Origin of the sequence: Enterobacter mori LMG 25706 (genome assembly GCF_000211415.1) — a bacterium.
Taxonomy (GTDB): domain Bacteria; phylum Pseudomonadota; class Gammaproteobacteria; order Enterobacterales; family Enterobacteriaceae; genus Enterobacter; species Enterobacter mori.
Genome location: NZ_GL890776.1, coordinates 199906 through 256243 on the forward strand (window position 1 = coordinate 199906; position 56338 = coordinate 256243).

Consider the following 56338-nt stretch of genomic DNA (forward strand, 5'->3'; position numbering starts at 1 on the left):
CAAAAAGAGCGCACAAAGCGCCATAACGTTTCTCAGAAGTCATCAATACTTATCCCTTAAGCATGTGAGCAATCCCTCTTTTGTTATCAAGGAGAAAGTAATGACCACGGTACGCCATGAGAAAGACTCGATGGGCGCCATCGACGTCCCCGCCGACAAGCTATGGGGCGCGCAAACCCAGCGTTCGCTGGAGCATTTCCGAATCTCGACTGAAAAAATGCCCGTCTCGTTGATTCAGGCACTGGCGCTGACCAAACGCGCCGCCGCCAAAGTGAATCAGGATTTAGGCCTGCTGGCTGCCGATAAAGCGACGGCCATCATCGACGCTGCCGATGAAGTGCTTGCGGGCAAGCATCCCGACGAATTCCCCCTCGCCATCTGGCAGACCGGTTCCGGCACCCAGAGCAATATGAACATGAACGAAGTGCTGGCGAACCGGGCGAGTGAACTGCTGGGCGGCGTGCGCGGCATGGAGCGTAAGGTTCACCCGAACGATGACGTCAACAAAAGCCAGAGTTCTAACGACGTCTTTCCGACGGCAATGCACGTGGCGGCGGTGATTGCTATCCGCGAGCAGCTTATCCCGCAGCTCAACGTGCTCAAAACCACGCTCAACGAGAAAGCGCAGGCCTTCCGCGACATCGTTAAAATCGGCCGTACGCACCTGCAGGACGCCACGCCCCTGACGCTCGGGCAGGAGATTTCCGGCTGGGTGGCGATGCTGGAACATAACCTGAAGCACATCGACCATAGCCTGCCGCATCTGGCGGAGCTGGCGCTCGGCGGTACGGCGGTGGGTACCGGGTTAAATACTCATCCGGAATATGCGGTGCGCGTGGCTGAAGAGCTGGCAAGCATCACCGGACAGCCGTTCGTCACGGCGCCCAATAAGTTCGAAGCGCTGGCGACCTGTGACGCACTGGTCCATACCCACGGCGCGCTGAAAGGGCTGGCGGCATCATTAATGAAAATCGCCAACGACGTGCGCTGGCTGGCCTCGGGTCCACGCTGCGGCATCGGTGAAATCAGCATCCCGGAAAACGAGCCGGGCAGCTCCATCATGCCGGGTAAAGTCAACCCGACCCAGTGCGAAGCCATGACCATGCTCTGTTGTCAGGTGTTGGGCAACGACGTGGCCGTCAACCTGGGCGGCGCGTCCGGCAACTTCGAGCTGAACGTCTATCGCCCGATGGTGATCCACAACGTTCTGCAATCGATTCGTCTGCTGGCGGACGGGATGGAGAGCTTTAACGAGCATTGTGCGGTAGGGATTGAGCCGAATCGCGAGCGTATCAGCCAGCTGCTCAATGAATCCCTGATGCTGGTGACGGCGCTAAATACCCATATTGGCTACGACAAAGCCGCCGAGATCGCTAAAAAAGCGCATAAAGAGGGGCTGACGCTGAAAGCCTCCGCCCTGGCGCTGGGCTATCTGACGGAGGCTGAGTTTGACGCCTGGGTTCGCCCGGAGGCGATGGTCGGCAGTCTGAAATAATCATCCCGCCACATACAGGTGCAGCCGTGGAATAATCAGCTGTAGCGGCTGCGCCTGAGGTCTGTAACGGTGCTGGACATTGTCCGCATCGTAATTCAAAAGCTCACCAATATCCGGCACCATGGCCCCCTGATCGGCATCAAAGAGCGCAATCAGCGGCGTTGGGCAGGCATACTGCACCTGCTTTTGCTGCCCGGAATACCAGACGCGGGCAATAGGCTGCACCTTCACCGGGCGTTTTATCTTGAGGCGCGTGTCCGCCGGTAGCGAGGCGATGCTGTGATACTCCTGCTCCAGACGCTCAATCCACTGCTCGCGAGACCATGGGGCAACCGTACGCGGTGCTTTCAGGCTTTTCTCAAGCTGCGCCAGAATCTCATCCCGGGTGAAGTTTTTAATGATGTGCTTATTCGCCCAGCCGAAGCGCAGCGTGGCGGGGTGACGCAGTACCGTCAGCGTGCGATAGGCATTCAGGGTAATCAGCCCCGGAAGCTGACGGTGCACCCACTCAAACCGGGCGGCAGGGGCGAGGCCCGACTCTTCGGTGACGATCTTTTCAAATGCCGCTTTCAGGGTGTTGATATGGGTAGTCTGGCCTTCCAGCGTTTCACGCATTGTCGCATCGGTTTGCAGGCAGATCACGCCAGGCAGACGCACGGCCGCCTTGCTGCTGCGATGTTCTGACTGCTGCTGGATAAAAAGATGGCGATAGTGCTTCATCGCCAGCTCAAATGCGGCGCTGCCGATGTGCTGTTCAACTTCGATGGTATTCAGCGGGTCGTGTTCCGCCCCTTTGGCTACATCAGGCAGAGTAAAGACGCGCGCGGCCAGCAGGCGGCAGGTTTGCAAGCGTTCTGTCAGGGTAAGTAGCTCGTGTTCTATTTCGCGAAAGGTACTTTTCAGCCTTTCGATGAGATCGTAGGTCGCCATAAACACACTCATTAGTTACAACATACTTATCATATAGCACAGCACGCCGGGTCAGGCCAGCGTGCGGTTTAGGTCAGGCAGGAATGGGAAGGGCGATGTTATGGTATACCGGCCAGCTAAAGCAGAAGCGCGCGCCGCCAAGTTTGCTCTCCTCACAATGTACCGTGCCGCCCATCGCCTGGGCGATAGAGTAGACGATCGCCAGCCCAAGGCCACAGCCTCCGGTGGCGCGATCGCGGCTGGGGTCGAGGCGGACAAAGGGTTCAAAAACGGTTTCTCGTGCTTCCGGGGAAATTCCCGGCCCGTCATCCTCTACGGTCAGGCTCGCCTGATTGCCCTGCAAATCCAGGCCAATCCGCAGTGTACTCTCGCTGTAGCGCATGGCGTTATTCATCAGGTTATCCAGCACGCGCTCCATCAGGCGCATATCCAGCGCGCCGTAATCCCCCGGCGTCCCCGCCGTTAAAAGCGTGCGTTGGGGATTAACGCTCTGCACATCATCAATATGCGCCTGTAACCAGACGGGCAGATCCAGCGTGCTGAGGTTAAGCTCGTTTTGCGGACGGTCGAGGCGCGCGTAGGTCAGCAGCTCCTCAATCAGCGCTTCAAGCTGGCCAATGTCGCGATTCAGCGCCTGGTTCTCCGCCTCGGTCAGGTTCTCACTCATCTCCAGCCGATAGCGCAGGCGAACCAGCGGGGTACGCAACTCGTGAGCAATTCCGTCGATCAGCTGTTTCTTGCTGGCAATCAAGGCGTTAATGTTATCGGCCATCTGGTTAAACGCAATGCCGAGGCGATCGAAACTGGAACCGCTGTCGAAATGAATCCGCTCGGTAAGATGACCCTCACCAAAACGCTGCGCGGCAGATTCCAGTTTCAGCATGTCCTGCCAGTGTGGGCGCATCCAGATAAACACCGGAAAAGCCAGTGAAATGGCAATAAACGCCAGCAGGGCGAGGTCCAACAGGCGCATCTGATGCAGATAATACAGATAAGGCACCGGCCCGACGGCCAGTACGTAATGGCTGCGAGGAATACGCTGGATAAAGGTGTACTTTTCATCCAGCGCCACAATGTCCCCGTCACGCAAACGTTGCAGGGTGGGGGCATCTAACTCGAAATCTTTCAATGGCTCGATGCGCAGATCGAATGACAGATTTAAATCCAGCTCTTTAAGGGTTTTCGCCCAGTCGTGCGGGGGAATTTCGCGCAGCTCGCTACGCATCAGATAGAGCGAGCTTTTCATCAGATCGTCCAGCGACTGCCTGCCCGCACGTTCGGCGGTGAATTTATAGACCAGCCCGACCAGCATGGTCATCACCAGGAAGCAGACAAACAGCAAAAGATAAAACTGCACAAACAGCTTTTTCATTGAATCTCACCGAAAAAACAATACATGCAGAATATACATGAAAAAACCCACGGTGTTTTCATGTCTCTTTAGCGTGTGGAAAGCGTCATCTCTGTCGGGCAGAGCGCATTACATCGCACGCGCACTTTTTTTTACCTTGGCGATGAGTGTTTCCGTTACGGCCAGGCCTTCCGCAATATGCATATCAATCACGGCAGTCCCAAATTCGTTAATTAAATCCAGAAGTATTTCGTAAGACTGGATGAGCTCAAGGAGGTCAAAGAGCGCTTTTTGATCGGCGCGTGAGGGGGAGGAATGGCTAAGCGCAGCCTGATTAACAATCCATTCAAGATTGGTTTTGATGGCTTCTACCTGATTGTAGCTATACATATTTCATGGGCTTAAATCCTCATTTCAAGATTTTATGGGAGAGGTAGCGTGAGAGCTTCACGGTGAAAAAGAGTCTGTATATAGACGGGGCGGTACTGGCTGTAGAAAGGATGGGTGGAAATTTAATTATGGGATAGTTCGCGCGCTTAGCAAGTTAATTGTTGCGCAAACGGATAAATAAAAGCGCGAAGGCGAGGGCATCGCTGTGTAATGCCTTCATTTCGCGCATGTTATGCTAACCGGATAACGGAATCACGTTTCCCAGGCGTGCGGGGCGAACAGATAACCTTTATTACGCACGGTTTTAATGCGGTATGGCTCGGTGGCATTATCCTGCAGTTTTTTACGCAGACGCGAAATCGCGACGTCCACGCTGCGGTCCATTCCGTCATAGCTGACGCCGCGCAGGTTTTTCAGCAGGGCATCGCGGTCCATGATCTGTCCAGCATGCGTTGCCAGCTCCCACAGCAGGTCAAAGTCTGCGGTGGAGAGAGCGATAAGCTCCCCTGAGAGCAGCACCTGGCGGTTAATGGGATCAATAGACAGCGTACCGAAGCGCATCGCTTTGTGCGGCGTCAGAGACGGCGCGGGCGTTTCGCGTTCGCTGCTGGCGCGCTGGCGCAAATGAAGTCTCAGCCGGGCCAGCAGAACAGCTGGCGGCGTGGTTTTGAGAATGTAGTCGTTAGCGCCCATCTCCAGCGACAGAATATGGTTCATGTCGCTGTCCAGAGAGGTCAACAGCACGATAGGGCCCTCCCACCGGGCGCGCAGGTCACGGCAGAGCGTCATGCCATCTTTACCGGGCAGCATGATGTCCAGCAGCACCAGATCCGGGTTTTCGCGTAGCACAACCTCTTCAGCGCGATCGCCGCGAGGCTCAACGATGACGTCCATATCGTGTTTACCCAGATAAGCGGCGATCAATTGTCCCACTTCGGGTTCATCTTCTACATAAACAATCTTATTCATACTGCGTCTGTTATCGCGAAAAAAGCCAACATACACCGCACAACCTTAACCTTCCATTAATCTTTCAAAATTAAGGCCAGTTCCGTTATTCTGCCTCATATTGTTTCTTGATTGTTATGGAAAAAATGATGGGGCTGCTGATTAAAGCCGCGCTGGGTGCGCTGGTGGTGCTGTTGATTGGGGTGCTGGCGAAAACGAAGAATTACTACATTGCCGGGTTGATTCCGCTTTTTCCGACCTTTGCGCTCATTGCGCACTACATCGTTGCGTCCGAGCGTGGCATTGAAGCGCTGCGGGCCACCATTGTGTTCGGAATGTGGTCCATCATCCCGTATTTTCTCTACCTGCTGTCGCTGTGGTACTTCACCGGTTTTATGCGGATTCCGCTGGCGCTGGGCGGGGCAGTGGTCTGCTGGAGCCTCAGCGCCTGGGTCTTGATCTTCTTCTGGAGCCGCTTTCACTAGCGAAGCGGGCGTCCTCCGTCCACGGAGAAGGTTCTGCCCGTAACGTAGCAGCTGGTGAGCAGGTAATCGATAAGGTCGATCACCTCTTTCTCGCCCGGGGCGATTTTCATCAGTGATTTATTCAGCGCCTGCTGGCGATACTCGGCATCATCGTGTTCGTTAAACAATATCATCGCCGGGGCGATGGCGTTCACTTTGACCTCGGGGGCCAGCTTGCGGGCAAACGAGCGCGTCATGTTATCCAGCGCGGCCTTGCTGGCCGCATAGGCGATGTGCTTGTCGCTGCCGCGCTCCACCACATAATCGGTGAAATGAATAATGTCACCCGCGGCATGCCCGTGCCCGCGCAGTAGGTCTTGCAATGCATGGTTCAGCAAATAGGGCGCATTGACGTGGATTTGCAGCATGCAGGAGAGCGTTTCGCTCAGCGGTGTCGCAGGCGTTTCGGCCTGCCATGCGCTGGCGTTATGAATAATGGCGCGCAGCCCGCTGGTGGTAGATTTCACCTTCTCCGCGAAAGCAAGAATACCCTCATCGGTTGAAAAATCGGCCTGAATACAGATCGCGCCGGCTTTACGCAATCCCTCAATCGAAGGGTATTCACTGCGGTAGCTGACGATAACCGGATGGCGAAGGTTGAGAAAGTGATGGGCAAGGGCGAGGCCGATACGGCGGCCTCCACCGGTGATCAATATTGGGCGTTGCTGTGCATTTCCCATCGTATTCTCCTTTTCAGTTCAACAATGGGAAAGGCGATGCTATCCCATTAACATCCACGTGGCCGGTACGGCAGCAATCAGTAACAACCCGATCGCGGCCATTTCACGGCGCTTGAGGGCGTTCTCCAGCTGATGCGTGCGACGTGCATAGATAAACACCAGCAGACCCGGCGCATACAACACCACCGACAGCAGCAGATGCATAGGCCCGGAAGCATACAACAACCACAGACCGTAAATACAGGCGCCGACACCGACAATGTAATGCGCCGGGCGCGTCGCGATTTTTAACAAATACGCACCCACTAAGAAATAGGGTACCAGAATCATTTCAGAGGCGATGGTCAGCAGGGTGTTATAGTCCGAACCTGTGAGCCAGATCAGCACCAGACAGACCTGTACGCTGATGTTGGTGAGCCAGAGTGAGGCCGACGGCGCATTGTTTTTATTCTGGCGGGCAAACAGGCGAGGAAACGCCTTGTGCGTGGCGGCCAGGAACGGTACTTCTGCCGCCATGATGGTCCAGCTCAGGTAAGCGCCACACACGGAAACGATAAGCCCCGCAGCAATCACCACATCTCCCCACGGGCCGAGCATTTTCACCATCAGCCCAGCCATCGACGGATTACGCATTTCTGCCAGTTCAGGGCGCGCCACCACGCCCAGCGACAGCAGCGTCACCAGCAGATAGACCCCCAGCGCCGCCAGCACGGCCAACAGCGCGGCGCGGCCGACATCGCGCTTATTACGCGCCCGGGCCGAAACCACGACGGCACCCTCAACGCCGATGAACACCCACAGGGTGATCAGCATGGTATTTTTGACCTGCTCCCAGACGGGCACGCCCAGCGCGATACCGGTGAAGTCGAGCTTAAAGACGTCAAGACGAAACGCAATAAATGCCAGCACGACAAACAGGCCAAGCGGGACCAGTTTAGCCAGCGTCGCGACCAGGTTGATGCTGGCCGCCGTCTGGACACCGCGTAATACCAGCCAGTGCACCACCCACAGCAGTACAGATGCCCCGACAATGGATTGCCAGGTATTGCCGTCACCAAACAGGCGGAGCTCAGGGGTATCGGTAAAGAAACTGAGCGCCGAGAAGACAATCACCAGGTAGGAGACGTTCGCGATCACCGCACAAAGCCAGTAGCCCCATGCGGAACAGAAGCCAATCAGCTCCCCGAAGCCTTCGCGGGCATAGGTGAAAATGCCGCCATCCAGATCGGGGCGAATGCGGGTGAGCAGCAGCATGGCAAATGCCAGCAGCAGGATCCCGACGCCGGTGATCGCCCAGCCAATAATTAACGCGGCAGGGCTTGCGACTGCCGCCATGTTCTGCGGCAAACTGAATACACCCGCACCCAGCATTGAGCTTAAAACGAGTGCAGTTAATGCACTCAGGCCAAGTTTCTTTTCCATTGGCTTCCTGTTATGAAAGGTCCAAATCCAGAATAATTATTTCGCACGGGCGCATAAAAATGGTGGATCACACTAAGGCGCGGGATTTTACGGAGTGTCAGGAAAGCATGCAATGATGTGTGGCCGAAATTAGAAAAAAAGTAACAAAAAAGGCGGCATTACGCCGCCTCAGATCAACCGTTTTGTTACTTATACAGATCGGCGCTGATGGTCATGTTGTTACCACGTTCCTGCCACTGGCGGGTGATGTGGTAGTACTTCGCGCCTTTCTTCGCCGCGCGCTTCGCGACCTGATAAGAGACTTCCGTTCCGTTGCCGTAGTTGCCGGTAAACTTGATGCTGTCGAACGGTACCATCTGCGCGGCAGTGGCGTTGTTCAGCTCTTCAATTTTGGTTCCATCCGGCAGAGTGACGGAATAGCGTCCACCTTTGGTGGTTTGCGTTTCAAAGAAACGGCCCACTTCAGCGCTTGGCGCTGCTGAGGTCGCGACGCCCGGAATCTCAACTTTCTTCGCTTCTTCACCGCCTTTTGCTAACGCCGCACGTCCCGCATCGGAATCAGCAGGGATAGCGTCCGGGCTTTGCAGAACGCGTTTTTTCGCATCTTCTTTATAGATGAACGCGGTAATACGCTGGTTGCCGCCCTGGTTAGCATCCACCTGACGCACGATATAGAAAGAGTAAGCTCCTTTCTGCTTCGCGGCTTTGGTGATGGCATCGTTCACTTCAGGCTGGCTGCGGTAGAAGCCCTGAACGGTAACGGTGTCATACGGCTCAAGCGCAATCGCCTGATCTTTTGGCAGCTCAACGATGCCGTTAATCACGCGGTTTTTCTGTTCATCCGCTTTAGGCGCATTTTCTTTGTACAGCGCAATGGTGACGCGCTGGTTGCCGCTGTTGCCCTGATCGGACTGATCGAGCACATAAAACGAAGCCGCGCCTTTTTTATCAGCGGCTTTTGACGCGGCGGCAACGCCGTCGCCAATGGAGTTGTAGCGACCCACAATGACCGTCTGGTCAAAAGGTTTTAACGCTGCCGCTTGCTCCGGCGTTAACTCTGTCGCGGCATTCGCAGACAGGGCGGTCGCGGAAAGAAGTGCGGACGCCAGGAGTGTGTTCTTAAGCTTCATAAAAATAATCCTTCGCCTTGCGCAAACCATGTACTGGTATTGTTGTTAATTTGAGACGGTCCCGATTATGGCATTTAAATCCCGTCGCTGTCTGCGCCATTTTTCACAGCCTGTGCTCAGCGCATGACCCAATTCGATAACATTTAGTGATATGTTGAAAAAACAGACGTTTGACAAGTAAAACTGATAAAGCTTATGACTTTTACAAGTTAATTTAATGTTAATAAGTTGTTCTGTTATGGCGCTATATCATGTTTTTGCCGCTTCGCTTGCGCGTTTTATCGGTCTCAGCGATGAATTTAAGGTAAATATCTCTGTCAGCGATGCCGATCGCTTATTTTTCACAGATAAAGTAAGAAATAGTGTTTTTGGACGGTAGATCACGGGCGTTATTTTCAGTAGGTTATAGAAAGTTTGTTACTGTTTTATTTTCCGGGGTGGATCATTTTTCGTCGTTATGTGGATGGCGAAATCTGCGACCGACCGCGGGCAATTATCGACAAACCATCATCAAAAACCGATGGAAGGGAAAACTATGCGTATTGGGGTACCAAAAGAACGGTTAGCCAATGAAACCCGTGTAGCGGCAACACCGAAAACGGTGGAGCAACTGCTCAAACTGGGTTTTACCGTCGCGGTTGAAAGCGGCGCGGGCAAACTGGCCAGTTTCGATGACGAGGCCTTTATCCAGGCCGGTGCGGAAGTGGTCGAAGGGGCAGAGGTCTGGCAATCGCCGATCATTCTGAAGGTCAACGCACCGGAAGAGAACGAGATTGCGCTGCTGAACGCGGGCACGACGCTGGTGAGCTTCGTCTGGCCTGCACAAAATCCAGAGCTGATGGAGAAGCTGGCAGCCCGTGGCGTCACCGTGATGGCGATGGACTCGGTGCCGCGCATTTCGCGCGCCCAGTCTCTGGATGCGCTGAGCTCCATGGCGAACATCGCGGGCTACCGCGCTATCGTTGAAGCGGCTCACGAGTTTGGTCGTTTCTTTACCGGTCAGATCACCGCGGCGGGTAAAGTACCGCCAGCGAAAGTGATGGTGATTGGTGCGGGCGTGGCCGGTCTTGCTGCGATTGGAGCGGCAAATAGCCTGGGCGCTATCGTCCGTGCTTTTGATACCCGTCCGGAAGTGAAGGAGCAGGTCCAGAGTATGGGCGCCGAGTTCCTTGAGCTGGACTTCAAGGAAGAAGCTGGCAGCGGTGATGGTTACGCGAAGGTAATGTCCGAAGCCTTTATCAAAGCCGAAATGGAACTCTTCGCCGCGCAGGCGAAAGAGGTCGACATCATCGTCACCACGGCGCTGATTCCGGGCAAACCGGCACCGAAGCTGATCACCCGCGAGATGGTCGATTCCATGCAGCCGGGCAGCGTGATTGTCGATCTGGCCGCGCAGAACGGTGGTAACTGCGAATATACCGTGCCAAATCAGGTGACCACGACCGCTAACGGTGTGAAGGTCATTGGGTATACCGATCTGCCGGGGCGTCTGCCAACCCAGTCTTCACAGCTGTACGGCACTAACCTCGTCAACCTGCTGAAGCTGCTCTGCAAAGAGAAAGATGGCAACATCACCGTTGATTTTGACGACGTGGTTGTCCGTGGCGTCACCGTTGTCCGTGAAGGTGAAATCACCTGGCCTGCTCCGCCTATTCAGGTTTCCGCGCAGCCTCAGGCGGCACCAAAAGCCGCGCCAGAGCCAAAAGAACCCGCTAAACCGGCTTCCCCGTGGCGCAAATACGCGATCATGGCGCTGGTGATTATTCTCTTCGGCTGGCTGGCTGACGTCGCACCAAAAGAGTTCCTTGGTCACTTCACCGTCTTCGCGCTCTCCTGCGTCGTGGGCTACTACGTGGTGTGGAACGTCTCCCATGCGCTGCATACGCCGCTGATGTCGGTGACCAACGCCATCTCCGGGATTATCGTGGTCGGAGCGTTGCTGCAGATTGGTCACGGCGGCTGGATCAGCTTCCTGAGCTTTGTCGCGGTGCTGATCGCCAGTATCAATATTTTCGGTGGTTTCACCGTGACTCAGCGCATGCTGAAAATGTTTCGTAAAGGCTAAGGGGTAGCATATGTCTGGAGGATTAGTGACAGCCGCATACATTGTTGCTGCAATCCTGTTTATTTTCAGTCTGGCGGGACTTTCCAAACACGAAACGTCTCAGCAGGGGAATAACTTTGGTATTGCCGGGATGGCAATTGCGCTGATTGCCACCATCTTCGGGCCGGACACCGGCAACGTTGCGTGGATCCTGGTGGCGATGATCATCGGTGGCGCAATTGGTATTCGCCTGGCAAAACGCGTTGAAATGACCGAGATGCCGGAGCTGGTTGCGATTCTGCACAGCTTCGTGGGTCTGGCGGCGGTGCTGGTGGGCTTCAACAGCTATCTGTATCACGAACCGGGCCTGGAACCGATTCTGGTGAACATTCACCTGACGGAAGTGTTCCTCGGTATCTTTATCGGTGCGGTGACCTTCACCGGTTCGATTGTGGCGTTCGGCAAGCTGCGCGGGAAAATTTCCTCTAAGCCGCTGATGCTGCCAAACCGTCACAAGCTGAACCTGGCGGCGCTGGTGGTCTCATTTGTGCTGCTGGTGGTCTTCGTGCGTACCGAAAGCGTAGGCCTGCAGGTGCTGGCGTTGCTGGTGATGACCATCATTGCGCTGGCGTTCGGCTGGCACCTGGTGGCGTCCATCGGTGGTGCGGATATGCCAGTGGTTGTCTCGATGCTGAACTCCTACTCCGGTTGGGCGGCAGCGGCGGCAGGCTTTATGCTGAGCAACGACCTGCTGATCGTCACCGGTGCGCTGGTGGGTTCTTCGGGTGCGATCCTGTCTTACATCATGTGTAAGGCGATGAACCGTTCGTTCATCAGCGTGATTGCCGGTGGCTTTGGTTCTGACGGCTCTTCGACCGGTTCCGATGAGGAAGTGGGTGAGCACCGTGAAATCAGCGCGGAAGACACTGCGGATATGCTGAAAAACTCGCATTCCGTGATCATCACCCCGGGCTACGGCATGGCGGTGGCGCAGGCGCAGTATCCGGTTGCGGAAATCACCGAGAAGCTGCGCGCGCGCGGTATCAAGGTTCGCTTTGGTATCCACCCGGTGGCAGGTCGTCTGCCAGGCCACATGAACGTGCTATTGGCGGAGGCGAAAGTGCCTTACGACATCGTGCTGGAAATGGACGAGATCAACGATGATTTCGCCGACACCGACACCGTGCTGGTCATCGGCGCTAACGACACCGTTAACCCGGCGGCGCAGGACGATCCGCGTAGCCCAATCGCCGGTATGCCGGTTCTGGAAGTGTGGAAAGCACAGAACGTGATTGTGTTTAAGCGCTCCATGAATACCGGCTATGCAGGCGTTCAGAACCCGCTGTTCTTCAAAGAGAACACTCACATGCTGTTTGGCGACGCTAAAGCCAGCGTGGATGCGATTCTGAAAGCGCTGTAAGTTGCGCTGAAACGAAAAAACCGCCGAATCCGGCGGTTTTTTTATTGCCGGGTGGCGCTCACGCTTACCCGGCCTACGGTTTTGTAGGCCCGGCAAGCTTGCGCCGCCGGGCGTTAGGGGTCAATCGTCTTCCGGGTCATCCAACTCAACCGGTGTCTGGAACTCATCCGGCTTAATGACCAGCAGGTCGCAGCGCAGATGGTCGATCACCTGTTCGGCGGTATTGCCGAGGAACGCGGCTGAAATACCGGTGCGCCCGATGGTTCCCAGTACCACAATCCCCGCCTGAAGATGTTCCGCTAAATCCGGGATCACCTCTTCAGGCAGACCTTTTTCAACGTGCGTCATTTTCTCATCAATGCTGAATTTTTGGCGCAGCGCTTTCATCGCCAGCAGGTGCTGTCCGCGGATCGCGTCGTTATAGACGCTCGGGTCAAATTCAGGCAGCTCAATGGCAATGTTAATCGGCGTGACCGGATACGCGCCCACAAGATGCACTTCGGTGTGATTGACCTGTTCGGCAAGCTGGATGGTTTCCTTCACCAGCTTCTCGTTTAGCGAATTGTGGTAATCCTCTTCGCTCGCGAGGTTTACTGCCACGACGGCTTTTCCGCCCTCAGGCCACGGCTGGTCTTTTACCATCCAGACCGGACAAGGACATTTACGCAGCAGATGCCAGTCGGTAGGGGTGAAGATCACGGATTCCAGCTTGTCATGCTGGTGCGCCATTTTCAGCAGCAGGTCGTGCCCACCGGCGACAACTTCCTGGATAATGGCTTCGAAAGGTCGGTTATGCCAGACCACTTTGATATCAATAGGAACACCCGCTTCCAGGTAATATTTCGCCTGTTCACGGATCCACGCGGTACGCTGGCCGATCACGCCCTGACGCATCGCGGTGCGCTCGTCAGGGGACAGAAGGGTGGTCATCTCATACGAGAAGTCATAGATCGGCAAAAACGCTTTGATTTTGCCACCAATCCGTTGATGTAAATACACAGCACGTCGTAATGCTGGCTGATCGTCCTGATTCGGATCGATAGCTACCAGCATGTTTTGATACTTGGCCATACAGGTCTCCTTACTACTGTCACCACAGTCTGTAATTAAAAGAGTAACCTATATATCTTGAATGAAACAGGGGGGAGGTTTTGTCAGATCAATAAATCATGCAAATTTATCAAAGAAGCAGAACGGTCACCGTCACGGCGATAAATGCAATCAACAGCAGCACCATCACCGCTATCGCAAAGGTCGTTGAATCCTGTACATAGGTCTTTTCCTCTCCCTTCATCGGGCCGACAAGCATGATCCAGATGAATATGAAGGTGATTGAGGCAATAACGACTGAAACGAAAAATAAACTTTCTCTCAAATCATAACCTCAACGGGAACGTGCCAGGCGCAGACCGGGGAGTGGGAGCGGTTGAAAAGGACAATGTAAAATGCCAGTTCCGTCATCACGAAAATGTACGAAACTGGCATGAATCATTCGGGGATGTTATGCGACGTTGCGGGCGTGCCCGGCGAGAACCGCCAGCGCTTCACCATTTTCGATGGTGATGTACTTACCTTTAACCGCCAGCATGCCGCTTTTCTGGAAACGTCCCAGCAGACGGCTGATGGTCTCAACGGTCAGGCCCAGGTAGTTACCGATATCGCCACGCGTCATCGTCAGACGGAATTCACGCGGGGAGAAACCACGTTCCGCGAAACGGCGGGAGAGGTTGTAGATAAACGCGGCCAGGCGCTCTTCTGCATTCTTTTTGGAAAGCAGCAGGATCATGTCCTGATCGCCTTTGATCTCACCGCTCATCAGACGCATCATCTGCTGACGCAGGTTAGGCATCTTACCGGACAGATCGTCCAGGGTTTCAAACGGAATTTCGCAAACCATTGAGGTTTCAAGCGCCTGAGCAAAGCTCGGGTGATGACCCGTGCCGATAGCATCAAAGCCCACCAGGTCGCCCGCCAGATGGAAGCCGGTGATCTGCTCATCACCCTGTTCGGTGATGGTGTAGCTCTTGATGGTGCCAGAACGGATAGCATAGAGCGATTTCAGTTCGTCTCCCGCTTTAAACAGCGTCTGCCCTTTCTGAATAGGCTTTTTACGCTCGATGATATTATCAAGCTGATCGAGTTCATGCTCATTCAGGGTAAACGGGATACAGAGCTGGCTGATGCTGCAATCCTGGCAATGGATAGCACAACCGCCAGACTGAATGCGTCGTATAATTCGCTTTTCCGGGATCATAGGTTTGCTCAAGCCTTAATTGATATTGGTCAATTTTAACATCTTTTTGGTAAGTACGTAAGCCTGGCAAACCCTCAATAAGGACAAGTGGCGACATTGTGTCGCCATCTTCTTGAAATTCCACAAATTGCTTATGGATTTTTACCCTAACCGGAAGAAAATTAAGCACTAAAAGCCTGGTTTCTACAGCAAAAGATACCCTTCATGGCGCAGTAGCCACTCTTTTCGCTGCACGCCACCGGCATAGCCCGTCATGGTGCCGTTGCGGCCAATCACGCGGTGGCAGGGCACCACGATGCTGACCGGGTTGGAGCCGTTTGCGGCCCCCACTGCGCGCGCCGCGCCCGCACGGCCTAACTGCTCTGCGAGCTGACCATAATGCATGACCTGCCCGCACGGAATCGACCGCAGGGCCTGCCATACGTCGCGCTGAAAAGGCGTGCCTGCCGTGGCGGTTGGCAGAGTATCAATGATGCTGAGATCGCCCTCGAAGTACGCCGCAAGCTTATCGCTCAGCCCACCCGGATTGGTGGCGCTGAAACGCTCAAAACCCTCAGCGCGATAATGAATGTTCAGCAGTTCTTCCATGCGGTCGCTGTGCTCTTCCCATTCGACGGCGCGCAGATTGAACGCCTCATCGGCGATAACCCACAGCGGCCCAAGCGGCGTCGCAATCTTATCTTCGAGTAATCTCAGCATCCTCATTCCTTTAGTTCAGCCTCGGGTATATTCCCGGTCCAATCGGCAGGCCGACAAGATACCACGCCACCAACATCACCAGCCATACCCCTAAAAAGATAAGCGGATAAGGCAAGACGAGCGAATAGTAGGTACCCAGTTTGGCCTCTGGTTTATAACGCTGCAGGAAGCCTAAAAACAGCGGAACAAACGGCGAAACCGGCGCCAGGGGAATGACCGAGGAGTCTGCGATACGGAACAGGATCTGCGCAAAAGCCGGGTGGAAGCCCAGCATCATAAACATCGGCACGAAGATCGGCGCCAGAATCGACCAGATGGCGGAGCCGCTGGCGATAAACATGCACAGCAGCGATGAAAGCAGCGCCAGGCCGACAAACGCCGGTACGCCGCTTAACCCGGCCGCCTCCAGCGCGTCGGTCAGGCCCACGGCCATGAACTTGCCCATGTTGCTCCAGTTAAACATCGCCACGAACTGCGCCAGCGGGAATACCATCACAATAAAACCCGCCATCTCCTTCATCGGCTCGATCATTAGCTGCGGCAGATCGCCCTGACGGCGGATTTTGCCGGTGGCGATACCGTAGGCGAGCGAGACGACAAAGAAGAAGAGGATAATCAGCGGCACGATGCCCTGAATAAACGGCGACGGCAGGACGGTATGTTTAACCGGATCGCGCAATATGCCGTTTTCCGGCACCACCATCAGCGCCACCAGCGCGATAAAGGCCAGCGAGACCAGGCCAGCTACGCGTAGGCCGAAGCGCTGCTCTTTGCTCAGGGTTTCCAGTTTTTCATCGCTACGGCCTTCCCATTTACCCAGCCGCGGCTCGATGATCTTATCGGTAATCAGCCCGCCAACAATCGTCAGGACAATCACCGAGCTGGCCATAAAGTACCAGTTGTCGATCACGCTGACGTGCATTGCCGCATCGATGGTTTTCGCCGCCTCCGTGCTGATGCTAGAGAGCAGCACGTCGGTGGTGACGATCAGCAGGTTAGCGGTAAATCCGCAGCCCACGCCCGCAATCGCCGACAGCAGGCCCGCAACGGGATGACGCCCGACGGCGAGGAAAATCAGCGCCCCCATCGGCGGCATGATCACCAGCGCGGCGTCGGAGGAGATATGGCTGAAGAAGGCGATAAACAGCACCATATAGCTCGCGTAGCGTGCGCTGACGTGGGAAGCCATCTTCACCATTAACGCGGGCAGCAAGCCCACGCGTTCCGCCAGCCCGGCGCCCAGCACCAGGGCCAGAATGGCGCCCAGCGGGGCGAAACCGCTGAAGTTCTTAATCACGTTGGGTAAAAACCAGTGCAGCCCGTCAACGCTGAGCAGGTTTTTCACCGCCACCAGGCTGCCGTCAGCCGGACTGCGCACGCTCACGTCAAAGGCGGAGAGTACGGCGGTGGCGACCATCAAAATCACAATCAGATAGATAAAAAGCAGGAAAGGGTGCGGCACTTTATTGCCGATCCTCTCAACCCAGCCATAGAGCTTACCGGATGGGGAAGGCGAAGGTATGGATGACATACTCATGGGCGTTCCTCGGGAGTGTTGTTGTGTTGTGTTTTTTTATTTTAAAGGTGACGGTGTCACGCCCTGAGGGATCGGACACACGTACGGTTTTTCTTGTAATTGTTGTTCGAACTCTTCACGGCATTTTTTCAGCAGCGCTGCGTCCTGCAGCAGATTGAGCGCGGTCGCACCCATCACTTTTCCGGCCAGCAGCATGCCTTTGTGGGCAATGGAGGTACGCCCCTGCGCCACCAGTTGCCAGGTGTGCAGCGGCGTGCCGACGGTAAAGCAGGGGCTGAAGCACTGGGCGACTGGCATTTTCCAGCTGACATCGCCCACGTCGGTTGAACCCGCCAGCACGTTGTCGGTGATGGCATAGGGGGCGACTTCATCCACCAGCAGCGTCTCCTGATGACGACGGGCAAAGGCTTTCCCCGCGTCGCCACCCGTTGCGGCAATATTTTTCAGGCTGTTCTGCAGATCGTTGGGCGTCAGCGTGGCGCGGATCTCGCGGGCGAAGGCGCGTTCTTCCTCCGTCCAGAGCGGCGTGCCGTAGTGCTGCAGGGCGCGATACATCGCCGCCTCGAGCGTGCGGTTTGGCAGATAGCTTGAGCAGGCTTTATCAAAGCGACACTCGACGGTAGTTTCGGTCATCATCGCCGCGCCCTGGGCGATTTTCTCGATGCGTTCGTAGATTTGCTGCGCATCGGCCATCTCCGGGGCGCGGATCAGGTACAGCACCTCCGCCTGCGCCTGCACCACGTTGGGTGAAATCCCGCCGGTATCGGTAATGGCATAATGGACGCGCGCTTTTTCAATGATGTGTTCGTTGAGGAAGTTGGTGCCGGTGGTCATCAGCGTCACGGCGTCCAGCGCGCTGCGTCCCAGATGGGGGGAGTTGGCCGCGTGCGCCGCCACGCCGTGAAAACGCCAGGCGGCCTGAATATTCGCCAGCGTGCTGACGTTGAACATCCCGGCGAAGGCTTCCGGATGCCAGGTGACGGCGGCATCAACATCATCAAACAGACCTTCGCGCACCATAAAGGTTTTCCCGGAACCGCCTTCCTCGCCGGGACAGCCATAAAAACGCACCGTTCCGCTGCCGCCGTGCTCCTCCAGCCAGCTTTTCACCGCCACCGCGCCTGCCAGCGCCGCGGTGCCCAGGAGGTTATGCCCGCAGCCGTGGCCGTTGGCCCCCGGCGTGGTGGATTGCGCCGTCGCGCAGTGCGCCTGCTGGCTTAACCCGGCCAGCGCGTCGTATTCGCCCAGCAGGGCGATAACCGGTTTCCCGCTGCCGAAGCTGGCGATAAACGCGTTGGGAATACCGCCAGCCTCGCGCGTCAGCGTGAAGCCCTCGGCCTCCAGCTCGCTGGCGAGCCGTTCGGCGGACCAGAACTCTTCAAAGCGGGTTTCAGGGCGATCCCAGATCGCGTCGGCAATATCGGTTAACGTCCGACATCGCGTGTCGATCGCATCGGCAATAAAAGCGTAGTTCTCCTGCATTACACACCTCGCGTCCACGGGAAATTGAGCGCAGTTCGCGCCAGCGTTTCAATGGCGATGGCCATGACCTGCTCATCGAAGTCGAATTTTTCGTTGTGATGTCCGGCGCTCAAATCGGTGCCAAACACCATATAGGACGCCATGCCGCCGTTCTCCTGCACGCGGGCCATCATTAGCGTGGCGTCTTCGGAGCCTGCTGGCGCATTCACCTTATCGATGGCGTGAACAACCCCGGAAACCTGGCTCGCCTGTTCGCGCAGATAATCCACCCACGCCGGTGTCGGTGCGCTGGAGGTCGCGGCACCCATCAGGCGCATCTCGGCGCGCACGCCGTAGAGCGCCGCTGCGCCGGTAATGACCGCCTGCGCGCGTTCAAAGACATACTGGTTAATGGCTTCGGTTTCGCCGCGCGTTTCAACCTTGATCAGGGCATTGGCGGGCACCACGTTGCGTCCGCTGCCCGCCTGCATCACGCCGACGTTCACCCGGGAGGCCCCTTCGCTGTGCGGGGCGATGCTGTGCAGGGCGAGGGAGGCCTGCGCGGCGGCGAGCAGGGCGTTACGTCCGTCCTCCGGTTTACCGCCCGCGTGTGCGGCCACGCCGGTAAAGTTCACGTCGAACTTGGTGGTGGCCATAAAGTTATCGCTGCCGCAGATCACCGTTCCCGCAGCGACGCCGGTACCAATATGGATGGCGGTGAAATAGTCCACGTCGTCCAGCGCCCCGGCGGCAACCATGGCGCGCGCGCCGCGCGTGCCTTCTTCGGCAGGCTGGAAGATCAGCTTGAGGGTGCCGCTGAGCTGCGCTTCATTCTGCTTAAGCACCTGAGCCAGCCCCAGACCAATAGTGGTATGGCCGTCGTGCGCGCAGGCGTGCATCATCCCCGCGCTGCAGGAGGCAACCCCGTCGCGGAACGGGCGATGGCTTTCATCCAGCGCTTCGCTTAAATCAAGGGCATCCATGTCGACGCGAAACGCCAGGGTTGGACCAGGACGCCCGGTATTGAGGGTCGCCACAATACCGGTAAACCCGCCTTCAAACGGCGCCAGCCATTTCTCAGTCGCGCCTTGCGCCCGCGCGCGGTCAAACTCATGCGCCAGGGTAGCGGCATCGGGCAACCCCATCCGGCTTTCGGCATCGACCACGTCACGACCCATCGCCAGTTCGTAACCCAGCGAGTTAAGGATTTCCGCGACTTTCGCGGCGGTACGAAACTCTACCCAGCCAGATTCCGCGAAATGGTGAAAATCGCGACGCCATGCGCTCAGCTGCGGGGATAATGTCTGGATGTACTGCGCCAGTGTGTCCATATCTGTTCCTGTCATCATTAAAATATGTGAACTGCTTCACGCTGTGATAGTTTTTACTTATCACTAACCGATTTTTCACAGTTTTAACCGTTCAGGAATTACCCTCGCACATCCCTTTCCATTAAAGTAGATGACAGTTTCTTTACTCTGATAAACAACGGTTATCGGTCGGGCTATGACATTCCAGATTAAATTTCATCAAATCCGGGCGTTTGTTGAAGTCGCGCGTCAGGGCAGCATTCGCGGTGCCAGCAGGACGCTGAATCTTTCGCAACCGGCGCTGACCAAATCCATCAAAGAGCTGGAGGAGGGCATGGCGGCGCAGCTTTTCGTGCGCAGGAGTAAGGGCGTCGCGTTGACCGAATGCGGTGAGGGCTTTTACCAGCGTGCCAGGTTGATTCTGGAAGAGCTGCGTGCGGCGCAGGATGATATCCGTCAGCGGCAGGGCGAACTGGCCGGGCAGATCAACATCGGAATGGGGGCCAGCGTTTCACGAAGCCTGATGCCCGCTGTCATCACCCGTTTTCATGCGCAACATCCGCAGGTCAAGGTGCGAATTATGGAAGGGCAACTGGTGTCGATGATCAATGAATTACGCCAGGGTGAGCTGGATTTCACCATTAATACCTATTATCAGGGGCCTTACGACCATGAATTTACGTTTGAAAAGCTCTTTGAAAAACCGTTTGCAGTATTTTGTCGGGAAGGGCATCCGGCAACGGGGGCAACCTCTATTAATGAACTTTTGCATTATAACTGGACAATGCCGACGCCGCGGGGAAGCTATTATAAGCAATTGGAAGAGGTATTTAGCCACCGCTCGCAAATACCGCGAATAGGTGTCGTCTGTGAAACCTTTTCTTCCTGCATTAGCCTTGTCGCGCAAAGTGATTTTTTAAGCATATTGCCGCAGGAGCTAGGCTGTGACCCGCTTCTGGCGCACCGTCTGGTCATGCTGCCGGTCGTTGAGTCGCTTCCTAAAGCAACCTATTATTTAATTCAGCGCCGTGATTCACGCCAGACGCCCCTTGCCGAATCATTAATTACGCAATTCAGAAGGGAAGCGAGAAAAATAGTTGTTGCGTGAAATACATATTATAAAAAAACAGGATCTGCCCGACATCAGACAGACCCTATAGTACACACAGCAGCACATCCTTTCGCCAGTCCTGAGTATTATATCCATGAGACAGGTATATTTAGGTATAACATCTTTTCCGAAAAATGAAAGGCAGGCGAGTGATTGATTTTATAAAAATTTAACACAAATCACTTATTTTAACTTTACTGAAGTTTTAGTTAAGTCTGATTTAAATGTTTTTAATAATGGCTATATATATTCATCAGGATAATATGTATCTCACCCCGCATTCTGCAGGGGTGATTGAGGCGCCTGTCTGGTGCAGGTATAGTACAAGCCCAGATGTAGCCGGAGGATTTCCATGAACCCTGACGACAAATCCCTTTTTCTTGACGCCATGGAAGATGTTCAGCCCCTGAAACGCTGCACGGATATCCACTGGCAGCAAAGCCGTAATTCACGGGCTCGCCAGGACATTGATACCGAACAGCTCGACAACTTTCTGACCCTGGGTTTTCTGGAATTGCTGCCGCTCGAAGAGCCGCTGATGTTCCAGCGCGAAGGGGTTCAGCAGGGCGTTATTGATAAGCTGCGTTCCGGCAAATATTCCCGTCAGGCCAGCTTAACCCTCTTACGTCAGCCCGCTGAACGCTGCCGCCAGATGCTGTATTCTTTTATCCGGCAGGCGAGTCGTGACGGGCTGCGCAATCTGATTATCGTGCACGGCAAAGGGAGTGAGCTGAAGTCACACCCTAATGTGGTGCGCAGCTATCTGGCGCGTTGGTTGACGGAGTTCGAGGAAGTGCAGGCATTTTGTGTCGCGCTGCCGCACCATGGCGGCAGCGGGGCTTGCTATGTTTCGCTGCGAAAATCCGACGAAGCGAAACAGGAAAACTGGGAGCGGCACGCCAAGCGCAGCCGCTAGCGGTACGGCTTAGAACGTTTCCCAGTGATTGTCGCCCGACGCGCTGGCCGTTGCCGGGCGCAACAGCTGCGGCGTTTTCACATTTTTGGCGCGCGGCGCGGCACTTTCCTGCACGTTCAGGCGAAATGCGGCCACGGCCTGACGCAATTGCTCGGACTGGTCTTCCAGGGCCGCTGCGGCCGTGGCGGATTCCTGCACCAGCGCGGCGTTTTGCTGCGTCACGCTGTCCATCTGCGATACGGCCAGGCTCACCTGCTCAATACCACGGCTCTGCTCGTCAGAGGCTGACGAAATCTCGCCCATAATATCGGTGACGCGGGTGACTGCGGCGACGATTTCTTTCATCGTTGCACCAGCCTCGCTCACCTGTTCAGAGCCGGTGTTGACCCGGCTGACGGAATTCTCAATCAGTCCTTTGATCTCCTTCGCCGCCTGGGCGCTGCGGCTCGCCAGCGTACGGACTTCACCGGCGACAACCGCAAAGCCACGACCTTGTTCCCCGGCGCGAGCGGCTTCCACCGCCGCGTTAAGTGCCAGAATGTTCGTCTGGAAGGCGATGCTGTCAATCACGCCGGTGATGTGCGCAATTTGCTGCGAACTGTCGGCAATTTCGGTCATCGTGCGAACCACATTATCCACGACGTGACCGCCGCGTGCGGCTGTTTCTGAGGCATTTTTCGCCAGCAGTGTAGCCTGACGCGCGTTATCGGAGTTCTGTTTAACAGTTGCTGTCAGCTCTTCCATACTGGCGGCCGTCTCTTCCAGCGAGGCAGCTTGCTGTTCGGTACGGGCCGAGAGGTCGTTGCTCCCGGCGGCAATCTCACCCGCGCCGGTATAGATCGAATCCGTGCTCCCGCGTACGGCACTGACCGTGTTAACCAGCGACTGCTGCATCTCATGCAGGCCTGCCGCCAGCTGTCCCATCTCATTGCGGCCAGAGATATCGACGTTTTGCGTCAGATCGCCGCCCGCGATGGTGCGGATGTGGTTCATGATGGTTTTGAGCGGTTTCAGCAGCAGGTGTTGTAAACCCTGCCAGATCACGACCAGTACGGCGATCACGGCCAGGAAAATCCCTGCCAGCGTCCACTGCATCTGCGTAAAGCTGCTCTGGTTTTCTTGTGTCGCCGCTTTAAGCAGGGTGTTGTTTTCGGCACGCCAGCGGTTATAGACCGCTTCCATCCCGTCCTGTGCCTGCTGGGCATCCAGATCACCGTAAGCCTGATAGTTGTCGGCGCGCAGATACTCAATCGACAGACGCATCACCTCGTGCATTTGATTCCAGGATTTCTGCATCTCTTCGGTTAACGCCGCGTTTTGGCCATTAACCTGCGGCATTTTCTGCCACTCTTTGTTATAGGCTTCGGCTTTCGCCAGAGAGTCATTGGCGGTGCCTAACAGTTTGTTGATCGCCGCGAGGGACGCAGGATCGCGCTGGTTTTTCAGGTAACGGATCGCCACGCGGGTGACGGTAACGCGCGTTTTTATCAGCGTATTGACGCTGTCGCTCAGGCTCTCCTGCTGGGCATTGAGCACCCCGGAGTTCTGGAAGTTATGGCGATCGTTGCTGACGGCAGAGTAGAACAACCCTCCCGTGACAACTTGCAGCAGACAGAATATGGTGAGGGCAAAGATAATACCGGTAATTACGTGCAGATTTTTCAGCATAGCGGTCGTCCGTTAGAGAGATGCAGAGGTACATCACTACTATCGTCGTATAGAATTTAAACTTTAATTTAACTCGTGCTTAACTTAGGGCTCCGATCGGGAACCTGTTGTAAACCCGGATCATTTTTATGAGGAAGGTCAACATGAGCAGCATTGATAAAAGCGGAACGTACGCGCTCGGCACGCGAACGGTTAAACGACTGGGCTATGGCGCGATGCAGCTTGCCGGGCCGGGCGTGTTTGGCCCACCGAAGGATAAGCAGGCCGCGCTGGAGGTGCTCCGCGAAGCGGTGGCCGCGGGTGTGAATCATATCGATACCAGCGATTTTTACGGCCCGCACGTGACTAACCAGCTGATCCGCGAGGCGCTTCATCCTTATCGGGACGATCTGACCATCGTGACCAAAATCGGCGCCCGCCGCGACGACAAAGGTGCCTGGCTCCCGGCCTTTTCCGCGCAGGAATTGACTCAGGCGGTGCATGATAATCTGCGCAACCTGCAGCTGGACGTACTGGATGTGGTCAATCTGCGGATTATGTTTAGCGCCCACGGTCCTGCGGAAGGATCGATCGCTGAACCGTTGTCCACGCTGGCTGAGCTACAGCAGCAGGGGCTGGTTCGCCATATTGGATTGAGCAACGTCACGGCCTCTCAGGTCGCCGAGGCGCAGAAAATGGTGCCCGTGGTGTGCGTGCAGAACATGTACAACATTGTGAATCGCGGTGATGATTCGCTGGTGGATACGCTTGCGCAGCAGGGGATTGCCTGGGTGCCATTCTTCCCGCTGGGCGGTTTCACGCCGCTGCAATCTTCCGGGCTGCAGACGGTTGCGGATGCGCTGGGAGCAACGGCAATGCAGGTTGCGCTGGCGTGGCTGTTGCAACGTTCTCCGCACATCCTGCTGATCCCCGGAACGTCCTCCGTGGCGCATCTCCAGCAAAACCTTGCCGCCGGGGATCTGGTGTTACCGCCGGACGCGCTGGACACGCTGAATTCACTGGTGGATTAAGCGAAAACAGAATACCGCCTGCCAGATGAAGCCCTGGCCTAGTCTGCCGCAGGCGTCATCGGGTTATTCTGCCGGTGAAGCGCTAACGCTTCCGCCACAATCTCTTGCTTACTTTTGCGGGTTTCATAGGCGGTGGTTCTGATGTACTCCATCAGGTCGGGATCGATGCGGGCGCTCAACATCCTGAGATCGGCCTCCTTTGCTAAACCGCGAGCAACGCGTTTGTCGGGATAATCACGGGCTGGCATAGAAAACGTCCTCCAAAAAGTCTTGTTAATTCGTGCTGTAAAATATGCATTAGTCTAAATTTAAAGTCAATCATTAGTGTTTTTATAGTGATTGATTTAGTTGAGCTCTCTAGTTAAGTCATCAATAAGTCATTAATTTAAAGATAACATGGTTATTTTTATTATTGTCGACCATGCTATTTATAATCATAACCCTGTAGGGTAGATACGTTGATGCGTAACGCTTTTGTGCCTGTCGCAGCAGCAGTAGCCATTTTTATTGCGGGTATTTTTATCCTCAATATTCAACTCTGGTATTCAGCACGGGCCGACAGTCAGTCGGGAGCCCGATACGCTGTAAGCGATATTAATGACATTCTTAACGAGGCGCGCGTTGCCGCCCGAACGGCGACGGAAATTATCGTCAAGGGGTGCGATGCAGAAGGCCAGTATCAACTGGGTACGGAGGCAGCGCTTCAGCCACATCTCAGAACCATCGTCATCATCAGGCAGGGGCAGCCCTGGTGTTCCTCTCTGCCGGGAAATCGCGTGTTTATTGCGGCATATTAATACATTACCCGATACTCCCTTATTTCTTGTTCCGGCAAGCGATACGGTAAACGGGCAGCCGGTTTTGCTCTTTCAGACCCGGTTTGCAGAAAACCGTATTATTGTGACGATCAGCGATCGCCATATCCGGGATGCGTTAAGCACGCCGTTAAAGCACGTGAATTATTCATTAGCGGTGGGCGGGAGCGCAATTGACGCCTCTGGCGAACTGCACGTCACGTCTCCCGGCGAACGTCAGGCCAGACAGGTTTACTCTGAACAATACGCCTATAGCATCCGATACAACCCTGCGCCTTTTTTCAGCCCGCAAAGGCTGCTTCATCAGGGGGGCGGCATACTCCTTTTCGTACTGCTGGTTGCCGGTATCGCGGCTTATGTTCTGTATAAGTACCTGAACAAACACACGCTTCCTGAAGAATCACTTCGCAGTGCGATTGCGAAGAGAGAAATCATTCCGTTTTACCAGCCCGTGGTTAACGGCAGGGCGGGCACGCTGCGGGGCGTGGAAGTGCTGGCAAGATGGAAGCACCCCAAAGCGGGATATATTTCACCGGGAGCATTCATTCCGATTGCTGAAAAATCGGGGCTGATTGTTTCCCTTACACAAAGCCTGATGGCGCAGGTGGTGACGCAAATGAATGCCATCTCCAGTAAACTTCCGGAAGGTTTTCATATCGGGATTAACTTCAGCGCTTCCCATATCGCGATGCCAGGCTTCGTGGACGAATGCCTGAAATATAAAAATAGCTTCGTCAGAAAGGATTTAAACCATGTGATTGAGGTGACAGAGCGAGAGCCGCTGGATATTGATGAACGCCTCGTGCAGACCCTGAACGTGCTCCATGAAAATGGTTTTGCCATTGCCCTGGATGACTTTGGCACCGGCTATTCCGGGCTCTCTTATCTACACGATCTGCATATCGATTACATCAAGATTGACCACAGCTTCGTCAGCAGAGTCAATGAACACGAGGACTCCACCCGGATCCTCGATTGCGTATTGGATTTAGCGCGTAAGCTCTCCATCAGCATTGTGGCGGAAGGCGTTGAGACGAAAGCGCAGTTAGACTATCTCAACCGGAATAATATCGTATATCAGCAGGGATACTACTTTTTTAGACCGGTCGCCTTTACCGGGCTTATCCATATTTTGCTGTCTAAACCCAAGGTGAAGGTCATGGTGGAGTGACTTGTACAGGCTATGGCTAAATTAAATCCGCTCAAACTTCAACGCGTTTGGGTTCGCCTCCGGAAATCATCTTGATCCTTGTCCATAATCCGTAATACTGTATTTATATACAGTATCTGGCGAGAAAGGCATTATGGACACTCTCTTTTCTTATCACCCAAAACAAGTCATTGAATTACCTTTATTTTTAGAACGCGTCGCCTGTGGTTTCCCGAGCCCGGCGCAGGATTACGTGGAGGATCGTCTCGATCTTAACCGGCTGGCAGTGAGACACCCCAGTGCGACCTATTTTATCAAGGTGAGCGGAGACTCCATGATTGGGGCGGGAATTAGCGATGGCGATCTGCTGGTGGTGGATCGTTCGTTAAATGCCGAACATGGGGATATCGTCGTGGCATCGGTCGCCGGTGAGTTTACGGTGAAAGAGCTACAGACCCGCCCGGTTCTGAGGCTATTGCCACATAATGTCCGCTATCAGCCGATCGCCTTTCAGTCCGAAGAGGAGCTGCAGATCTTCGGCGTCGTCACCCACACGCTCAAAACGCATAAACATGTTCGCGCTGGTTGATGTAAATAGCTTCTATGCTTCCTGCGAGCGGGTGTTCCGCCCCGATCTGGAAGGGAAGCCCATCGTGGTGGTGTCCAATAACGACGGCTGCATTATTTCACTGTCGCGAGAGGCAAAGCAGTTCGGCATAAAAATGGGTGAGCCGTATTTTAAATTCAAAGAAAAGCGCTACCCGTCGCGGGTTTACGTCTTTAGCTCGAACTATGCGCTGTATGCCGATCTCAGCAGTCGGGTCATGCAGACGCTGACCGATCTCGCTCCGGCCATTGAGATCTACTCCATTGATGAAGCATTTGTGAATGTTTCGGGTGTCAGCCACTGCCTGTCGCTGGAAACGTTCGGTCACCAGATGCGCACGCAGGTCTTTAAAAATACGGGCTTAACCGTTGGCGTCGGTATTGCTCCGACAAAAACGCTGGCGAAGCTGGCCAACTATGCGGCGAAACGCTGGGCCAGCACGGGCGGCGTGGTCGATCTCTCAGGCCGCGAGCGGCAGCGTAAACTGCTGGAAAAGGTTCCGGTAGAGGAGGTGTGGGGAGTAGGACGGCGCATTACGAAAAAACTGAACGCGATGGGCATTACCACGGCGCTGGAGCTGGCGGAAGCGTCATCCTGGGTCATTCGCAAACATTTTAACGTGGTAATGGAACGTACGGCGCGCGAGCTTCGCGGCGAGCCGTGCCTTGATCTGGAAGAGTTCACCCCCACTAAGCAGCAAATTATCTGTAGCCGTTCATTTGGACACCGTATTACGCAATACGAAGAGATGCACCAGGCCATTTGCGCCTACGCGGAACGCGCAGCGGAAAAACTGCGCGGCGAGCATCAATACTGTCGTTTTATCAGTGTGTTTGTGCGCACCAGCCCGCACGCTGACAACGAAATTTATTACGGCAATCAGGCTTCTGTCACCCTGATGACGCCCACCAATGACTCGCGCGATATCATCCGCGCCGCCACGGAGGCGCTGGGGCGTATATGGCTCGACGGCTATCGCTATATGAAAGCCGGAGTCATGCTGGCGGACTTTTTCAGCAGCGGCGTCGCCCAGCTTAATTTGTTTGACGATAATCGACTGCGCGCCAACAGCGCAGCGCTGATGGAGATGATCGACAGCGTAAATCATTCCGGCAAAGGGAAGATATGGTTCGCCGGGCAGGGGATTGAGAAATCCTGGGCGATGAAGCGCGAGATGCTGTCACCGGCCTATACGACGCGGTACGCCGATTTGCCGGTGGCGAAGTAGAGGAGCGTTGCGTTATTTCTTTTGCGTCAACCAGGTTGCCGCAGCCGTCAGCACGCCGATCCACGGCATTTGGCCCGCTCCGGCCAGGAAGTTATGGCGATCGATGTCATCATTTTTACGGATATCAGCAAGGCGGGTCAGCGCCTCTTTTTCATCCATGGCGCCGATCTTCTCAAACTGTTTTTCAAACCCCTGAGCGGTGAGCTGAGCGGCCGCATCGGTGTTTGCGCTCTCGATCGCAATGAGGTTTGGGCCTTTTTTGAAAAAACAGTAATCCGGCATAAGTGCTCCAGAAAGAGGAGATACGGTAAAAACACTCTATTCCTTGCGGTTAAAAAATGCACGTGGTTTACGGCGGGAACAATTAATTTTTCTTTATTATTTCAGGCAGTAACTGCTCAATCACGCTGACGACCTTTCTGACGCGCTGCGGAATAAAGCGGGCGTCGGGATAAACGGCATAGAGGAAGCGATCGGGTAACCGCCAGTCGGGCAGTATCGGTACCAGCGTGCCCGCCTGCAGCGCGCGGGCCGCGAGTGGTCGCTGCAGGCCGCCGATGCCAATGCCGGATGCCAGCGCCTGTAGCAGCGCGTCGCTGGTATTGGCACGGAAAACGGTATTCACGTTTATCTCGACCGTTTCCTCGCCACAAATCAGACGCAGGGGAGCATCCAGCGGAATACCGCTGAACCGTACGTGTGGCAGCGTCGCCAGCTCGCTGACGGCGTGTACCGCCTGAAAGCCGGGAACGGCAAACAGCGCGGCTTCAATCCGCGCCAGCACGCGAGCCGCGTGCGCCTGCGGAGGCTCACTGCTCAGCCGTATCGCAACATCCACGCCTTCCGTCACCATATCGGCAAGGCGGTCATCCAGGGAAATCATCAGCTGCAGTTCGGGATGCAGGCGCTGCAGCCCCAGCAGATGCGGCAAAATGATCTGCCCCAGGCCGCTCGGTAACTGAACATGGACGCGTCCCTGAACGCTATGATCGACAGGATGTAAACGCCTCTCCGCTTCCCCCATGGCGTCCAGCACAAGCTGCATATCTCGCCGGTAACGTTCACCCTGTTCGGTCAACTTCATCGTACGCGTTGTACGGTGTAGCAATACCACACCCAGCGATTCCTCAAGCGCCGCGATCTGTTGACTGACGGCGGACTGCTTAATACCTGTCTGACGGGCGGCTGCAGAAAACGAGCCCGCTTCAGCGACGCGCAGAAAGGTAGAAATGGCATTGAGCTTGTTATTCATTTAATGATTCTGCTTATAAGTGCCATCTGTTTCAGGGGATATCTCCAGAAAAAATAATATATCACACTGCGTCTGTCACCCATTCCGGAGAAACACCATGAATAAGATGCAGCAACACAACGTCGCCCTGGTCGCGGGGGCCAGCGGCATTGTCGGCAGACAGCTGATCAACACGCTTCTGCACCATCAGTGGAAGGTGATCGGCCTTAGCCGCCATGCCGAGTCTCATCCTGACGGCATCCCCCTGGTGAACGTCGATTTACTGGATGCGCAGGACACTGCACGGGCGCTGCAAGCCCTGAACGGTGTCACCCACATTTTTTACAGCGCCTGGGCGAACGCGGCGAACTGGACAGACATGGTTGAGCCGAACGTCACCATGCTGCGTAATCTGGTCAATACCCTCGAAAAAACGGCACCGCTACAGACGGTAAGCCTGATGCAGGGGTACAAAGTCTATGGTGCGCATCTTGGGCCGTTTAAAACCCCGGCGCGGGAAAGCGATCCCGGCGTACCGGGTGCCGAATTTAACGCCGCGCAGCTCACGTGGCTCAGCCAGTTTCAGCGGGGAAAACGCTGGCACTGGAATGCCATCAGGCCGGGCGTGGTGGGGAGTGCGGTACCGGGTAATGCCATGAACCTTGCGCTGAGCATCGCCCTCTACGCCTCCCTGTGCAAGGCGCTGGATTTACCGCTGCGTTTTCCCGGTTCGGAACAGACCTGGCACAGCATCGTTGATCATACCGACGCCGGGCTGCTGGCCGAGGCAACGCTGTGGGCCGCCACGTCACCCGTGGCACAGAATCAGGCGTTCAACGTGAACAATGGCGATATCTGGCGCTGGAGCGAGCTGTGGCCGCGTATCGCACGCTGGTTTGAACTGGACTCTGCGCCGCCGGTGAGATTGTCATTTCATCAGCTGTTTAATGATTATCGCGGCGTATGGCGCGAGCTTGCCGGAGAGCGGCTGGTGGAAGCGGATATTTTGCAACTGAGCAACGGGCAGTTTGCCGATTTTGTCTTTAGCTGGAATTACGACATGTTTGGGGACGGGAGCAAGCTGCGCAGGGCGGGCTTTACGCAAATGCAGGCGACCGATGAGATGTTTTTCCGCCTGTTCGCGCAACTGAGAGCCGCGCGGATTATTCCCTGACCGTAAGGGTTATTGTCATAAACGATCGGCGCGTTATACTCACGCGTTAATAAAAAGGTATAGCGGGGCAGAGGAATGCACGAGAGTTTAAAAATACTATCAGTCGCGCTACCCCTCATTGCGTTTTTCATTCTGTTAAGCTTTTTTGTAAGACGCATTCGCCAGGCAAAACGGATCATTTCAGATCGTAACGGGATGAAAAAGATATCTGCCAACCCCTCACTATTTGGCGGGAATGCAGGTAAAACCTGGTTTTATGATGACCAGTTTTTATATGAAGTTAAAAACAACGCCACCCGTAAGATTGCGCTGGCTGATATCATTAAAATCGGGCCGGGGAATACCGAGATAAATAGCAGACGGGCCTGGATTGTTATTTACCGTGACGGTGCTAATGAAAAGCAAGTGCAGTTTTATAACAATCTCACCCTCTGGAATCATAACTTCACGGCTTTTCTGGCTGCGGTGAAAACTGCCAATCCTGACGCTGTCGTTAAAGAACGCGCAATCCTCAATTTGTGAAAAACAACCGCAGACGGTGTACGGACGCCGCTCTTGTGCAGCGTCCATAGCATCAGAGTTAAGGGCTTACTCAACCGTTAACGCATTGACGATCTCGGCCACGCTTTTCACGCTGCGGATGTTCCCAATTCCCGTGCCGAGCGCGATATAGCCTTCATCGGTGTTGCCTTCGAGCATGCCAAGACGCAGGCCCCGTAATCCACCCATCGCCTTGCCCAGCTCTTCGTTGCTTGCGCCTGCTTTATCCATCGACGCCAGTTTTTCCGCCAGCTTGCCGGGAAGAGAGCGGTAGTAATGGGGCACGGTGCGGAAAAGCAGCAAATCGAGGCCGTTGGCGGCAACAATTTTCTCTTTGACGCTCTGCGGCACGCGGCTTTCTTCCGTGCTGATAAAGACCGAACCGGCAAACACGCCTTCCGCACCCAATGCATGCGCCGCTCTGGCGGTGCGATTATCGGTAATGCCGCCCGCGGCCATCACCGGGACGTGCTTCACGGCATCGGCAATCAGCGGCACGATGGAAAAGGTGCCAAGCGCCGTTGCGGGTAAGGTACCGCCCTCATCAAAACCGGTAGCCACGATAATGTCTGCCCCCATTTCTTCTGCGAGGCGGGTGTTCTCCGGCGTTGGATTGATGTCGCGGTAGATAATGGCGATACCCGCCTCTTTTAACTCGCTCAACAGCGCAGGAATAATGCTGCCTTCCCCATAGCCCGTATACACCACAACCCTGACGCCTTCTTCTTTCACCACCTGAAGGATCGGCCCTGTCCAGACGTCATTAACGGCCGTGGGGATCAGGTTCACGCCAAAGGGTTTCTCGGTCAGCCGTTTGGTTTTACGAATCTCCTCGCGCATTTTTTCGGCGGTCTCTTCCGGCGTGGAAACTGCGGTATCCGCGGTTAAACCGGCATTGGGTCCCAGCACGCCAAGCCCGCCAGCATTGCTGACTGCGGCAACTAAACGGGCATCCGTGAGCCAGGATAATGGCCCCTGAATAACAGGCTTTTCGATCCCCAGGATCTGACAGATACGGTTATTTTTCATAGCGGACTCTCCCTCTCGTTTGAATGGAGGAGAGTGTAGAACGTGGAATTGTTAGGAAAAATAGCCAAAAAGATTCATCACTGTTATAAAATTTATAACAATAATTTTATCCTGCTCGCGGCAAGATCGTCCCTTATGAACATAAACCTCTTTGAATCTATTCGAATTTTTATTGAAATTGTTGAGTCGGGGAGCTTGTCCAGGGCTGCGGAAAATCTGCAGATCCATCGCCCGGCGGTCACTAAAGCGTTACAGCTTCTGGAGCAGCACAGCGGCACGCGTTTGCTGCAGCGAACAACGCGTCGGATTAGCCTGACGCCGGATGGCGATGCGTTTTATCGCCGGAGTAAACCCCTGCTGGCGCAGGCGGACGAATTGCTGGAGTCGTTTGGTGCTGGCCGGGCAATACACGGCCAGCTGCGTGTGGATATGCCCATCGCTTTTGCAGCGCTGCGGGTGATACCGAACCTGCCTGATTTTTATCGGCAGCATCCTGAAATCGACATCATTTTGAGCAGCTCCGATCGCCGCCGGGATATGCTGCGGGAGGGCCTGGACTGCGTGCTGCGGGTGGGCGAACTGGACGACGGTGACTATATCGCGCGAAAAGTGGGGAACATCAAAATTACGACCTGTGCCAGTCCGGCCTGGCTGGCACAACACGGCACGCCAGAAACGCTGGATGATTTACACCAACATCAGGCCATCAACTGGGTGAATAACAACAGCAGACAAATCCATCCGTGGACGTTTACGACGCCAGAAGGGATCGCGGAGATTACTCTGCCCGGTAAGCTTGTCGTGGATAATTCCGAAGCCTACATCGCAGCAGGTCTGGCCGGGCTGGGGTTAATGCAGGGGATGAATCTCTTTCTCCAGCCTTACATTGACCGCGGTCTTCTGGTTGAAGTTCTACCAGAGCATCGCTCTCCGGACCGCAAACTGTCGCTTCTCTACCCGCACCGGCACCTCTCCCGCAAGGTGCGGGTCTTTACCGAGTGGCTGGAGAGTCTGGTGTAAAAGCAGCCAGTTCATGACACAGCGCGCCAATCTGTTCCACGGCGTTCAGCAGGCGGGGCGAGGGTTCGTTTGCGCAGTTCAGCCGCAGAAAGTGCGTTAACTCTGCGCCAGGGGAAAACAGGGGGCCAGGGCTGACGCCAATGCCCAGCGCCAGCGCGCGACGATGCACCTCCAGCGCGTTGACCTGCTGAGGCAACTCTACCCACAGCAGGAAACCGGCTGCGGGTACGCTAACGCGCGTACCCGGTGGGAACCTGGCTTCGACTCGTGCGACGACGGCTAAAACACCCTCTGCAACCCGGCGCTTTAGCCGCCGCAGGTGGCGATCGTAGTCGCCGCTTGCGAGCATCTCGCTCGCCGCGGCTTCCAGCAGCGGGGCGCCCGCCCAGTCTCCGGCCATGCGAGCCTGTAAAACCTGCAAATGGTAGCGTCCTGGCGCAATCCAGCCGATTCGCCAGCCCGGCGCAAGCGTTTTAGACAGCGAGCTGCAGTAAATCACATTCCCGCTCTGGTCGAATGCCTTACAGGCCGGAGGTCGCTGCCCGTCACCGACCAGGTCACCGTAAACATCGTCCTCAATTAAAGGAATTTCTGCCTCTTCAAGCAGGGCAACCAGTTCCTGCTTGCGCGCGACGGGCATGCTGGCACCCAGCGGGTTTTGCACGGTGGGCGAGGCCAGAACGGCAGCGGGCCGGTGGCAGCGAATGGCGTCCGCCAGCGGTTCCAGCAGCAGGCCTTCCACAGGATCGGTGGGGATCGCTAAAGCCTTCAGGCCTAAATCCTCCAGCAGCAGGAGCGTGCCAAAATAAGCGGGCTGCTCAATCGCCACGACATCACCCGGCTGACACACGGCCCGAAGGGCCAGACGCAGCGCCTGCGTTGCGCCTGCGGTAATAATGAGATCGTCTGCGCCGAAACGGGCTCCCCATTGCGCAGAACGCGCGGCAATCCTGGTGCGCAAATCAACCCTTCCCGGAGGCAGGCTATAGCTCTGCCCATGCGCGTCCAGACGACGACTCGCAGAGTGCAACGCCCGCTGTAGCGCATCTCCTGGCAGCCACGCGGGATCGGGCAGGGCGGCGCCCAGCGGAACCAGACGGGCTTCTGCACTGCTGAACAGCGACCGGGCCACGGCCGACAGGGTGACAGGCACCGGACCTGGCGGGAAACGGGAAGTCTCCACGCGCGGAGGGAGGCTGGTCTGGCGGATGTAATAACCTGAACGCGGACGCGCAACGATCAGCCCTTCAGCCTCCAGGCAGCGAAGGGCCTCCAGCGCCGTCGGAAGGCTAACGTGCTCGCGTTCGGCCAGTTTACGCGCGGAGATCATCCTGTCACCGGCGCGCAGCGCGCCAGACGTCAGCGTGAGGCGCAGCATCTCGGCAATTCGACGATAGTGTGGGGACGACTGGGACGGGGCAGACATGGGTATCTGTTCAGGCTAATTTTCGATAAAACTGACTATACAGCCAATGATGTGCGCCATCTATAGTGTCCGACATGTTCAGGACAAGGAGGCATTATGCACAGCGAAAACTTCAACATTTCCACCTATTTCAAACGCATAAACTATACCGGACCGGCGGGTGCCGATACGGTCACTCTGCATGCTCTTATGCGTCATCAGCTCTTTTCAGTCCCGTTTGAAAATCTGGATGTACAGGCGGGCAAAGTTGTCTCTCTGGTGCCAGACGACATTGCCGATAAGGTGCTAACGCAGGGGCGCGGCGGCTACTGCTATGAGGTGAACGGGCTTTTTGCCATGGCGCTGGAGGCGTTAGGGATACCTTACCGTTTTGTGGCGGCGCGCCCGATGTTCTACCCCGCGCGGCGGCCGAAAACCCATATGGCGCTCATCGCTGAGGTGGAGAGCCGACAGTGGCTTTGCGACCTCGGGTTCGGCAGCTACGGCATTCGCGCGCCGATGGCGCTGGACACGCTTGATGTGGAAATCACGCAGGATTTCGACACGTTCCGACTGAGCCGCAGCGCGGAGGGCGAGTACCTGCTTCAGGCGAAGGTGGAGGGGGAATGGGCTAATCAATACGGCTTTGATCTCACACCTCAGGAATGGATTGATTTCGTCCCGGCCAACTACCTTAACTCCACGCACCCGGAGGCGATCTTTGTGCAGAAGCGGGTGGTGGTGCAGCACAGCCCGGAGGGACGCCAGATTTTACTGGGCGATATGCTGAAAACCATCACCGCGAACGGCACTGAAACGCGGCAGCTGGCGGCGGAGGAAATCCGCCATGTCCTGAAAGACCGTTTTGCGCTGACCGCCGCGTAATCGGAGAAAGATGGGGACTCAGCCCGGCCCGTCGGCTGCGGCTTTGCGCTGAGCCCCCCTCTGTAACAGCAGGCTAAACGACGCGGGTAACACGGTCAGCGTCACCAGCGTCGCAACCAGCAGCCCGCCGATGATGGCATAGGCCATTGGCCCCCAGAAGACCTGATGAGAAATGGGGATCATGCCCAGAATGGCGGCACAGGCGGTCAGACAGATGGGCCTGGCCCGGCGTTCCGCCGCCGCCATAATTGCGGCATCGTTTGCCATCCCCTGAGCAAGATTGCTGTCAACCTCACTAATCAATATCACCGCGTTACGCACGATCATCCCCGCCAGGGCGATAACGCCCAGCAGCGCGACAAACCCCATCGGCGTTCCGCCGGGGAGCATAGCCAGCACGATCCCCGGTAAACCAAACGGGGCCATCAGGAGTGCCAGCAGCATACGGGAATATCGCCGTAGCTGAAGCATCAGCAGCAACAGCATGATGACCAGCGTTACCGGAAGAACGGTAAAGACGGAGCTGTTCCCCTTATCCGATTCGGCAACCGCGCCGCCTTCTTCAATGCTGTAACCTGCGGGCAGGCTCGCGCGCAGCTTATCGACCGCCGGACGCAGCGCCGTGGATACCGCTTCAGCCTTTAGCCCCGGGGCAAGATCCGTTTGCACCGTGATAAAGGGCACGCGCTGGCGGCGCCAGATGACCGGATCGTCCACGCCCCAGACCGGCGTCGCGACGGCGCTGAGCGGAATTTTTTTACCGTCATTCCCCTGAATCGTGAGCGAGGAGAGGGTAGCGGTGCTGTGACGTGCATTGTCCGTGGCCCGGAGCACCACGTCGACAAGGCGGTCGTTATCCCTGATGGACGTGATCACGCTGCCAGACCAGACGGTGTTCAGCGTGCGTGCGAGGCTTTCTGACGATATTCCCGCCGCCCTGGCCGCCGTCTGATTCACCTTAAGGGTAATGACCCTCTCCGGCTCTCCGGCCGTCTGGTTCACGTCACGTGAGAACGGAGACTGTCCAATCGCGTCCGTGAGACGGTTCGCAAACGCCCGAACCTGCAGATAATAAGGCCCGCTCACCCGGTATTTGATTGGCCAGCCGACGGGCGGCCCCAGCTCAAGGGGCGACACGCGCGTGATGATGTCGCTAAACTGCGTCGCCAGGATCCTGTTGAGCTGCGCATGCAGACGATCCCGCGCCTCAAGATCTTTAGCCACCACGACCATCTGGGCGATATTTTCATTTTCCAGCAGCACGTCCATCGGCAGGTAAAAACGGATGGCGCCCGACCCAATGTACGTCGAATAGCGATTGATGTTGCCGTTGCCGACCAGCGCCTTTTCCAGCTTTTCCACCTCTCTTAACGTTTCCGGCTGCGACGCGTTGGCCGGAAGCGTCAGGCTGACTAGCAACTCAGGCCTGTCCGAAGCGGGGAAAAACTCGCCCTGCATAAACGTCGTGCCGTACACGGACAGCCCCAGCGCGGAAAGGGCGAACAGCAGGGTAGCGACTCGGTGACGCAGTGCCAGGCGTAAAAGCCGTCCGTACCCGCGCGCGATCCTTCCGGGTCCCGTCGCGTGATGTCTGACTTTTTCCGGCAGTAGCCACGTGCCCATCAGCGGTGAAAACAGGGTCGCGACAGCCCAGGAACAGAGCAGGGCAATGAGCACCACCGCAAACAGGGAAAAACAGTATTCACCGGCGCTGGAGGCCGCGAAACCAACGGGAATAAAACCGGCAATCATCACCAGAGTACCGGTGAGCATCGGGAAGGCCGTCGTTTTGAATGCATGGGTGGCCGCATGCCGACGGGAATCACCCGCTTCCAGCCGGGAGACCATCGTTTCGACGGCGATCATGGCGTCATCCACCAGCAGCCCCAGGGCAATGATCAGCGCTCCGAGCGAGATACGCTGAAGGCCAATACCGGCGAGCATCATGCCGGCAAACGTCATGGCGAGCACCAGCGGGATGGCCGTCGCCACCACCAGTCCGGCCCGTAAACCCAGTGAAACAAATGAAACCGCCAGCACGATAATAACGGCTTCGATAAGCACCCGGATAAACCCGCTTACCGCGTCACTGACCACCGCCGACTGATCGGCGACTTTTACCATCTCTATGCCGTGCGGAAGCCCGGCGCTGAGGGCCGCCATTCTGGCGTTCAGCGCAGCACCGAAACGCAGCATGTTGCCCGTTGGTGCCATCGACACCGCCAGCCCGATAGCCGGTTTGCCGTTCACCCGGTAGGCCGGTGCCGGAGGCTCGGCGATTTCCCGGGTGACGGTGGCAATGTCGGTCAACGGAATATAGCGATTGTTAACGTGCAGCGTGACGGCACGTAAGCTCTCTTCGGTCGTGAGCGCCCCGCTGACCTTTATCGCCATGTTCTCCCGCCCGGTACGCATAACGCCAGCCGGAACAACCGCGTTCTGCGCCCTGAGGGCGTCGGCGACGGCCTGAATATCGAGCCCCATCCCGGCCAGGCGTGCCGGAGAAAAGGCGAGAACCCACTGCTCCTGCTGTTCGCCCAGCAGGGTGGTTTTGCCCATATCCGGCAGGGACATAAGCTCGCGACGTATTGTCTCTGCGCGATCCCGTACCTCCCGCAGGGTGAAACCTTCGGGAATAAAGGCATAAATTGTGCCGAACGTGTCATCAAACTCGTCGTCCACGGCAGGGCCCTGCACTCCTTCAGGCAGGGACGGCGCGATGTCCTGCATTTTTTTGCGAACCTGATACCAGATGTCCGGCACGCTTTGCGGGGGCGTATCGTCACGGAGGTTGACATGGATAACGGTGCGTCCAGCGCGGGTTTCACTTTCGAGATAATCCAGCCAGGGCGTTTCCTGCAGCTTTTTTTCAAGCGTATCGGTCAGCAGGCGGGTGGTATCCGCCACGGATGCCCCCGGCCACTGCGCGGAGACGACGGCCGTTTTAATGGTGAAAGCCGGATCTTCGTTACGCGGCAGCTTCTCATAGCAGAACACGCCCATCGCAATCACCAGCAGCATGAAAAAGCTGACCATCTGCGGGTTCTTCAGCGCCCAGGCGGAGAGGTTAAATTTGGCTTCCGGTCCTGTGTTCATGGCTGAACCTCTCCAGCCATCACCGGCTCGCCGGACCGCAATGTGCTCACGCCCGCCGTGATCACCCGATCGCCCGGCTCAAGGCCGGAGGCAATCATGACGGAGGTGGCCGTATAGCTCGCGGGCACCACCGCGCGCAGCTGCGCCCGCGACTGCGGGGTAATCACAAAAACGGCCGGTTTGTCGCCTGCACGGCTCAGCGCCGAGGCGGGAAGGGTGTACCCGTGCGGGGCTGACGATGGAAACGTGACGGTAACGCTGGCACCCAGCGCCATGGCCTCTGGCGGGTTATGCAGGGTGGCTCTGACGCGCCAGGTGCGGGTCTGGGGATCGGCCTGCGGGGTGATATCCCGCAGCGCGGCGGACGCCTGTACCGACGGGGCGCTGAGGAGGGAAACCTGTAAAACCGCCTTATCCAGAGGCGGGATCGCATCGGGGGTGGCAATATCAAACGCCACGTCGCGACCTTCTCCGGTCGCCAGCGTCAGCACGGACTGTCCATCGCTGACAACCTGCCCCGCAGAGGCGTTCACGGCCGTGATTACGCCCGCTTGTGGCGCGATCAGGCGCGTCCAGCCGAGGCTTTCGCGGGCATTTCGCCACGCGGCCTCGCTGCTTTTTAAGCGCGCGCTGGCGACAAGCCAGTCCGCACGGGCGCTGTCGAGCTGCGCGCGGGCTATCGCACCCGTTGGCATGAGCTTTTGCATTCGACTGACGTTAAGCGCGGCGACCTGCGCTGAGGCTTTAGCGCCTTCATAGTCGGCCGCTGCGCTGTCGAGCTGGTTTTGCCCGGTCGTGTTGTCAAGCGTGGCCAGCAGCTGTCCGGCAGTGACCCGGTCGCCAATATCAACGCTGCGCGTCAGTATCCGGCCCCCGGTACGAAAGCTCAGGGTCGTTTCATCGTGGGCATGGATCTCACCGGTTCTTTCCAGCGCGGGAAGAGTTTGGGCGGCCCCGACGACGACGTAGCGTACCGCTCGCACAGGGTCGGGCTTGTTTTCGTGTTTATCACCGCAGCCGGTCAGCGGAAAAATCGCCAGCGCAAGCAGCGCCAGGGGAAGAAAATACAGCCAGGAAAGGGTGCGCGCCACGCCGTACAAATGATGCAGGCAGTGGCGGAGGGAGAGAAATAATTCGTCTGACATAACGCCGCTCCATAAAGGTAATGGCGTTATTAAATGCGCGCTACGTCGAGAAAGATTCGATGTTGTGTCAAGGCTTTATCAAGAGTGGATATTTTCATTCTCGGATGGATGCCAGGGCAACAAAATGCGCACGGAGAGGCCGCCGGTTTCCGGTAATGACGCGCTAATTTCTCCGCCATGCGCCTGACAAATCGCCCGGGCGATGGACAAACCGAGGCCGCTACCGCCGGAATGCCGCGCGCGGGACTGCTCCTCGCGGCTGAAGCGTTTAAACATTTCCGGCAAGAACTGGGGCGATACGCCCGGCCCGTCATCGGTAAATTCAAGGGTGTAATGCCCGCTGGCGTCGTGCAGCGCCACCTCAAGATGGCCGCCATCGCGCCCGTAACGTAGTGCATTTTCCATGAGGATGGTCACGACCTGTCCCAGACGGAACGCATCGCCTCTGAAGGGGCAGCTACGCGGGTTACGAAGCGTTATCCGGAAATGATGCGCATCAGCCTGGGGCATGATCCAGGCGGCCCGCTCCTGAATCAGCTCATCCAGACAGAACGGCTGGTCCTCCAGCACGAGATTACCCGCGTCGGCCAACGAGAGAAGGTGGAGCTCATCGGTGAGACGGCTGAGGTGCTGGAGCTGCTTCATCACCATTTCCAGCTGCGCGGGGCTGGCATCAAACACGCCGTCTAACATGCCCTGCAGACGCCCGATGGCGGCCGTCAGGGGCGAGCGTAGCTCGTGCGCCATCGCCACGTGTGAGGCGCGGAGCTCTTTTTCATAGCGAGCGAGTTGCCCCGTCATGGAGTTAAAGTCGGTCGCAAAGCTGACCATTTCCGCCGGGGCATCTTTGATAAGTTCCGCCTGACGGCCAAACTGCCCTTCGGCGACATACTTTGCCGCATCGCGAAGGCGGCTGAACTGCAGCGCCAGCGGCCGGGCGTGTTTTAGCCCCATCACCACAATAAACGGGATCATCACCAGCACCAGCAGCGCCACCGTGACCCAGTCGGCTGAGGCGATAGACGGCGTGGAATAGCTCAGACCCCACCAGGTGTCCACAATCGTGTGGAAGCGGGCCGGATTGGCCTGCGGGTTCTGGCTAAGCGTAAGAAACTCCTGTCGGACCGCCGGCGGCATCCTGCCCATTATCCAGTAGTTCTGTACCGCATAACGTAGCCACATGCAGGTGGCAATGACGATCACGCTGCCGATGGCTAGCGCCAGGATACGCGCGCAAATCCAGCGCCACAGAGAGGAGTGCCGGTTTTTTATCATGGTTGTCTGAACCTGTAACCTACGCCGCGAACGTTGATCAGCACGCCGGAAATACCCACCGCTTCGAGTTTTTTACGCAGGTTATAAATATGCGTGTCCACCACGCGCTCCAGCGCCTCGCTTTCCGGCAAACAGTGTTCCAGTAAATACTGGCGGGAGAACGGGTGCGCAGGAGAACGCAGCAGCGTTGCCAGAAGCGAGAATTCCGTTGGCGTAAGATCGAGCATCACAGGCGTGTCGTCGCCGTTATCCACGCTCGCCACAATGGCGGCGACATCCACCTCCAGCGTTTGCCAGCGAAGGATCTTTTCCTCTGTCTCTTTTTTACTGCTGCGCCGCAGCCCCGCCTGCACCCGCGCCACCACTTCGCCCGGATGATAAGGTTTAACAACGTAATCATCGGCACCGTAGCGCAGGGCGCCAATGCGATCGGGGGTATCCCCCATGGCCGTAACCATGATCACCGGCACGTCGCTTTTACGACGCAGGCCCGCCAGCACCTCGGTGCCGTTGAGCCCCGGCAGCATCACATCCAGCAGGATGAGGTCGGGTTTCCACCGCTGGGCCATATCCAGCCCGGAAAGACCGTCTCTGGTAATGGTCACGTCGTAATTTTCACGCCGTAAATAGGCTTCGAGCACGCCAGCCGCATCGGCGTCATCTTCAATAATCAGCACTCTTCTGGACAACATCCGTTCACCTTGACCATTTCTTAACACTATCCCGACGATTCATTGATTCAGCCAAATCATACTGCGCCAACATTGTGTGGCCGCTCCTGTACCAGGAGACGCCAGCGTCTGTATGGAGAGCAGTATGATAGCGATAAAAAAAGTCCTGTATATGTCCGTCCCGCTTCTGATGGTCGTGGCATCCGGCGCGCAGGCGGATGATGGCTCTGCGTCCGATTCCTTAACCGTCGGGCTGGGGGGACAGTATGCCCCGCGTTACTCAGGCTCAGACAAGCAGGTGTGGCAGGTGGTTCCTGTGCTGCAAGGGCGCAAAGGCGCTTTCTTTATTGATGCGCAAAAAGGGCTGGGATATGACCTGCAAAACGACAGCGGTTGGTATTTCGAACACACGCTGGGCTACGACTTCGGAAGGGCTGATAAAAATTCTGACTGGCGTGAGGGCGCAAACAATCTGAAAGGGATGGGGAACATTGATGCCACCCTGAATACCGGCCTTGCCGTGGGCTGGCAGGCCGCGCCCTGGCTGAGTGTGGAAGGCAAAGCGACGCTGCCGTTAACGGACAGCCAGGGAGGAAGCTATCAGGCCTCCGTTACGCTAATCCCTGTACAAAATAACCAGGACACGGTCGCCTTTCAGTCTGCGGCCCTGTTTGGCGACAGCCGTTATCTGAATACATGGTATGGGGTCAGCGAGCAGCAGAGCCGCCGCACCGGATATCACCGCTATTCAGCGCCGGGTGGATTTTATGGCGTCGACACCAGTCTGACCTGGAGCCATCAGTTCGATGCCCACTGGGGAACGGTCCTGAGTGCGGACTATACCTGGCTTGGCGACCATGCGAATGAAAGCCCGATTGTGATGCGGCGAAATGAGGGGTCTGCAACCGCCGCAATCACCTGGACATTTTAACGTCGAGGTGACGGTATGCGCTTATGGGATTGGCCATTTTTCAGTACGGCAGTAGTAGTGATCGCGGGGATATACGTCATAACCTACTATGTGTATGTCTATACGTGAACCTCTCTAAGAACATCGGAGTGAGCAAAACTTGAAGAAGTAGTAACCCGCGAAAAAACGCCATTCCTGGCGTTGTTACTTCTTCTTGTTCATCATCGCTTTTAAATCGGCAAACGGGTTAAACGTGGCGACGCCCACGTCTTTTTGCGCGTCTTCACCGGCCACGACGGTAGTACCGTACTGATCCGCTTCGGTGTATTTTGAGTGCTCATGGTCATGGCAAAACAGGCACAACAGCTCCCAGTTGCTGCCATCTTCCGGGTTGTTGGTATGGTCGTGATCGATATGGTGAACCGTCAGTTCTCGCAGGTTGGAATAGACAAACTCCCGCGAGCAGCGTCCACACACCCATGGATAGATTTTTAATGCTTTTTCGCGATAACCGCTTTCCAGCCGCGCGTAGTTTTTGGGGATCAAAGCCATTGCCGGTTTTACCTGTGATAAAAATAGTGTCTCAATATATCCCATCGGGTGCCGTAAAGGTAAACGCCATTGCTGTGTTAGAGCGAAAATGTGCCTTCAAGCGTAATCACACATTTTCCCCCTACGCGAACCACAGCCTTTCCTGACGAGGCATCGTATCCCGCGAACAGCACGCTTGCTCGCCCCATATCAACGCCCTGACTGACGTTAAGGTTAAGCGTCGTTTTATTGCGCTGCAACGCCAGTAGCGCCGTTGCAGCGGCCGTCGCGCTGCCTGTTGCAGGATCTTCTGTCATGCGGGGAGTAAACATGCGGGCCTGGACATCGTGAGGTTCATCGGGATCCGTATCCTGGGTATAGGCATAGAGGGAGACCGCGCCATCCAGCGGTAACGTCGCGCGAAAACCCTGTAAATTCGGCACGCACCGACGAAGTGCCTCGCGAGAAGCCAGCTCGGCTATCAGGAAGGGCAGACCTACCGACGCGACAACAGGCATATGTACCTCGGTACGGATATCTTCTGCGTTCAGGGATAAGCAGGCAGCCACGCTTTCCGGGCTAACTTCAGAGCGCAAGGAGAGTACCTCTGGCACCAGGAGTTCTGCGCCGGTCACGGTATCGTTGTCACGTAGCAGGCGCACGGGCACCAGACCGGCTATTTCCTCGAAGTGCAGCGTATCAGGCTGGCGCTGATGATTCATCGCTGCGTGATGTGCCAGCACGTACGCAGTTCCAACATTCGGGTGCCCGGCGAAGGGGATCTCGCGCGAGGGCGTAAAGATTCGCACGCGTGCCGTATTGGAGGGATTGTCTGGCGGCAGAACGAACGTGGTTTCGCTGTAGCCAAATTCAACGGCGACCTGCTGCATTTGTGCTTTGCTCATACCCTCCGCATCGAGTACGACGGCGACAGGGTTACCCAGAAACGGGGTGTCAGTAAAAACATCCGCAACAACATAGCGTCTTTTCATTTTCTGTCCGGTGTAAAAGTCCTGACATAGAGTAGTAACGATAAATCAAACCGATAACCAGCCGTTTTTTACCTGACGGACCTGAAAAAAATTCAATCAATTTATTTGAATCACTCCGTTAAATAAACGCCATTTATTCTCACCCGGTAATGCGTAAAGTAGGTACAACGCAAAGCATTATCAGGACACAGAGTCATGAAAAAGATCGGGTTTTTATCCTTTGGTCACTGGACGCCGTCGCCGCAGTCCGGTACGCGCTCGGCGGCAGACACGCTGCTACAGTCCATTGATTTGGCCGTGGCGGCCGAAGAGTTGGGCGCAGACGGTGCCTATTTCCGCGTACACCACTTTGCCCGCCAGCTGAGCTCACCGTTCCCCTTACTGGCGGCGATAGGCGCAAAAACCAAACGTATTGAAATCGGTACGGGCGTGATCGACATGCGCTATGAGAACCCGATGTATATGGCGGAGGACGCGGGGGCTGCGGATCTCATTTCCGGCGGTCGTTTACAGCTTGGCATCAGCCGCGGTTCCCCGGAGCAGGTCATTGATGGCTGGCGTCATTTTGGCTATGTCCCGCAGGAAGGGGAAGATGAATCGGATATGGCGCGCCGTCATACCGAGGTGCTGCTCGAGGTGCTGCGCGGAGAAGGATTTGCAAAACCGAATCCACAGCCGATGTTCCCGAACCCGCCAGGGTTATTGCGTCTGGAGCCGCATTCCGAAGGCTTGCGGGACCGTATCTGGTGGGGCGCGGGGTCGAATGCGACCGCGGTATGGGCCGCCACACTCGGAATGAATTTGCAAAGCTCCACGCTGAAAGACGATGAAACCGGCGAGCCGTTTCATATTCAGCAGGCAAAACAGATCCGCGCGTATCGGCAGGCCTGGGCCGACGCGGGGCATACCCGTCAGCCACGCGTGTCGGTCAGCCGCAGCATTTTTGCCCTGATGGATGACCGCGATCGGATGTATTTCGGTTCAAGCCGCAATGAGAGCGACAGTGTCGGTTATCTTGATGAAAAAACGCGCGCTATTTTTGGTCGCAGCTATGCCGCAGAGCCTGACGCGCTGATCGAACAGTTGAAAAAGGACGAGGCCATCGCCGAGGCGGATACGCTCTTGCTGACCGTGCCGAACCAGCTGGGCGTGGACTATAACGCACATGTTATTGAGTCCATTCTGAAGCATGTCGCACCGGAAATGGGCTGGAGATGATGTCCCGGGCACTCTGGATCGCCGATTCGGCGATCCAGAGTTTGTTGCAGGCCGATGGAGGGGCTAGCGATGATCCATATCGCTTAGCAGCACGGCGATGCTTTGCCCGCCCGCCGTTTGCTCCAGCCCAATCTTCACGATGATCGTCAGTGGAACAGAAAGCAGCATACCCACGGGACCCAGCAGCCAGCCCCAGAATATCAGGGACAGGAACACCACCAGCGTGGAAAGCCCCAGCCCGCGGCCCATCATGCGTGGTTCAAGAATGTTCCCGAACACCAGGTTGATCGCCAGATAACCCGCTAACAGAACCAGCGCATCATAAAGCCCACTGAACACCAGCGCCTGAAGAATAGGGGGGATCGCCGCCAGCACGGAACCAATGTTAGGAATGTAGTTGAGGGCAAAGGCCAGCAATCCCCAGACGAAAGCAAAGCGGACACCCAGCGCGACGAGCATCCCCCAGACCACCAGGCCAGTCACCAGGCTGATGGCGGTTTTCAGCACCAGATAGCGTGAAACGCTGTCCAGCGCGCGCTGAATCGCCCCCATACCTTCTACCGGACGAACCATGATTTGCTGCAGCTTTGCGGGCAGTTGTGGCACTTCCAGCAGCATAAACACGACCGTCAAAAACAGCAGGAAAATGGATGTCATAGCGTTAGAGAGCTGCGCCAGCAGGCTGGTAACGAGGGTCATGGCGGCATTCGGATCGATATACTTCAGCAGTTCCTCAACCGAGACCTCAATACCTGCCCGCTGCAGCCAGGGCTCGAGTTGCAGGAGCGGGATCGCCAGCGAAGAACGGTATTTTGGTAGCGTACGCGCCAGCTCGTTCAACGATGTCCCGAGATAGGCCACCAGTAGCACCATGACAACGATGATAATGCTGATGAGCAGCGTGATCGCCAGCACGCGGGGAACGCGTAGCCGCACCAGGCGCTGTACCAGCGGATTCAGGATCACCGCAATAAAAAGCGCCAGAATAAATGGCACAATGATGTCGGCTGCAAAACGAACGCCGGTCAATATGATTACCAGCATGCCCAGCATAATGACAATCTTCAGCCCGTTCAGGGTAATGATGGGTTTAGCCATGGAAGTTCCTGAATAATGTTTTATTTATAATAGATGCATTATCCGAGTAAAAAAACTAACCAAAATCAAACGGAATGGGTAAAGAAATGAAAAGACTTTGAGTAAAACCCTGGCTTATGGTACAAATCTAGCGTGTTCAACTATCGAGGACAATTTTCATCCGCAAAGACGAGAAGCAACAACGCGGATAATTGTAATTTTATGGACAATTTGTTCAGGACGTATTTTTCAACAAACACCGCTGTATTCTCCACTTCCTTCTGCCTTCTGTCTGGTGAGCAACACTGGCGCAACGCGCTGTAGTCACGTCTTCTGCCTGAGCTGGCGCCCTGCGCTTAGCTGTCTGATCTCATTTAATATTTTTTGGTTTGCTGTCCAACGCGAGCCACGATGGATTATATTCTCAAGCAGGAGAAGAACATGTTTTACTGGATTTTATTAGCCCTGGCTATTATCGCTGAAATTACCGGCACCCTGTCGATGAAATGGGCAAGCGTGAGTGATGGTAATACCGGTTTTATTTTAATGCTGGTGATGATTACCCTTTCCTATATTTTCCTCTCATTTGCGGTAAAAAAAATCGCGCTGGGTGTCGCGTATGCCCTGTGGGAAGGTATCGGTATTTTATTGATCACGCTGTTCAGTGTCATGATATTTGACGAAACCTTGTCGACAATGAAAATTGCCGGATTAACCACGCTGGTGGTAGGGATCGTGCTGATTAAATCGGGTACACGTAAACCGACGAAACAGCAGAAGGAGCAGGCTCATGCAGCAGTTTGAATGGATCCACGCGGCCTGGCTGGCGCTGGCCATCGTGCTGGAAATCGTGGCTAACGTCTTTTTAAAATTCTCTGACGGTTTTCGCCGTAAGTTTTATGGCTTGATGTCCATTGCCGCCGTGCTGGGGGCATTTAGCGCCCTGTCGCAGGCGGTAAAAGGGATCGACCTTTCTGTGGCCTATGCGCTGTGGGGTGGCTTCGGTATCGCCGCCACCCTGGCAGCAGGCTGGATCCTGTTCGGTCAGCGTTTGAATCACAAAGGCTGGATCGGCCTGGTTCTGCTGCTCGCAGGCATGATTATGATAAAACTCGCCTGATGTCAGTTTCGACATCCTATTCAGGCAGCGATATTCGCTGCCTTTTTTATTGCTGCGCGAGCGCTTCCAGCTTGTCGCGAAAACCGGTAACCGACAGGGCACGGTTATCGGCGCGCCATCTGTCTTTGGCGGATGGGGCAGAGCTTTGAACACCAATCAACTGCCAGCCATTCTCGGTTTTCAACATCAGCGGTGACCCGCTGTCACCCGGTAGCGTATCGCACTGATGCGAGAGCACGCTGTTTTGCGCCCAGCCAGTGACCGTGCAGTCTGTATGTGTGTAGAGAGAATCAAGATGATCGACCGGGTAGCCGGATTGCGTCACTTTTCGGTCGACGGCTTTCAGTGCCGCCGTCAGCGCGGCTTTGTCACCGTCGAATAAGGGCAGGGGTGTGATACCCGATGGCGGATAACGCAGAACAATCAGCCCAAAATCCCAGGATGCGGCGGCAGGGGGCACAATCCAGCCCTCACCATCCGGTTTTAAGCGTTTACCCAGAGAGGGATCAACCCGTCCTTCAATGCCGTGGATCTCATAGCGCCAGACCCCTTTTTGCGACACAAAGCGCAGGGCGATAGCTTTATCCGGTTTACCGGCTGGCGGCATGAGAAGGCAATGACCGGCCGTCAGTGCCAGTTGAGGCGTGATTAATGTTGCGGTACATAAGTTACCGCTGGCCGTTTCCAGTTGTCCTATGGCATCCCAGGGGGCTTGCGTCGGATCGGTAACCCGCGTGCGGTCATCATGACCAAAAAAAAGGGTCTTGACCTCTTTGGCGCTGATAGCGTCTTCATCACCATCGTCCGCATGTAAGAATCCTGAAAAAAGACCAAACGTTCCCAGTAACAACACAACAGATTTACGCATATCACACTCTGGTGGGGTAATTATGATTATTAAAAGTGAACCCTATGAAAATACTATAGACGGGACAGCGCGAAAGTGGGAGTAAAATCAGCGTGCTACAATCAGGAAAGATAAAACTGGCTTGCGATGAGCGCGCATAAAATAAGCAAGATAAGAATGAGCTCAAACCGATAGCGCCGCAGCATACGCCCTCCGGATAAAAAAACGGCGCGGAACTGGTCGGTTCAGCGCCGGTTTACCAACGTGCCCCGAAGGGCGCGGTTTAGCTTGTACTCTTACGCAGCTGGCTGTGCAGCTGGTTTAGCAGCTTCGTGTTTTACTGCTTTTTTGTGATGCTTTTTAGCAGCCTGCGCTTTCTGCTCTACAGCAGGTTTGGTCGCTTTTTTGTGGTGCTTTTTAGCGGCCTGGGCTTTCTGCTCTGCAGCAGGTTTTGCTGCTTTGTGATGTTTCTTATGGTGAACCGCTTTGGCTGGCGCAGCGGTGGTGGTTGCAGCTGGAGCCGCAGCAGGTGTTGCGGTCGCGGTAGTTTCAGCAGCAAATGCAGCAGAAGACAGACCCATAGCAGCGGCAACAACCAGAGCTAATACTTTTTTCATTTTCATACCCTCGAATTTGGTTTTTCATTTAACCCCACTGCGGGGCCGTTGAAAGAACTATATCCCTGTAAACTCGGGGTTTCCGTGAGTGATTGGTATCGGCGTGTAACCGTTTGTACAATGCCGGGTTCCCCCGGCGATGTCGATCACAAATAGCGCGAGGTCAGATGTTCGCGGAAGTAGCGGATATTCAGATCTTCCCCCGTCGCCTGGGTAATCAGTTGAGAGGTGCTAAACCGGCTGCCGTGCTGCCAGACGTTCTGGCGCAGCCAGTCGAACAGCGCTGAGAAATCGCCGTCAGCAATAGACGCTTGCAGACCCGGAAGCGCCGTTTTCGCGGCGTGGAAGAGCTGCGCAGCGTACATCGCACCCAGCGTGTACGACGGGAAATACCCAAAGCCGCCGTCGGTCCAGTGGATATCCTGCATACAGCCGTTACGATAGTTATCTTTGGTCGATAGCCCAAGCCAGGCCTGCATTTTCTCATCCCACAGCGCCGGAATGTCGTCCACCTCAATGTCGCCGTTGATCAACGCGCGTTCAATTTCATAGCGCAGCACCACGTGCGCCGGGTAGCTCACTTCGTCCGCATCAACGCGGATATAGCCCGGCTTCACGCGCTGGTTCCAGGCGATAAAGTTCTCTTCGCTGAACGCAGCCTGACTGCCAAAGCGGGCGTGAACGGCAGGGAGCAGATGCTTCAGGAAGGCCTCGCTACGCCCGAGCTGCATCTCAAAGAACAGGCTCTGAGATTCGTGGATTGCCGTTGAGCGCGCCAGCGCCACGGGCTGTCCGGCCCAGGCGCGCGGCAGGTTTTGTTCGTAACGCGCATGTCCGGTTTCGTGGATCACGCCAAACAGCGCGCTTAGCAGCTCGTCCTCGTCGTAGCGCGTGGTGATACGCACGTCTTCCGGCACGCCGCCGCAGAACGGGTGCGCACTGACGTCCAGACGACCGCCGTTAAAATCGAAGCCGAGCATCTTCATGGCTTCCAGACCCAGCTCACGCTGCGTCGCGGTCGGGAAAGGGCCCTGCGGCGGAACGAATGACCGCTGAGCCTGTTTTTCCACGACGTTTGCCAGGAGGTCCGGCAGCCAGGATTTCATGTCGCCGAACAGCACGTCCAGACGCGCGCTCGTCATGTCTGGTTCAAAAATATCGAGCAGCGCGTCGTAGGGCGAACCCCCTTTGGCGTCGGCGCGCAGGCGGGCCTCTTCGCGGCTCAGTTTCACCACCTCTTTCAGGTTGGCGGAAAACCCCTGCCAGTCGTTGGCGGGGCGCTGAGTACGCCACGCGTGCTCGCATTTGCTGCCTGCCAGCGACTTGGCTTCCACCAGCGATTCTGGCAGCAATGTTGCTTGTTGATAATGGCGCGTCATTTCACGCAGGTTGGCCTGTTCGACATCATTCAGGTCTTCGCTTGCCGCGGCAGCCAGCCAATCACCCACTTTTTTATCGGTCAGGATCTGGTGTTGCAGGACGCTCATCTCCGCCAGCGCTTCACCGCGCGCGGTGCTGCCGCCCGGCGGCATCATGGTGAACATGTCCCAGCTGGCGATGGAGGATAGGTGGGAGAAGCGGGAGAGACGCTGGAAGGTGCGGGTGAGTTGCTGGTAGTTATTGTTTTTCATGAAGTCCTCGTGTCTGAATCAGCCGATGACAAAAATTAGCATCGGCTCGATTTAAACACGAAGGACGCAGAATGTTAATGCAGACGTTTATGCAAACTTGCCCCCACCAGTAGCGCCGCGCACAGCATCAGCGCGATAAACCCGCCCACGCCGTTCCAGCCGTAGTTGTGCCAGAACACGCCGCCGAGCGTCCCGGCAATGCTTGATCCCAGGTAATAGCTAAACAGATACAGCGACGACGCCTGGCCCTTTGCGCGACGGGCACGCGGGCCAATCCAGCTGCTGGCGACCGAGTGGGCGGCGAAAAAGCCTGCAGAGAAGAGCAGCATTCCGGCAAAAATCAGCCACAGAGAGGAGAAGAGCGTCAGCAGAAGGCCGACCAGCATCACCGCCGTGAAGAACAACATCACCGGGCCACGACCGTAGCGTGCGGTCATCGCTCCGGCTTTTGGCGAACTCCAGGTACCGGTGAGGTATGCCACGGAAAGTAGGCCGACCACCGCCTGGCTGAGATGCCACGGAGAAAGCATCAGGCGATAGCCAATGTAGTTAAACAGCGTGACAAACGAACCCATCAGCAGAAAACCCATCAGGAACAGGCGCGGCAGCCCTTTATCACGCCAGTGCAGGCGGAAGTTGATAAACAGCGTTTTGGGGCGCAGGGACGCCGGGCGGAAGTGACGTGATTCCGGCAGGATTTTCCAGAACATCAGCGCAGAGGCGAGCGCAAAGCAACCAATCACCGCCAGCGCAATGCGCCAGTTAAAGAAATCCGTAAACACCCCGCTCAGCAGGCGTCCGCTCATCCCGCCGATGGAGTTCCCGCTGATGTACAGCCCCATAGAGAAGGCGACAAAGCTCGGGTGGATCTCCTCGCTGAGGTAGGTCATCCCGACCGCAGCGACGCCGCTCAGCGATAACCCGATCAGCGCACGCATTATCAGGATACCGTGCCAGCTGGTCATCATTGTTGAAAGCAGCGTACAGACGGAGGCCAGCATCAGAGCGGTGACCATGACCTGCTTTCGGCCAATCGCATCTGAGAGCGGCCCGGTGAACAGCAGACCGACCGCCAGCATCCCGGTGGAGAGAGAAAGCGAAATACTGCTGCTGGCAGGCGACACGCCAAACTCGTGGGACAACACAGGCAGGATCGGCTGCACGCAATAGAGCAGGGCAAAGGTTGCGAGACCTGCTGAGAAAAGCGCCAGCGTGACGCGCATAAACTGAGGGGTACCACGTTTAATAAACTGCACCGGCTGAGATGCTGCAGGTAAATCATCAATATCATTTGCCGGAGTGATATCAATGGTAGTTGTACGACTCACACATGTTCCTTGCTTAAACATCCCCGTGATTTCTGGTGACGGGTATGACCACAAGATCAGAGTAGGAAAATGTAAATATTCTGTCTAATATATTAATAATCTCAAATGATACTTTAAAAATATGAATATCGAACTGCGTCATTTACGCTACTTCGTGGCGGTAGCAGAGGAGCTGCATTTTGGCCGCGCGGCGGCGAGGCTGAACATCTCTCAGCCACCGCTCAGCCAGCAAATTCAGATCCTCGAACAGCAGGTTGGGGCGCGTCTGCTGGCGCGTACGAACCGTAGCGTGAGCCTGACCGCCGCGGGCAAGCAGTTCCTGGCCGACAGCAGGCAAATTCTGAGCATGGTGGATGACGCCGCTGCCAGGGCGGAGCGGCTGTATCTGGGGGAGACCGGCGAACTGCGGATCGGCTTTACCTCGTCGGCGCCCTTCATCAGCGCCGTCTCTGAAACCCTCTCATCGTTCCGCCGCCATTTCCCGGACGTGCATATTCAGACCCGCGAAATAAACACCCGCGAGCAAATTTCGCCGCTCAACGAGGGGGCGCTCGACCTGGGGCTGATGCGTAATACCGCACTACCGGATACGCTGGCGTGGCAGGTTATCCTGCGCGAACCCCTGATGGCGATGATCCCGCAGGATCACCCTCTGGCGTCGCAAGCTTCCGTGACGCTGGCAGAGCTGGCAAAAGAGCCCTTTGTCTTTTTTGACCCTCAGGTCGGCACCGGTCTGTATGACGATATTTTGGGCCTGATGCGTCGCCACGATCTCGCCCCGGTTATTACTCAGGAAGTGGGGGAGGCCATGACCATTATTGGTCTGGTTGCCGCCGGACTTGGGGTTTCTATTCTCCCGGCGTCCTTTAAGCGGGTACAATTGCAGGAAATGCGCTGGGTGGCGATTGCCGAAAAAGAGGCGGTTTCCGAGATGTGGCTGGTCTGGTCAAAACATCGCGAACAGAGTCAGGCGGCGCAGCGGTTTAAAAAGCAGCTCATTACAGCCTCGGCAGGGCGATATTTATAGGGAAACTGGGGTAAAAATGTGCGGTAAATCACATGGCTAAGTAAATATTTGACGACGCCTGGTGAAGTGCTTCACCATAGCCAACAGTTTATTTCGAAGCTCGAAAATAAGGGAGTACGAGGTGGTTGCTGATAGCCAGCCAGGGCATATTGATCAGATTAAGCAGACCAATGCAGGCGCAGTGTATCGCCTGATTGATCAGCTCGGTCCGGTTTCGCGTATCGATCTTTCGCGCCTGGCACAACTGGCACCCGCCAGTATCACCAAGATAGTTCGCGAAATGCTGGAAGCTCACCTGGTCCAGGAGACGGAAATACAGGAGCCGGGCAGCCGTGGACGTCCTGCTGTCGGGCTGGTGGTAGAAACGGAAGCATGGCACTACCTGTCATTGCGCATCAGCCGGGGGGAAATCTTCCTTGCGCTGCGCGATCTCAGCAGCAAGCTGGTGGTGGAAGACCGGCTGGAGCTCCCGCTCGATGCGGAACAACCGCTTCTTGACGCCATCCTGACCCATATCGATCACTTCTTTATCCGCCATCAGCAGCGGCTTGAACGGTTAACGGCGATTCCTATCACCATGCCGGGTATCATTGATACCGAGAATGGCATCGTGCACCGCATGCCGTTTTATGACAATGTCAAAGAGATGCCGCTGGGTGAGGTGCTGAAAAACCATACCGGCGTGCCCGTCTACATTCAGCATGATATCAGCGCCTGGACCATGGCGGAGGCGCTGTTTGGCGCATCTCGCGGCGCGCGCGACGTTATTCAGGTGGTGATTGATCACAACGTGGGGGCGGGGGTGATTACCGACGGTCGCCTGCTGCACGCCGGAAGCAGCAGCCTGGTGGAAATCGGTCACACGCAGGTCGACCCGTACGGTAAACGCTGCTACTGCGGGAACCACGGCTGCCTGGAGACCATTGCCAGCGTCGAAAGCGTGCTGGAGCTGGCGCAGGTGAGGCTCAGCCAGTCGATGAGCTCCTCGCTTCACGGCCAGCCGCTTACCGTGGATTCTCTCTGCGCTGCAGCCCGACAGGGGGATTTACTGGCGAAAGATATCATCACGGGCGTCGGTAACAACGTGGGCCGCATTCTCGCCATTATGGTCAATCTGTTTAACCCACAAAAAATTCTGATTGGTTCACCGCTCAGCCAGGCGGCGGAGATTCTCTTTCCGGCGATTTCTGCCTGCATCAACCAGCAGGCGCTTCCTGCGTACAGTAAAAACATCGCGGTCGAAAGCACCCAATTTTCGAACCAGGGAACCATGGCCGGTGCCGCGCTGGTGAAAGATGCGATGTATAACGGCTCTTTACTGATCCGTTTGTTGCAGGGTTAACTCTTTTCCATAGATGTAAGAAATATTGCGCTATCTCAAGCCGGGTAGCGCACGCATCCCGTAGACTTCCCCCACTGAATTATTTACCTGGTTTATATTTTCGAAGCATACCCAAGAGGTGGAATGAGTCATGCTTAAGCGTTTCTTTGTTACTGGTACTGATACCTCTGTCGGCAAGACCGTCGTATCCCGCGCATTGCTGCAGTCTCTGGCAGCCAGCGGTAAACGCGTGGCAGGGTACAAACCGGTCGCAAAAGGCAGTAAAGAGACGCCAGACGGATTGCGTAATAAAGACGCCCTGGTGCTGCAAAGCGTTTCGTCCATTGAATTACCTTATCACGCGGTAAATCCTATCGCGCTAAGCGAGGATGAGAGCAGCGTGGCGCACAGCGGCCTGATCAACTACAGCCTGCTTTCCGACGGTCTGGCGAGCCTGAGCGAGAAAGTGGACCACGTTGTGGTTGAAGGCACCGGCGGCTGGCGCAGCCTGATGAATGATTTACGCCCGCTTTCCGAGTGGGTGGTGCAGGAACAACTGCCCGTGGTGATGGTGGTCGGCATTCAGGAAGGGTGCATCAACCATGCCCTCCTGACGGCACAGGCCATTGCCAATGACGGTCTGCCGCTGGTGGGCTGGGTGGCTAACCGTATTAACCCGGGGCTTGCGCACTACGCTGAAATCATCGAGGTGCTGAGCAAAAAACTCCCCGGGCCTTTAGTGGGTGAATTGCCCTACCTGCCGCGCGCCGAGCAGCGCGAATTAGCGCAGTACATCGACCTCTCTGCTTTCAGCAGTATGGGGTCCGTAGACAGAGTCGTGGCGTAACGTCCTCGACAGTACCGACGCGACGACGCACGCGACCAGCAAGCCGGGCAGTAAAGAATACTGCCCGGTCATTTCACAGACCATCAGTGCCGACATAATTGGCGCATGCGACGTGGCAGCCAGCAGCGTTGCCATACCTGCCAGCCCCAGCAAAATTGCCGTCTCAGCACCAGGAAACCACAGCGCAAATAGCTGCGCAAACAGCATTCCTGTCGCCATGCCGACAAATAACGTCGGTGTGAACACCCCGCCGGGCGCGCCCGAGCCGCTGCTTGCCAGTACCGCCAGCAATTTACAGATAAACACGCCTGCAATCACCGACAGCAACGGCGGGGCGAGAAGAAAAGCCTGAACCACACTGTAGCCATTCCCCCACACCTTCGGCGTCAGCAGCGACAGCAGCCCGACGATCAGCCCGCCCAGCGCCAGCTGCCACGGCGGCGAAAGCTTAAGGCGCAGAAACAGAGCGTGGCTGTAGGCCATCAGCCACATCAGCAGCGGACCGCACAGCCCGGCCAGCAGTCCCATGCCGACAATCAGGGAATAATTTACCGCGGTGAGACTTTCGTTGAGGTGGACCTGATAAAGGGTGTTTGCGCCGGGGCTGAGCAGGCGAGTCGTAAGCAGCGCGACCACCGCAGCAATCACCACCGGGCCGAGCGAGGCCAGCATCAGCGTGCCAAACAGGATCTCAGCGATGAACAGGCTTCCGGCTAAGGGGGCGTGGTAGGCGCTGGCCATCCCGGCGGCGGCCCCGCAGGCAATCCACAATTTCCATTCTGATTTAGGGGTAAAGCGCCGGGCGAACAGGGAAGCCGCGAGGGCGGCAAGCAGGATCATCGCCCCTTCACGCCCGATGGCGCTGCCGCTGGCGACCACCAGCAAAGAAGCGAGTGATTTCACCAGGCTGGCACCGTAATCAAACTGTCCGTCTTCGGTTTCCAGCGCTTCCATATAATCGGTTGGCGCGTGAGGCCGCTGCGCGGTAAACCGTTGCCATCCCCAGAGCAGCAGTCCAGCAGCCAGACCGCCCAGCGCGGGCGTCAGCACCCGTCGCCAGGGCGATAATGCGGCGGCGGCGTTCACCAGGCTGCCGCTGTCGTTGCTTAAAAACAGCCACTCCAGCAGATACATGCTGTGGCGGAATACCGCAACGGCCAGCGCGGCCAACACGCCGGTGACGATGGCAATCAGGAGTCGGCGAAACATCGCGGGAATGTCGGGGTAGGCGTGAAGACGTTGCATGGGTCGCGAGTCAACGGGAAAGATATAATATTGTGGCGGGAAAACGTGGGGTTAGC

The 56338-nt window shown here is 56.2% G+C and carries 54 protein-coding genes and 1 pseudogene; 22 read left to right on the top strand and 33 right to left on the bottom strand.

The features are described from left to right. Positions 1–100 precede the first annotated feature (100 nt). Positions 101–1495, top strand: a complete 1395-nt coding sequence (fumC, locus tag ENTMO_RS0110830; protein WP_010430413.1) for a class II fumarate hydratase — start codon at positions 101–103, stop codon at positions 1493–1495. Here fumC and tus read toward each other — a convergent pair whose 3' ends face one another. The 4 genes from tus to rstA all read right to left on the bottom strand — a co-directional run bounded on the left by tus (position 1496) and on the right by rstA (position 5135). Then, positions 1496–2425 carry a DNA replication terminus site-binding protein gene (gene tus, locus ENTMO_RS0110835; RefSeq protein ID WP_010430416.1) on the bottom strand — a complete coding sequence of 310 codons (930 nt, stop codon included), beginning with the start codon at positions 2423–2425 and terminating at the stop codon, positions 1496–1498. It abuts the gene before it with no gap. Between the two features lie 73 nt (positions 2426–2498). Next, complete coding sequence (gene rstB, locus ENTMO_RS0110840) at positions 2499–3797, bottom strand: two-component system sensor histidine kinase RstB (RefSeq protein WP_010430418.1); 1299 nt, start codon at positions 3795–3797, stop codon at positions 2499–2501. 108 nt (positions 3798–3905) lie between these two features. Continuing rightward, on the bottom strand, positions 3906–4166 hold the full coding sequence (locus ENTMO_RS0110845; RefSeq protein WP_010430421.1) for a hypothetical protein: 261 nt from the start codon (positions 4164–4166) through the stop codon (positions 3906–3908). Between the two features lie 252 nt (positions 4167–4418). Next, the gene (gene rstA, locus ENTMO_RS0110850) at positions 4419–5135 is read right to left on the bottom strand and encodes a two-component system response regulator RstA (RefSeq protein ID WP_010430424.1); all 717 of its coding nucleotides are present in this window, start codon (positions 5133–5135) and stop codon (positions 4419–4421) included. Between the two features lie 128 nt (positions 5136–5263). Here rstA and ENTMO_RS0110855 point away from each other — a divergent pair, with 128 nt between their 5' ends. Further along, positions 5264–5599, top strand: coding sequence for a GlpM family protein (locus ENTMO_RS0110855; protein WP_010430427.1), 336 nt, complete (start codon positions 5264–5266; stop codon positions 5597–5599). Here the strand turns inward: ENTMO_RS0110855 and folM are convergent. From folM to ydgH, 3 genes are all read right to left on the bottom strand, one after another. Then, the gene (folM, locus tag ENTMO_RS0110860) at positions 5596–6318 is read right to left on the bottom strand and encodes a dihydromonapterin reductase (RefSeq protein WP_010430429.1); all 723 of its coding nucleotides are present in this window, start codon (positions 6316–6318) and stop codon (positions 5596–5598) included. The two genes, ENTMO_RS0110855 and folM, sit on opposite strands and share 4 nt — an antisense overlap. Positions 6319–6357: 39 nt before the next feature. Beyond that, the gene (locus ENTMO_RS0110865; RefSeq protein WP_010430432.1) at positions 6358–7740 is read right to left on the bottom strand and encodes an amino acid permease; all 1383 of its coding nucleotides are present in this window, start codon (positions 7738–7740) and stop codon (positions 6358–6360) included. Between the two features lie 185 nt (positions 7741–7925). Then, the gene (ydgH, locus tag ENTMO_RS0110870; RefSeq protein WP_010430434.1) at positions 7926–8870 is read right to left on the bottom strand and encodes a DUF1471 family protein YdgH; all 945 of its coding nucleotides are present in this window, start codon (positions 8868–8870) and stop codon (positions 7926–7928) included. 535 nt (positions 8871–9405) lie between these two features. On the opposite strand from ydgH, the gene pntA reads away from it, so the two are divergent. Further along, positions 9406–10935: a Re/Si-specific NAD(P)(+) transhydrogenase subunit alpha gene (gene pntA, locus ENTMO_RS0110875; protein ID WP_010430436.1), complete on the top strand. Its 1530-nt coding sequence runs from the start codon at positions 9406–9408 to the stop codon at positions 10933–10935. 10 nt (positions 10936–10945) lie between these two features. Continuing rightward, positions 10946–12334 carry a Re/Si-specific NAD(P)(+) transhydrogenase subunit beta gene (gene pntB, locus ENTMO_RS0110880; RefSeq protein WP_010430438.1) on the top strand — a complete coding sequence of 463 codons (1389 nt, stop codon included), beginning with the start codon at positions 10946–10948 and terminating at the stop codon, positions 12332–12334. A 120-nt stretch (positions 12335–12454) separates the two neighbouring features. Here the strand turns inward: pntB and uspE are convergent, their stop codons facing one another. The 7 genes from uspE to ENTMO_RS0110915 all read right to left on the bottom strand — a co-directional run bounded on the left by uspE (position 12455) and on the right by ENTMO_RS0110915 (position 19616). Then, complete coding sequence (uspE, locus tag ENTMO_RS0110885) at positions 12455–13405, bottom strand: universal stress protein UspE (protein ID WP_010430440.1); 951 nt, start codon at positions 13403–13405, stop codon at positions 12455–12457. Between the two features lie 109 nt (positions 13406–13514). After that, the gene (locus ENTMO_RS0110890) at positions 13515–13709 is read right to left on the bottom strand and encodes a hypothetical protein (RefSeq protein WP_029485053.1); all 195 of its coding nucleotides are present in this window, start codon (positions 13707–13709) and stop codon (positions 13515–13517) included. Between the two features lie 126 nt (positions 13710–13835). Next, the gene (gene fnr, locus ENTMO_RS0110895) at positions 13836–14588 is read right to left on the bottom strand and encodes a fumarate/nitrate reduction transcriptional regulator Fnr (protein WP_006174991.1); all 753 of its coding nucleotides are present in this window, start codon (positions 14586–14588) and stop codon (positions 13836–13838) included. A gap of 183 nt (positions 14589–14771) precedes the next feature. Continuing rightward, entirely contained in the window at positions 14772–15287 is a 516-nt protein-coding gene (gene ogt, locus ENTMO_RS0110900; RefSeq protein ID WP_010430448.1) for a methylated-DNA--[protein]-cysteine S-methyltransferase, read from the bottom strand. Between the two features lie 10 nt (positions 15288–15297). Further along, the gene (gene abgT, locus ENTMO_RS0110905) at positions 15298–16824 is read right to left on the bottom strand and encodes a p-aminobenzoyl-glutamate transporter (RefSeq protein WP_010430451.1); all 1527 of its coding nucleotides are present in this window, start codon (positions 16822–16824) and stop codon (positions 15298–15300) included. Between the two features lie 36 nt (positions 16825–16860). Then, positions 16861–18306, bottom strand: a complete 1446-nt coding sequence (locus ENTMO_RS0110910; RefSeq protein ID WP_010430453.1) for a M20 family metallopeptidase — start codon at positions 18304–18306, stop codon at positions 16861–16863. Further along, positions 18306–19616, bottom strand: a complete 1311-nt coding sequence (locus ENTMO_RS0110915; RefSeq protein WP_010430455.1) for a M20 family metallo-hydrolase — start codon at positions 19614–19616, stop codon at positions 18306–18308. The genes ENTMO_RS0110910 and ENTMO_RS0110915 overlap by 1 nt, the downstream gene beginning before the upstream one ends. Positions 19617–19791: 175 nt before the next feature. Here ENTMO_RS0110915 and ENTMO_RS0110920 point away from each other — a divergent pair, with 175 nt between their 5' ends. Both ENTMO_RS0110920 and smrA read left to right on the top strand, forming a co-directional pair. Beyond that, on the top strand, positions 19792–20703 hold the full coding sequence (locus ENTMO_RS0110920) for a LysR family transcriptional regulator (RefSeq protein WP_010430458.1): 912 nt from the start codon (positions 19792–19794) through the stop codon (positions 20701–20703). Between the two features lie 355 nt (positions 20704–21058). Next, on the top strand, positions 21059–21622 hold the full coding sequence (smrA, locus tag ENTMO_RS0110925; protein ID WP_010430461.1) for a DNA endonuclease SmrA: 564 nt from the start codon (positions 21059–21061) through the stop codon (positions 21620–21622). A gap of 9 nt (positions 21623–21631) precedes the next feature. Here smrA and tcp read toward each other — a convergent pair whose 3' ends face one another. After that, complete coding sequence (gene tcp / locus ENTMO_RS0110930) at positions 21632–23290, bottom strand: methyl-accepting chemotaxis citrate transducer (protein ID WP_010430464.1); 1659 nt, start codon at positions 23288–23290, stop codon at positions 21632–21634. Positions 23291–23433: 143 nt separating this feature from the next. On the opposite strand from tcp, the gene ENTMO_RS0110935 reads away from it, so the two are divergent. Further along, positions 23434–24300, top strand: coding sequence for an aldo/keto reductase family oxidoreductase (locus tag ENTMO_RS0110935; protein ID WP_010430467.1), 867 nt, complete (start codon positions 23434–23436; stop codon positions 24298–24300). 38 nt (positions 24301–24338) lie between these two features. Here the strand turns inward: ENTMO_RS0110935 and ENTMO_RS0110940 are convergent, their stop codons facing one another. Further along, positions 24339–24548, bottom strand: coding sequence for a hypothetical protein (locus ENTMO_RS0110940; RefSeq protein WP_029485054.1), 210 nt, complete (start codon positions 24546–24548; stop codon positions 24339–24341). Positions 24549–24761: 213 nt separating this feature from the next. Between ENTMO_RS0110940 and ENTMO_RS24060 the strand changes: the two are divergent. The 3 genes and pseudogenes from ENTMO_RS24060 to umuC all read left to right on the top strand — a co-directional run bounded on the left by ENTMO_RS24060 (position 24762) and on the right by umuC (position 28100). After that, positions 24762–26286, top strand: a pseudogene (locus ENTMO_RS24060) (EAL domain-containing protein). A gap of 133 nt (positions 26287–26419) precedes the next feature. Beyond that, positions 26420–26854 (top strand): translesion error-prone DNA polymerase V autoproteolytic subunit, encoded by a 435-nt coding sequence (gene umuD, locus ENTMO_RS0110950; RefSeq protein WP_010430481.1) that lies wholly within the window; start codon positions 26420–26422, stop codon positions 26852–26854. After that, the gene (umuC, locus tag ENTMO_RS0110955; RefSeq protein WP_010430484.1) at positions 26838–28100 is read left to right on the top strand and encodes a translesion error-prone DNA polymerase V subunit UmuC; all 1263 of its coding nucleotides are present in this window, start codon (positions 26838–26840) and stop codon (positions 28098–28100) included. The genes umuD and umuC overlap by 17 nt, the downstream gene beginning before the upstream one ends. Before the next feature lie 12 nt (positions 28101–28112). On the opposite strand, the gene ENTMO_RS0110960 is transcribed toward umuC, so the two are convergent. Together ENTMO_RS0110960 and ENTMO_RS0110965 are read right to left on the bottom strand one after the other, a co-directional pair. After that, positions 28113–28382 (bottom strand): hypothetical protein, encoded by a 270-nt coding sequence (locus ENTMO_RS0110960; RefSeq protein WP_010430487.1) that lies wholly within the window; start codon positions 28380–28382, stop codon positions 28113–28115. 82 nt (positions 28383–28464) lie between these two features. Further along, positions 28465–29352, bottom strand: a complete 888-nt coding sequence (locus ENTMO_RS0110965; protein ID WP_010430489.1) for a LysR family transcriptional regulator — start codon at positions 29350–29352, stop codon at positions 28465–28467. A 97-nt stretch (positions 29353–29449) separates the two neighbouring features. On the opposite strand from ENTMO_RS0110965, the gene ENTMO_RS0110970 reads away from it, so the two are divergent. Beyond that, complete coding sequence (locus ENTMO_RS0110970) at positions 29450–30505, top strand: SDR family oxidoreductase (protein WP_010430491.1); 1056 nt, start codon at positions 29450–29452, stop codon at positions 30503–30505. 75 nt (positions 30506–30580) lie between these two features. Next, positions 30581–31027, top strand: coding sequence for a hypothetical protein (locus ENTMO_RS0110975; protein WP_029485055.1), 447 nt, complete (start codon positions 30581–30583; stop codon positions 31025–31027). Between the two features lie 66 nt (positions 31028–31093). Here the strand turns inward: ENTMO_RS0110975 and ENTMO_RS0110980 are convergent, their stop codons facing one another. Further along, positions 31094–32074 (bottom strand): NAD(P)H-dependent flavin oxidoreductase, encoded by a 981-nt coding sequence (locus tag ENTMO_RS0110980; protein ID WP_010430497.1) that lies wholly within the window; start codon positions 32072–32074, stop codon positions 31094–31096. 135 nt (positions 32075–32209) lie between these two features. On the opposite strand from ENTMO_RS0110980, the gene ENTMO_RS0110985 reads away from it, so the two are divergent. Beyond that, positions 32210–33094 carry a LysR family transcriptional regulator gene (locus tag ENTMO_RS0110985; RefSeq protein WP_029485056.1) on the top strand — a complete coding sequence of 295 codons (885 nt, stop codon included), beginning with the start codon at positions 32210–32212 and terminating at the stop codon, positions 33092–33094. Here ENTMO_RS0110985 and ENTMO_RS0110990 read toward each other — a convergent pair. Then, a complete protein-coding gene (locus ENTMO_RS0110990; protein WP_029485057.1) occupies positions 33066–34520 on the bottom strand; it encodes an aminotransferase-like domain-containing protein in 1455 nt (484 codons plus the stop codon). The two genes, ENTMO_RS0110985 and ENTMO_RS0110990, sit on opposite strands and share 29 nt — an antisense overlap. Before the next feature lie 96 nt (positions 34521–34616). Between ENTMO_RS0110990 and ENTMO_RS0110995 the strand changes: the two genes are divergently transcribed. Beyond that, positions 34617–35384: an arylamine N-acetyltransferase family protein gene (locus tag ENTMO_RS0110995; protein WP_010430505.1), complete on the top strand. Its 768-nt coding sequence runs from the start codon at positions 34617–34619 to the stop codon at positions 35382–35384. A gap of 18 nt (positions 35385–35402) precedes the next feature. Here ENTMO_RS0110995 and ENTMO_RS0111000 read toward each other — a convergent pair whose 3' ends face one another. From ENTMO_RS0111000 to ENTMO_RS0111015, 4 genes are all read right to left on the bottom strand, one after another. Then, on the bottom strand, positions 35403–38480 hold the full coding sequence (locus tag ENTMO_RS0111000) for an efflux RND transporter permease subunit (RefSeq protein WP_010430507.1): 3078 nt from the start codon (positions 38478–38480) through the stop codon (positions 35403–35405). After that, positions 38477–39625, bottom strand: a complete 1149-nt coding sequence (locus ENTMO_RS0111005) for an efflux RND transporter periplasmic adaptor subunit (RefSeq protein ID WP_010430510.1) — start codon at positions 39623–39625, stop codon at positions 38477–38479. The genes ENTMO_RS0111000 and ENTMO_RS0111005 overlap by 4 nt, the downstream gene beginning before the upstream one ends. A 78-nt stretch (positions 39626–39703) precedes the next feature. Then, positions 39704–40900, bottom strand: coding sequence for a sensor histidine kinase (locus tag ENTMO_RS0111010; protein WP_010430514.1), 1197 nt, complete (start codon positions 40898–40900; stop codon positions 39704–39706). Beyond that, the gene (locus ENTMO_RS0111015; protein WP_010430517.1) at positions 40897–41592 is read right to left on the bottom strand and encodes a response regulator; all 696 of its coding nucleotides are present in this window, start codon (positions 41590–41592) and stop codon (positions 40897–40899) included. The genes ENTMO_RS0111010 and ENTMO_RS0111015 overlap by 4 nt, the downstream gene beginning before the upstream one ends. 124 nt (positions 41593–41716) lie before the next feature. On the opposite strand from ENTMO_RS0111015, the gene ENTMO_RS0111020 reads away from it, so the two are divergent. After that, positions 41717–42502 (top strand): MipA/OmpV family protein, encoded by a 786-nt coding sequence (locus ENTMO_RS0111020; RefSeq protein WP_029485058.1) that lies wholly within the window; start codon positions 41717–41719, stop codon positions 42500–42502. 183 nt (positions 42503–42685) lie between these two features. Here the strand turns inward: ENTMO_RS0111020 and yajD are convergent, their stop codons facing one another. After that, positions 42686–43033, bottom strand: coding sequence for an HNH nuclease YajD (yajD, locus tag ENTMO_RS0111025; protein WP_006808895.1), 348 nt, complete (start codon positions 43031–43033; stop codon positions 42686–42688). Positions 43034–43110: 77 nt separating this feature from the next. After that, positions 43111–44004: a PhzF family phenazine biosynthesis protein gene (locus ENTMO_RS0111030; protein ID WP_010430531.1), complete on the bottom strand. Its 894-nt coding sequence runs from the start codon at positions 44002–44004 to the stop codon at positions 43111–43113. A gap of 195 nt (positions 44005–44199) precedes the next feature. Between ENTMO_RS0111030 and ENTMO_RS0111035 the strand changes: the two genes are divergently transcribed. Further along, on the top strand, positions 44200–45222 hold the full coding sequence (locus ENTMO_RS0111035; protein ID WP_010430534.1) for an LLM class flavin-dependent oxidoreductase: 1023 nt from the start codon (positions 44200–44202) through the stop codon (positions 45220–45222). Positions 45223–45285: 63 nt separating this feature from the next. On the opposite strand, the gene ENTMO_RS0111040 is transcribed toward ENTMO_RS0111035, so the two are convergent. Beyond that, a complete protein-coding gene (locus ENTMO_RS0111040; RefSeq protein WP_010430537.1) occupies positions 45286–46320 on the bottom strand; it encodes an AI-2E family transporter in 1035 nt (344 codons plus the stop codon). A 132-nt stretch (positions 46321–46452) separates the two neighbouring features. Here ENTMO_RS0111040 and ENTMO_RS27010 point away from each other — a divergent pair, with 132 nt between their 5' ends. From ENTMO_RS27010 to mdtI, 3 genes are all read left to right on the top strand, one after another. After that, positions 46453–46623, top strand: coding sequence for a protein YdgV (locus tag ENTMO_RS27010; RefSeq protein ID WP_085928911.1), 171 nt, complete (start codon positions 46453–46455; stop codon positions 46621–46623). 117 nt (positions 46624–46740) lie between these two features. Further along, positions 46741–47103, top strand: coding sequence for a multidrug/spermidine efflux SMR transporter subunit MdtJ (gene mdtJ, locus ENTMO_RS0111045; protein ID WP_010430538.1), 363 nt, complete (start codon positions 46741–46743; stop codon positions 47101–47103). Then, positions 47090–47419 carry a multidrug/spermidine efflux SMR transporter subunit MdtI gene (gene mdtI / locus ENTMO_RS0111050; protein WP_010430539.1) on the top strand — a complete coding sequence of 110 codons (330 nt, stop codon included), beginning with the start codon at positions 47090–47092 and terminating at the stop codon, positions 47417–47419. The genes mdtJ and mdtI overlap by 14 nt, the downstream gene beginning before the upstream one ends. Positions 47420–47465: 46 nt before the next feature. Here the strand turns inward: mdtI and ENTMO_RS0111055 are convergent, their stop codons facing one another. The 5 genes from ENTMO_RS0111055 to ENTMO_RS0111070 form a co-directional block, all read right to left on the bottom strand. Next, positions 47466–48287, bottom strand: a complete 822-nt coding sequence (locus ENTMO_RS0111055) for a trypsin-like serine peptidase (RefSeq protein ID WP_010430540.1) — start codon at positions 48285–48287, stop codon at positions 47466–47468. A 101-nt stretch (positions 48288–48388) separates the two neighbouring features. After that, the gene (ydgU, locus tag ENTMO_RS27015) at positions 48389–48472 is read right to left on the bottom strand and encodes a small membrane protein YdgU (protein ID WP_020688251.1); all 84 of its coding nucleotides are present in this window, start codon (positions 48470–48472) and stop codon (positions 48389–48391) included. Between the two features lie 90 nt (positions 48473–48562). Further along, positions 48563–48883 (bottom strand): acid resistance repetitive basic protein Asr, encoded by a 321-nt coding sequence (gene asr, locus ENTMO_RS0111060; protein ID WP_029485059.1) that lies wholly within the window; start codon positions 48881–48883, stop codon positions 48563–48565. Between the two features lie 146 nt (positions 48884–49029). Beyond that, positions 49030–50514 (bottom strand): carboxypeptidase M32, encoded by a 1485-nt coding sequence (locus tag ENTMO_RS0111065; RefSeq protein ID WP_010430546.1) that lies wholly within the window; start codon positions 50512–50514, stop codon positions 49030–49032. A gap of 74 nt (positions 50515–50588) precedes the next feature. Continuing rightward, positions 50589–51842, bottom strand: coding sequence for an MFS transporter (locus tag ENTMO_RS0111070; RefSeq protein ID WP_010430549.1), 1254 nt, complete (start codon positions 51840–51842; stop codon positions 50589–50591). 121 nt (positions 51843–51963) lie between these two features. Here ENTMO_RS0111070 and ENTMO_RS0111075 point away from each other — a divergent pair, with 121 nt between their 5' ends. The 3 genes from ENTMO_RS0111075 (at position 51964) to bioD (ending at position 55037) form a co-directional block, all read left to right on the top strand. Then, positions 51964–52869 carry a LysR family transcriptional regulator gene (locus ENTMO_RS0111075; RefSeq protein ID WP_010430552.1) on the top strand — a complete coding sequence of 302 codons (906 nt, stop codon included), beginning with the start codon at positions 51964–51966 and terminating at the stop codon, positions 52867–52869. A gap of 121 nt (positions 52870–52990) precedes the next feature. Then, positions 52991–54211, top strand: a complete 1221-nt coding sequence (gene mlc / locus ENTMO_RS0111080; protein WP_010430555.1) for a sugar metabolism global transcriptional regulator Mlc — start codon at positions 52991–52993, stop codon at positions 54209–54211. 130 nt (positions 54212–54341) lie between these two features. Then, a complete protein-coding gene (gene bioD / locus ENTMO_RS0111085) occupies positions 54342–55037 on the top strand; it encodes a dethiobiotin synthase (protein ID WP_010430557.1) in 696 nt (231 codons plus the stop codon). Here the strand turns inward: bioD and clcB are convergent. Then, entirely contained in the window at positions 54972–56282 is a 1311-nt protein-coding gene (clcB, locus tag ENTMO_RS0111090; RefSeq protein ID WP_029485060.1) for a voltage-gated ClC-type chloride channel ClcB, read from the bottom strand. The genes bioD and clcB overlap by 66 nt on opposite strands. Positions 56283–56338 lie beyond the last annotated feature (56 nt).

Bases quoted from the DNA above. Each gene is read 5' to 3' on its own strand.
- ENTMO_RS0110865 (WP_010430432.1), bottom strand. From the start codon at position 7,740: ATGGAAAAGAAACTTGGCCTGAGTGCATTAACTGCACTCGTTTTAAGC.
- ENTMO_RS0110940 (WP_029485054.1), bottom strand. From the start codon at position 24,548: ATGCCAGCCCGTGATTATCCCGACAAACGCGTTGCTCGCGGTTTAGCA.
- ENTMO_RS0111040 (WP_010430537.1), bottom strand. From the start codon at position 46,320: ATGGCTAAACCCATCATTACCCTGAACGGGCTGAAGATTGTCATTATG.
- ENTMO_RS0111005 (WP_010430510.1), bottom strand. From the start codon at position 39,625: ATGTCAGACGAATTATTTCTCTCCCTCCGCCACTGCCTGCATCATTTG.
- tcp (WP_010430464.1), bottom strand. From the start codon at position 23,290: ATGCTGAAAAATCTGCACGTAATTACCGGTATTATCTTTGCCCTCACC.
- fnr (WP_006174991.1), bottom strand. From the start codon at position 14,588: ATGATCCCGGAAAAGCGAATTATACGACGCATTCAGTCTGGCGGTTGT.
- bioD (WP_010430557.1), top strand. From the start codon at position 54,342: ATGCTTAAGCGTTTCTTTGTTACTGGTACTGATACCTCTGTCGGCAAG.
- fumC (WP_010430413.1), top strand. From the start codon at position 101: ATGACCACGGTACGCCATGAGAAAGACTCGATGGGCGCCATCGACGTC.
- mdtI (WP_010430539.1), top strand. From the start codon at position 47,090: ATGCAGCAGTTTGAATGGATCCACGCGGCCTGGCTGGCGCTGGCCATC.
- asr (WP_029485059.1), bottom strand. From the start codon at position 48,883: ATGAAAAAAGTATTAGCTCTGGTTGTTGCCGCTGCTATGGGTCTGTCT.
- ENTMO_RS0111015 (WP_010430517.1), bottom strand. From the start codon at position 41,592: ATGTTGTCCAGAAGAGTGCTGATTATTGAAGATGACGCCGATGCGGCT.
- ENTMO_RS0110985 (WP_029485056.1), top strand. From the start codon at position 32,210: ATGAACATAAACCTCTTTGAATCTATTCGAATTTTTATTGAAATTGTT.
- ENTMO_RS0110845 (WP_010430421.1), bottom strand. From the start codon at position 4,166: ATGTATAGCTACAATCAGGTAGAAGCCATCAAAACCAATCTTGAATGG.
- ENTMO_RS0110910 (WP_010430453.1), bottom strand. From the start codon at position 18,306: ATGCAGGAGAACTACGCTTTTATTGCCGATGCGATCGACACGCGATGT.
- ogt (WP_010430448.1), bottom strand. From the start codon at position 15,287: ATGCTGAGATTACTCGAAGATAAGATTGCGACGCCGCTTGGGCCGCTG.
- ENTMO_RS0110915 (WP_010430455.1), bottom strand. From the start codon at position 19,616: ATGGACACACTGGCGCAGTACATCCAGACATTATCCCCGCAGCTGAGC.
- ENTMO_RS0111075 (WP_010430552.1), top strand. From the start codon at position 51,964: ATGAATATCGAACTGCGTCATTTACGCTACTTCGTGGCGGTAGCAGAG.
- ENTMO_RS0110975 (WP_029485055.1), top strand. From the start codon at position 30,581: ATGCACGAGAGTTTAAAAATACTATCAGTCGCGCTACCCCTCATTGCG.
- folM (WP_010430429.1), bottom strand. From the start codon at position 6,318: ATGGGAAATGCACAGCAACGCCCAATATTGATCACCGGTGGAGGCCGC.
- uspE (WP_010430440.1), bottom strand. From the start codon at position 13,405: ATGGCCAAGTATCAAAACATGCTGGTAGCTATCGATCCGAATCAGGAC.
- ENTMO_RS0110960 (WP_010430487.1), bottom strand. From the start codon at position 28,382: ATGCCGGATTACTGTTTTTTCAAAAAAGGCCCAAACCTCATTGCGATC.
- ydgU (WP_020688251.1), bottom strand. From the start codon at position 48,472: ATGCTGCGGCGCTATCGGTTTGAGCTCATTCTTATCTTGCTTATTTTA.
- mdtJ (WP_010430538.1), top strand. From the start codon at position 46,741: ATGTTTTACTGGATTTTATTAGCCCTGGCTATTATCGCTGAAATTACC.
- tus (WP_010430416.1), bottom strand. From the start codon at position 2,425: ATGGCGACCTACGATCTCATCGAAAGGCTGAAAAGTACCTTTCGCGAA.
- abgT (WP_010430451.1), bottom strand. From the start codon at position 16,824: ATGAGTATGTCATCCATACCTTCGCCTTCCCCATCCGGTAAGCTCTAT.
- umuD (WP_010430481.1), top strand. From the start codon at position 26,420: ATGGACACTCTCTTTTCTTATCACCCAAAACAAGTCATTGAATTACCT.
- ENTMO_RS0110935 (WP_010430467.1), top strand. From the start codon at position 23,434: ATGAGCAGCATTGATAAAAGCGGAACGTACGCGCTCGGCACGCGAACG.
- smrA (WP_010430461.1), top strand. From the start codon at position 21,059: ATGAACCCTGACGACAAATCCCTTTTTCTTGACGCCATGGAAGATGTT.
- umuC (WP_010430484.1), top strand. From the start codon at position 26,838: ATGTTCGCGCTGGTTGATGTAAATAGCTTCTATGCTTCCTGCGAGCGG.
- pntB (WP_010430438.1), top strand. From the start codon at position 10,946: ATGTCTGGAGGATTAGTGACAGCCGCATACATTGTTGCTGCAATCCTG.
- ENTMO_RS0111010 (WP_010430514.1), bottom strand. From the start codon at position 40,900: ATGATAAAAAACCGGCACTCCTCTCTGTGGCGCTGGATTTGCGCGCGT.
- ENTMO_RS0111020 (WP_029485058.1), top strand. From the start codon at position 41,717: ATGATAGCGATAAAAAAAGTCCTGTATATGTCCGTCCCGCTTCTGATG.
- ENTMO_RS0110965 (WP_010430489.1), bottom strand. From the start codon at position 29,352: ATGAATAACAAGCTCAATGCCATTTCTACCTTTCTGCGCGTCGCTGAA.
- yajD (WP_006808895.1), bottom strand. From the start codon at position 43,033: ATGGCTTTGATCCCCAAAAACTACGCGCGGCTGGAAAGCGGTTATCGC.
- ENTMO_RS0111035 (WP_010430534.1), top strand. From the start codon at position 44,200: ATGAAAAAGATCGGGTTTTTATCCTTTGGTCACTGGACGCCGTCGCCG.
- ENTMO_RS0110920 (WP_010430458.1), top strand. From the start codon at position 19,792: ATGACATTCCAGATTAAATTTCATCAAATCCGGGCGTTTGTTGAAGTC.
- rstB (WP_010430418.1), bottom strand. From the start codon at position 3,797: ATGAAAAAGCTGTTTGTGCAGTTTTATCTTTTGCTGTTTGTCTGCTTC.
- ydgH (WP_010430434.1), bottom strand. From the start codon at position 8,870: ATGAAGCTTAAGAACACACTCCTGGCGTCCGCACTTCTTTCCGCGACC.
- pntA (WP_010430436.1), top strand. From the start codon at position 9,406: ATGCGTATTGGGGTACCAAAAGAACGGTTAGCCAATGAAACCCGTGTA.
- ENTMO_RS0111030 (WP_010430531.1), bottom strand. From the start codon at position 44,004: ATGAAAAGACGCTATGTTGTTGCGGATGTTTTTACTGACACCCCGTTT.
- ENTMO_RS0110970 (WP_010430491.1), top strand. From the start codon at position 29,450: ATGAATAAGATGCAGCAACACAACGTCGCCCTGGTCGCGGGGGCCAGC.
- clcB (WP_029485060.1), bottom strand. From the start codon at position 56,282: ATGCAACGTCTTCACGCCTACCCCGACATTCCCGCGATGTTTCGCCGA.
- ENTMO_RS0110980 (WP_010430497.1), bottom strand. From the start codon at position 32,074: ATGAAAAATAACCGTATCTGTCAGATCCTGGGGATCGAAAAGCCTGTT.
- ENTMO_RS0111065 (WP_010430546.1), bottom strand. From the start codon at position 50,514: ATGAAAAACAATAACTACCAGCAACTCACCCGCACCTTCCAGCGTCTC.
- ENTMO_RS0111055 (WP_010430540.1), bottom strand. From the start codon at position 48,287: ATGCGTAAATCTGTTGTGTTGTTACTGGGAACGTTTGGTCTTTTTTCA.
- ENTMO_RS0110855 (WP_010430427.1), top strand. From the start codon at position 5,264: ATGGGGCTGCTGATTAAAGCCGCGCTGGGTGCGCTGGTGGTGCTGTTG.
- ENTMO_RS0111000 (WP_010430507.1), bottom strand. From the start codon at position 38,480: ATGAACACAGGACCGGAAGCCAAATTTAACCTCTCCGCCTGGGCGCTG.
- ENTMO_RS0110995 (WP_010430505.1), top strand. From the start codon at position 34,617: ATGCACAGCGAAAACTTCAACATTTCCACCTATTTCAAACGCATAAAC.
- ENTMO_RS0110990 (WP_029485057.1), bottom strand. From the start codon at position 34,520: ATGTCTGCCCCGTCCCAGTCGTCCCCACACTATCGTCGAATTGCCGAG.
- rstA (WP_010430424.1), bottom strand. From the start codon at position 5,135: ATGAATAAGATTGTTTATGTAGAAGATGAACCCGAAGTGGGACAATTG.